Consider the following 57,671-nt stretch of genomic DNA (forward strand, 5'->3'; position numbering starts at 1 on the left):
ATTTGATGGGGCTGGCAGAGTTCAGGACAAAGCTGAATTTGCCGTCATTTTTGGCTATCGCCAGGATGGCGTCGGACCTGCCCATTCCCCTGTTCTTCGCCACGGCCGCGGCCCAGTCGCCGGGGACGGTGGGGTTGGTGAACGTGTCCACGGTCACCACGTAGAGGTTGTATTTCTCGTCCTTCAGGAGCTTCGTGATGGCGTCCTGGACCTCGCCCGTCCGGCTGCCCAGGATCTTGGCGTTATCCACAATGTTCGTACCGGACGGAATGGCCACCGGGTCCTCGGCCCAAGCCGCGCCGGCGGGAACCGCGAGCAGCCCTGTCAGGCCGATCACGGCGAGGATACGTTTGAACTTTGACCGCATGTGCAACCCTTCAGCACGCCTGACGCCGATTCGGGACGAATCAACGTCTCAGAACGCAGCAGCGCCCCCACGCGTGGTGTATAGCCGCAGGTCGCTGTGGCAATTCCTTTTGATTCTATGGTGCACCTTTGGGTGCGTCCACCGCGTCGAATATGCCACCAGCGAAACCAATGAGAGCACAAGCGGCCGGAGCCTGAGGGTATTCAGGAACCTCCCAGCAAACGTTCGCCCCAGTTCCAGTCAGACGGTACATAGTTAATGCAGACGAGGATGAAAGGAAGTCCAATGACTGAGAACCCAACCCCGGGTGCAGCGCCTGACAACCGGCAACCGGACGGGCACCGGAATCCGGCCCAGAGCCCCGCGGAGGCCGGCAGCGACGCTGGCGGTCACTCCAATCCGACCGAGCAGCTTGACCACTTCGGGGTGCCTGATAACCCCACGCAGCAACTGCCCGGTGCACCCCGTCCGGTTTATCCTCCCCGCGAGCCGTTCTACGGCCAGCAGGCGCACAATCAGCAGACCCAGAACCAGCAGCCGTACAACCCGCAGGCCCAGCACGGAGTGCATTCAGCGCTGCCCGGCGGCTATACGGGGCAGTACAACCCTGGCCAGTACAACTCGACCCCCAACCCAGCGGACGCTCCCCGCCGAAAGGCCTCCTTCGGCGTCGGGACCCTAGTGGCGAGCATCCTGGCAGCCGGCCTCGTAGGTGGCGGCGTGGCCACTGTCGGTTCGGGTGCCTTCGGCAACGGTTCACCTTCAGCGGTCAGCAGCACCAGCAGCCAGCCCGGGACAGTCATCGTCAACAACAAGGACGATGTCAACGCCATCACGGCGGCCGCACTGAAAGCTACCCCCAGCGTGGTGACCATCAGCGCCTCCAGCGGCAATGCCGGCGGGACGGGCTCGGGCATCGTCCTGGACGACAAAGGGCACATCCTCACTAACACCCATGTGGTGACCCTGGACGGCCAGACAGCCAACGCTGCCCTGGAAGTCCGCACCAGCACAGGCAAGGTCCTCAAAGCAACGCTGGTGGGCACCGATCCGCTGTCCGACCTTGCAGTCATCAAGGTGGACGACACGTCCGGGCTCACCCCGGCGACCCTCGGGGACTCCGGCAAACTCAACGTCGGCGACACCGCAATTGCTATCGGCTCCCCGTTGGGCCTCACCGGCACCGTGACGGACGGCATCGTCTCGACGTTGAACCGGACCATCAGCGTGGCGTCCTCAGCCGCACCCAAGAGCGGCGACAGCTCCCAGGGCGGCGATCAGGGCTTCCAGTTCGCGCCCCCGGGCGGCGGGCAGGGCCAAAGCACGGCCAACCAGGGATCCATTTCCATCAACGTGATCCAAACGGATGCCGCCATCAACCCCGGCAACTCCGGCGGTGCGCTGGTTAACTCCAAGGGCGAAATCATCGGCGTCAACGTGGCCATCGCCTCCGCCGGCTCCGATACCTCGTCCTCGTCCTCGAGCGGAAACATTGGTGTGGGCTTCAGCATCCCCATCAACCACGCAAAGCGGGTGGCGCAGGAGATCATCGACACCGGCAAGGCCTCCCACGGCCAGTTGGGTGTGAGCGTGAGGGACAAGTCCTCAGGCAGTTCGTCCAGCTTCTCGGTCGGAGCGGACGTGGCCACGGTCGAAGCGAATTCGGCAGCGGGCAAGGCCGGCATCAAGGTGGGCGACGTCATCACCAAGTTCAACGACCTGACGGTCAGCGAGCCCAACCAGCTGACGGCTGCCGTCCGCGAACAGGCGGGCGGATCCACGGTCAAGATCACCGTCCAGCGCAACGGCCAGGAGCAGACGTTTGACGTGACACTGGGCACTGCAGCGGACCAGTAGGAAGTACGGCAGGAAGCAAATCAGGGCGGCGGTCACCACGGTGACCGCCGCCGTCGTCCGTCCCCATCCGACGCCCCGCCGGGCTCTGACACAGGCGTTAACGGGACGGCAACGGAACACGACTATATGGTTAGCTAGGATCTACCCGTACCCCGGGCGTTCCGAGGCCATGACCCCATCCGGCTGGCTGTCCACAAGCATGGAAGGCTGCTGTAAACACAGTGGAAGAGACATTGAAGATCATCGTCCTGGTCAAGCATGTACCGGACGCCCAGTTCGACCGTCACCTCAACGGGGAGGGCTACACCACGGACCGCGACGAAAGCATCCTTTCGGAGCTGGACGAATATGCGCTCGAGGCTGCCCTGCAGCTGGCCGAGGCCCGCGGCGGCGCCAAGGCAGGGAACCAGGTCATTGCGCTGAGCATGGGCCCTGCCGGCGCGGTCAACGCCGTCAAGAAGTCGCTCCAGATGGGCGCCACCGAAGGCGTGCACCTCACGGACAGCGCCCTGGCGGGTTCCGACGCCGCCGCCACCTCGCTCGCGCTGGCGGCGGCCATCCGCCACATCGGCGCGGTGGACCTTGTCCTCACCGGGATGGCCTCCACCGACGGCGAAACATCCCTGGTGCCGGCCCAGCTGGCCGAGCGCCTCGGCCTTCCGCAGGTCACCTTCGCGTCCTCGCTGACGGTCGACGGCGGCCGGCTCACCGCCCGCCGCGACGCCGATACCTACTCCGAAACTGTGGAAGCATCCCTGCCGGCTGTTGTCTCCGTGACGGACCAGATCAACGAGCCGCGCTACCCCAACTTCAAGGGCATCATCGCCGCCAAGCGCAAGAGCATCACCACCCTCTCGCTCGCCGACATCGGCGTCGATCCGGCACAGGTGGGCCGCTCCGGATCCTGGACCACGGTGACGTCGGCCGCGGAACGTCCGCCACGCACCGCAGGCACCATCATCACCGACGAAGGCGACGCCGGCATCCAGCTCGTCGACTTCCTGGCCGCCCAGAAGCTGCTCTAAAGAGGGATCACAGACATGGCTAACGTACTTGTATTCATTGACAACCCGGGAGACGCCCTGAAAAAGGGCAGCCTGGAACTGCTGACCGTGGGCCGTGCCCTGGGTGAAACCGCCGTCGCCGTCAACGGTGGCGTGCACCCGGCAGTGTCTGCCGCGTTCGCCGAATATGGCGTCACCGCGGTCTTCCAGCCCTCCGCCGCAGACCTGGACGACTACCTCGTGGCGCCCAAGGCGGCCTATCTTGCGGCTGCCGCCACCGCAGCCGGCGTCAGCACGGTGCTCCTCGACAATTCACCCGAGGGCAAGGAAATTGCGGCCCGGCTTGGCATCAGGCTCAACGCCGGGGTGATCACCGATGTTGTGGCGGTCGACGCCGACGGCACAGCACACAAGTCGGTGCTCGCCGGGTCTTACACCACCGCTGCCAAAGCCACGACGCCGGTCTCCGTGCTGACGCTGAAGGCCAACAGCATCACCCCGGCGCCGGCCCCGGCTGCCACCGCACCGGAGTCTTCCACCGTGGAGGTGCCCGCCGACGTCGCCGCCGCGGCCGCCCGCATCACCTCACGTGAACAAAAGGTGGCCAGCGGCCGACCGGACCTCGCCGATGCCCGCATCGTGGTTGCCGGCGGACGCGGTGTAGACGGCGACTTCGGCCCCGTGGAACAGCTCGCGGATGCCCTCGGTGCTGCAGTGGGTGCCTCCCGTGCGGCCACCGATGCCGGCTGGATCAGCCATGATGCGCAGGTGGGCCAGACCGGGAAAACCGTATCCCCGCAGCTCTACATCTCGGCGGGCATTTCCGGCGCCATCCAGCAGAAAGCCGGGATGCAGACGGCCAAGGTCATCGTGGCCATCAACAAGGACGCCGAGTCACCGGTTTTCGAGATTGCGGACTTCGGCATCATCGGGGACCTTTTTGACGTCCTTCCCCAGGCCACGGAAGAAATCAAGAAACGTCAGGGCTGATTGTGGCTGAACCCGCTGCCCCAGCACAGAGCCCGTTCGACCCGGCCACCCACCGGGTTGGGCGGGTGCTCTGTTTCGCCGCCCACCCGGACGACATCGACTTCGGTGCTGCCGGCACCATCGCCGCCTGGACAGCCGCCGGCGTCCACGTCAGTTACTGCATCATGACCGACGGCGACGCCGGCGGATTCGATCCGGCTCACCGGGCAGAGATCGTCGCCCTCCGGGCCGCTGAGCAAAGCCGGGCGGCCGGACTTGTGGGCGTCACCGATATTTTTTATCTGCACGAGCGCGACGGCTACCTGGAGCCGACGCACGAGGTGATCAAAGGTGTGGTGAAGCTGATCCGGGAAGTCCGTCCCGACGTCGTGCTTGCCATGCATCCGGAACGGAACTGGAACCGCCTCCAGAAGAGCCACCCGGACCACCTGGCCGTGGGGGAGGCCGTAACCAGGGCCGTCTATCCCGCGGTGGAGAATCCCTTCGCCTACCCCGAACTGGCCGAGTCCGGATTGGCCGCCTACAAAGTGCCGTGGCTGTGGCTGTATGCAGGGCCGGACGAGCGCGAGAACCATTTTGTGGACGTCACGGACCACGTGGCAACCAAGCTCGACGCCATCCATGTGCACGTCAGCCAGCATCCCGATGTTGAGGCCATGGAATCGGTGGTACGTAACGGACTGCTGACAAACGCACGGCGCGGCGGCCTCACGGATGGCCGCAGCGCCGAAGCCTTCCACGTGATAGCGGTTAACGGCCCGAAGACTATCGCCGGCTTCTAGACTCCGGGGGCGGCTATGGGATGGTCAGGCCCCCAGCGGTGCGGCTGCCACCGTGGGAGTCGTGGGCGCAGCGGAGCCGCCCACCGGCTCCACGGTAATGCCAAGGGAAACGGCCTTGGCGATGCCCTTTACCACGGCAGGCTTGGAGAGCGCGGCTTCGTCCATGAGGCCCTCTGACACTGGTGCGGAGCCGTCCTTGGGGATCAGCCACATCTGGTAAACCTTGCCGGCCGGCGGTGCGGGCACACCGTTCATCTTGACCACCAAGGCATCCTTCGACGACGAGATCAGGACCGTTGCCGTTCCCCCTGCAGCCACGGGGACTGAAGCCTCGCGGACGTCCCCGGCCCGGACCACCTGGTTCATCGGATCGTTCTGGTCGGCGACGTACGAGCCCACGGCTACGCCACCGAGGGCGATCACCGCGGCGGCTGCCGCTGCGCCGAGCCATCGGCGCGCACCGGCAGGCCCGCGTCGGGCTTCCCGCCTTGCCCTGGCCGCTGAAAGCTCATCCGCGGCTTCTGCGTGCGGCTCTCCGGCGGGCGGAACGGCGGCGGGTGCGGCAGGTCCGGCACCTGGCAGTTGCGCCAGGGACGGCAGTTGCGCCACGATGCGGTCGAACAGATCTGCCGGAGGTTCTTCCTGTGCCGTAAATGACACGGCCAGGGTTTCCCGCGCTTGGCGGACACGCTCCAGGAAGGAATTTCGCTCGTCCGCCGGGGCGGCGGAGATGTAGCGGTCGATGGCAGCGCGTTCGTCATCAGTGACAGCGTCCAAGGCATAGAGCTCGGCCAGGTCCACGGCCCGCCCGGAATCCAGGTCTGCAGCGATCTCCAGTCCGAAGGACCCCGGCCGGCGGGCGCCACCCTGACTATTCATTTCGGTCATCTCAACTCACCCCCAGACATGTCTTCAAACGGATCAGTCCGTCGCGGATGCGGGACTTGATGGTGGGAACCGCCGCATTGAGCTTCGCCGCGACCTCCCGGTACGTGAGGCCGCCGTAATAGGCGAGCCGCACGGATTCCTGCTGTGTATCGGTCAGCGTTTCCAGGCACCGGACCACCGCCTCGGCTTCAAGTTTGCTGTCCACTTCGGCGGACACGGAGTCGTGGTCCACCTCCTGGCTGCTGGCGCCGTATTTTGCTTCACGATCGGTGGCCGACTGTGAGGAACGTACCTTGTCCACTGCCCGGCGATGGGAGATGGTCATCAGCCACGACAGCGGACTGCCTGCTTCGGGGTTGAATTTACCGGCATTCTGCCAGACTTGGAGGAATACTTCCTGGGTGGTGTCTTGGCTGAGCTCAGGATCGATGAGGACCCGGCGGGCCATCCCAAAAACCCTGCGCGAGGTCAGTTGATAGAACTCGGCAAACGCCGCCTGGTCTCCGTCGGCAACCCGGGCGAGCAGACTGCCCAGGCGCTGGCTGAGATCCGCCGGAGAGTCTGTGACTGCGGCCGGGGACTCGAAGTTTGGCGCGTTGGGAGTTTCCATCACTATCAAGCATAGGTCTCCGGGCGGCGGATCCGGGGCACCGACGCAGGGGCTGCGTCCGGCAGCGGACGGGGTAGGCGGCTCAAGTGCCGGCCGGGCCTGTAAGAGTCTCACCCGCCGCTCCTTCATCATTCCGGAATTGCTGTCAGGAGTGATTCGGTGCGGGCAGCGTCATGGATGGGCCATGTGTGGGCTCCAATGCGGCGGTCAGATTTGGGCGCCGGCGAATCCTTGCTGGCGCCAGGCCTCGTACACCGCAATGGAGGCGGCATTGGCGAGGTTCAGCGAACGGAGGGAGGGCAGCATGGGAAGCCGCACGGTGGCGGTGACGTGCGGGTCGCGCTTAATGTTTTCGGGCAGGCCCACGGACTCCTGGCCGAACATGAGCACATCGCCGGGCTTATAGGCAATGTCCGCGTAACTGGCCGTGCCGTCCGACGTGAACGCGTAGACGCGTTCCGGCTGCAGCTCCCGCCAGGCATCCTCGATGGTTTTGTGGACGGTCACGACGGCGAGGTCGTGGTAGTCAAGGCCGGCCCGCCTGAGCTTGGCGTCAGAGAAATCAAAGCCCAAGGGTTCCACCAGGTGCAGTTCGGCGCCGGTGATTGCGGCCAGCCTGATGGCATTGCCGGTATTGCCTGGGATTTCGGGGGAGTGGAAGAGGATTCGGAACACGGTCCAATCCTAGCCAGTGTGCATGCCGCGCAGCAGCCTGGCCAGGATGGGCACGTTAACCGTGTTCGGCGCGGGCCCGGCGGACAGGAAGTGTTTGAGGCCGCGGACCAGGCCTGCCGCGTTGACCACCTGCACCATTTCTCCGGCGTCGGCCGTGCGCCGATGGCGGTCGATGACAGGCTCGTGGAGGTTGCCATCCGGGCTGTGGATGACCGTCCAGCCGGTGACATTCAGTTCAGGAAAAATATCCTGCATGGCGCGCACCACGTGGGCCAGCTGCGGCGGAACAATGGCGCGGCCGCCGTGCCTGAGTGCCTGCCCATCCCAGGCGTAAGCCCCCTTGGGCAGGAGCATGGAACCGATAAGCGCCAGCCGGTAGCCGGACAGCAGCGCATGGTCTATGTGGCTGTTGTCCGCGGGGGACTGCAGCCCGTTGACCAGCCGCGCCGCCGGAATCGCCGGCAGTACTTGCCGGGAGATGAGCTGCACGGTCCGCATCTCGCGCTGGATCCGGGCCTCGGCACCAAAGATTCCGCGTTTTCGCGGCATCCCGTGAACCTGCTGACTGGCCTGGCTGAAGGGGATGAGGGGAACCGTCCCGGCCGCTTCGAACGCTGCGGCATCGTAGGGCGGCAGGTAGAGCGCGGGGTCGCCGGCGGTGTTGCGGGGTGTGGCGGGCCTGTGCACGGTGGCCGAGGCATGACTCCCCGCCGCCGGAGCATCAAAGTGTGCTTCCCGGGCCGCCGCACCCGTTGTGGCGCCGGCCGCGCCCCCGGCATAGGCGCGGTCGTAGGCTTTCCGCCGCTTGGGGTCCATCAGGGTTTCGTAGGCTGCCGTCACCTGGCGGAAGGCGGCGGCGTCTCCGCCGTGGTCCGGATGGGCCATCCGGGCCGCCCGGCGGTAGGCCACCTTGATTTCCTTGTCGGTGGCTGTCACCGCGACGCGGAGCACCTCGTAATAGGAGCTGCTGCTCTCGGTCAAGCACTCATCCTTCTGTTCGTCGGGCCAGTCCACGGCAGGCGGCCCGGCTGGCCCAGTTTAGCCGCCTGTTCACACAACGTCCTGGTGGGCGGCAGTGGTTCCCGGCGCCGGCTACGAAACGGAACCGGGACGCCGTCTAGACTCTTGGATGACGATGGCCGGTTGGCTGTCCGGCGAGCATATTGGGGTGGATGTGAAGGCACAGGCTTCAGCTGGACTCGTGGCAGGGACACTCCTGGGCATTTCGGCGCTCGCAGGATGCACCGTTGGTTGTTCCGGACCCCGCAGCCCCGAAGATCCCGCAGACGGCCACCGCGCTTGCAACCCCCACCATCACACCTGGCCATGACGCCGCGGCGGTGGCCGCCAAGGACATGCCGTTCTCGGCCGGCGCCTCGTTGGCCGGAACCTCGTTGGCCGAGGGCGTCGCGGTGGGGATCTCCGACGGCCTCAAGAGGGCGCCAGGCTGGACGCCGCTCAAGGAAAACGTCGCCGGTGACAGCCAGTACGTGAAATCCGACGGTTGCCTGGTGGCGACCAAGGTGCGGGCCAACCAGTCGCCGCTCGTCCTGGCGGACGACAAAGAATCAACGGTTGGCCTGTTCACCTACCTGGACCCCACCATCCTGCCCGCGTATCTGGAGACCGCAACGCTGCGGTGGGGTGGTGAGCCGGACAAACCGGGTCCGCTGGTGGAGGTTCTGGTCCTGGCGGAGCCCGGTCAGCCGGGCGCCAAATCAACGGCCGTTATGGCAAGGGTCTTCGGCGCTGCCGCATCGTCGGTGTATGTCTCGGTTTCCTGCCCCGATGCTGCCACCCTGGCTTCGGCCCGGGCCGAGGTGGCAGCGCACCTCGTGGTGGTTCCGCCGGCGAACCAGCGGTGAGTGCTGACCTAGCGGTGGCGGCGCCAGGACCCGGCCGGCGCGAGCCGGTTCAGGGCGAGCGCGCCGACCAGCAGGCCGAAGTCCCGCAGGGCCACGTCGTAGTATTCGCCCAGGACCAGCAGGTTGACGATGATTCCCAGCAGCCAGATGGCCACCAGCAGCGAGCCGAAGCGGGGACGGACGGCCACCATGATGCCGGCAATGATTTCCACGACGCCGACGATGTACATAAACACCTGCGGCGTCACGGGAACCACTGATGTGGCAACGGGTGCCAGGTAGTGGGTCCAGTCGGTGAGGATGTTGGTGAACTTGTCCAGCCCAAAGAGGAATGGTGCCACGGTGAACACGGTCCGGAGCAGGAAGAACGCCTGGCGGTCCGGGGCCATCGTTTGCAGGCGACCGGTTGAGACGTTTTCTGTGGTGGTTTTCATGGTGCACTCCTTCTAAAAGTAGGTATCATAATTTTAGAAAGAATAGTCCGATTAAGCAATGGATGTTGTTTTTAGAATGAAGGGCTCCTAGTGCGCAGACTTCCCTGGGGCCGCCGCGTGGTGGCCGTTGCCTCGCTCGGCGACGAAAAACGCCGACAGCTTTTCCAGCTGGTTGCTTCATCGGACGGAGCCGTCGGGCGGGATGACGCCGCCGACGCCCTTGGGTTGCCACGAAGTACGGCCTCCTTCCACCTCGACAAGCTGGTCCAGGATGGCCTGCTGGCGGTGGAATTCCACAAGGCCACCGGCAAGACAGGCCCCGGCTCCGGGCGCCCCGCCAAAATGTACCGGCCAGCGGAGAGCGAAGTGAGCGCCTCGGTGCCCGACCGGAACTACGACCTGGCCGGAGAACTCCTCGCCGCTGCCATCGAGCACTCCACGGCAACGGGGGACGCGGTGGGCGACTCGCTGCGCATGACGTCGTACCGCAAGGGCCAGGAACTCGCTGCCGGAGCCGAAGGCCTAACGGAGTTCATGGCAGGGGAGGGCTACGACCCCCGGCCTGACGGGGACGGCGGCCTGGTGTTGGCCAATTGCCCGTTCCACCGGCTTTCCGACGGGCATCCGGACGTGGTCTGCGCCATGAACGGTTCCTTCCTCCGGGGCGCGGCCGCGGCCTGCGGGGAGCCGGAGGAACGAATCGCGCCGAACAGTGTTCAAGGCCAGTGCTGTGCCAGGATCACCGCGCGGATCACTCCGCCCTGAATCCCTGACCGCCGACGCGGCTAGAATTGTTCCGTGCCCGTCTACCTCGATCATGCAGCCACCACACCACTTTCCGCGGAGGCGCTGGCAGCCCTGACCCGGGAACTGTCCCGCACCGGCAACCCGTCGTCCCTGCACGGCTCAGGCCGCCGCGCCCGCCGCTCCGTGGAGGATGCCAGGGAAGCCATCGCGAGGGCGGCCGGCGCTCATCCCTCGGAGGTCATCTTTACGTCCGGCGGCACTGAGTCGGACAACCTGGCAGTCAAGGGCCTGTTTTGGTCCCGTTCCGGCGAAGACCCCTCGCGGCGGCGCATCCTGTGCTCCGCCGTCGAGCATCACGCGGTGCTGGACACCGTGGAATGGCTGGAACGCCATGAAGGTGCCCAGGTCACCTGGCTGCCCGTGGACAGTGAAGGGGTGGTGGACCTGGCGGTGCTGGCGGCTGAGCTTTCGCGCGACCCCGGCACCATCGCCCTGGTGACGGTGATGTGGGCCAACAATGAGGTGGGGACCATTCAGCCCGTGCACCGGATTGTGGAGCTGGCGCACGCGGCCGGTGTCCCGGTCCATGCGGATGCTGTTCAGGCGTTCGGATCCCTGCCCGTGGACTTCAAAGCTTCAGGGCTGGACGCCATGTCTGTTTCCGGACACAAGATCGGCGGGCCAGTGGGTGTGGGCGCCCTGCTGTTGGGGCGGGCCGTCAAGCTGACTCCGGTGCAGCATGGCGGCGGCCAGGAGCGGGATGTGCGTTCCGGGACGTTGGACACAGCCTCCATTGCCGCATTCGCTGCGGCTGCCGAAGCTGCCACCGCAGGCCTCGCCGGGGAGACCGAACGCATCGGGGCCCTCCGTGACCGGTTGATCAATGGTGTGCTCGAATGCGTGCCTGAGGCCGTGCTGCGCGGAGCGCCGGGCGCGGGACGGCTCCCCGGCAATGCCCACTTCACTTTCCCGGGCTGTGAGGGGGATTCACTGCTGTTCCTGCTGGACCTCGCAGGTGTGGAATCATCCACCGGTTCAGCCTGCACTGCCGGCGTGCCGCGGCCATCCCACGTGCTGCTGGCCATGGGCCTGGACGAGGAAACCGCCCGGGGCGCCCAGCGCTTTACACTCGGCCATGCCTCAACCGAGGCGGATGTGGAGGCCCTGCTGGCAGCCCTTCCCGGCGCCTATGAGCGGGCCCGCCAGGCGGGAATGGCGGGGCATGAATCATCCATCCAGACTGCAGGCACTGTGGCGCGTCAGGCAGGTTCCGGCAGGAGCTGACCGAGTCCTGCGGTGTGGTCGGCGAGCCGCTCCGCCGTAACTGGCGTCCGGGCCGAGATCAGGGCCTTGATGGTCTTCTGGGCCCCCGGCTGCACTTTCCGCGGCCAGTTGACGCTCATGCCGGCCACCACCCGGGAGTCCTGGAGCCAGAAAGCGATGAACTCCTTGTCCTCCAGCGACCCCCTCATCACCGGTTCGGCGCCCGCGGCCAGGGTGGGAAAGCCTGAGTATTCCATGCTGACGTCGAACTGGTCCGTATAGAAGTAGGGGATGGTGTTGAGCGTGGCGTCCTGGCCCAGCATCGCCTTCGCTGCCACCTTGCCCCCGTTCAGGGCGTTGGACCAATGCTCGCTGCGGTGATGTTGGCCGGTGAAGGGATGCAAGGCGTTGGCGACGTCGCCGGCGGCATAGATGCCGGGTTCACTGGTTTGCAGTGAGGCGTCCGTCAGGATGCCGTTGTCCAGCGCCAGGCCGGCCGCCTGGGCAAGCGCAGTGTCAGGTATCACTCCGACGGCGATGATCACGATGTCTGCCGGGAGCAGTTCGCCGGCGTCCGTGATGACGCCCGTGACCGATCCGCCCTCTCCGGTGATCTCGCGCGCCGAAGCGGGAAGCCGGAAGCTGACGCCGTTCGCCTCGTGTAAACCCCGGAAGAACCGGCCGAGGTCCGGGCCGATGGCGCCCGCAAGCGGAATATCCTCCAGCCCCAGCAGGGTGACGCGGTTGCCGTACGTTGCCGCGGCAGCCGCCAATTCCATCCCGATCCAGCCCGAGCCGACCATCACCACATTTTTCCCGCCTGGAGCGAGGCGGTCGCGGAGCCGCCGGCTGTCATCCAACGTGCGGAACGTCGAGACCCCGGCGAGGTCACTGCCGGGCAGCCGCAGGGTTCGGGGCAATGCCCCGGTGGCCAGGAGCAGGGAGCCGTAGTCCAGTGACGATCCGTCGTCCAGTTGCACTGTCCGCTCCGTCGCCCGGATAGCGGCGACCCGGACGCCGAGGTGGAGGCCGACGTCGTTCTCCTCGTACCAGCCGTGAGGCACCACCGGGACGGTGTCCTCCGCGGCCTTGCCCAGCAGGTACTCCTTGGACAGCGGCGGGCGAAGGTAGGGGTGGTGGTGTTCGGCGCCAACAATGGTCACGCGTCCGGTGAAACCTTCAGCCCGCAGGGTCTTGGCGGCGGTGGCGCCCGCCAGCCCGCCACCCGCTATGACGATGTCCTGAACAGCCATGTCCGCCCGCTTCCCACTGCTCCGCCCGCGTCTAAATCTGTGTACCCTGACTTTAGAAGCGAGGGGTGTGGCAGTCAAGGTCTTTTGGGCAGGATTCGGCGTGCCGATAGAATAATGTGGCGAGCATTGTGTTATCCGTGCGGCCGGCGTCTGTACGGCGGCCCACCACCGGTGCCTGCGCACCCCCCTGAACCCAAAAGAAAGCCAGTATGCGAGTCTTAGCAGCCATGAGCGGCGGAGTCGACTCCGCCGTAGCCGCAGCACGTGCCGTCGAAGCCGGCCATGACGTCGTCGGCGTTCACCTTGCGCTGTCCAGGATGCCCGGCACCCTGCGGACGGGCAGCCGCGGCTGCTGCACCATCGAAGACTCGCGCGATGCCTGGCGCGCCTGCGACGTGCTGGGCATTCCCTATTACGTCTGGGACTTCTCGGAACGCTTCAAGGAAGACGTCGTCCAGGATTTCATCGACGAATACGCTGCCGGCCGCACCCCCAACCCCTGCATGCGCTGCAACGAGCGGATCAAGTTTGCCGCCCTGCTGGAGAAAGCCATTGCCCTGGGCTTCGACGCCGTCTGCACCGGGCACTACGCCAAGGTCATCACCGACGCTGACGGAAACCCGGAACTCCACCGCGCAGCGGACTGGGCCAAGGACCAAAGCTACGTTCTGGGCGTGCTGACCCACGAGCAGCTCAAGCACTCCATGTTCCCGCTGGCGGAGACGCCCTCCAAAGCTGAAGTGCGGGCAGAGGCCGAGCGCCGCGGGCTATCCGTGGCTAACAAGCCCGACAGCCACGACATCTGCTTCATTCCCGACGGCGATACCGCAGGCTGGCTCGCCGAAAAGATCGAGATGACCAGCGGCGACATCGTGGATGAGACCGGCTCCAAGGTGGGCGAGCATCCGGGCGCAAACGCCTTCACTGTGGGCCAGCGCCGTGGCCTGAAGCTGGGCACGCCCGCAGCGGATGGCAAGCCGAGGTTTGTGCTGGAAATCCGGCCGAAGGAAAACAAAGTGGTGGTGGGGCCCCAGGCGCTGCTCGCTATCGACGAGATCCGCGGCATCAAAGTCTCCTGGGCCGGCCTGCCCATTGCGGAAATCGAAACGGGTGCCGATTTTGAGTGCCATGCGCAGGTCCGCGCGCACGGCGACCCCGTCCCGGCCACCGCGCGCATGGTGCCCGGTGAGGACGGACCCCAGTTGCTGGTGACCCTGAACGAAGCTCTGCGGGGAGTGGCTCCCGGCCAGACGGTAGTCCTGTACCAGGGCACCCGCGTGCTCGGACAGGCCACCATCGACGCCGCGCGGTCGCTGCAGCGCGCCGAACTTTAGGGTTCCCCACTGCGTCTGGGCGGCCATATCCGCGCCCTCAGGTAAATTTTGTGTCTCAACTCACAAAAAAGCACCAAAATAGCCGGTTGATGAGCCCGGCGTCTGATTGAATCTAGGCATCAGGACAGCGCGCTGCCCGCCCGACTAACACCCCTAGGCGGGCGGCTGACGCGTACTCATCGAACAGAAAGTTCACAGATGACCAAGAGCACTAGAGCCTTGCGCAGCGCAATCGCGCTCGCAGGCGTTTCCGCTTTCGCCTTGACTGCCTGCACCGGGCCTTCCGGCGGCGGCGGAACATCCACGGATTCCGGCACCGCGAGCAGTGTCATTGCCTACGGCACCACGGACAAGGTCACTGCTCTGGACCCGGCCGGTTCCTACGACAACGGTTCATTTATGTTGATGAACCAGATTTACTCCTTCCTGTTGAACTCCAAACCCGGTGGCGCCGAGCCCGTGCCGGACCTGGCCGAATCATCCTCCTTCACCAAGCCCACGGAATACACGGTCAAGCTGAAGAGTGGCCTCAAATGGGCCAACGGACACGACCTCGATTCCAAGGACGTCAAGTTCTCGTTTGACCGCCAGCTCAAGATCAATGATCCGAACGGACCGGCGTCCCTGCTGTCCAATATTTCGTCCATTGCTGCACCGGACGCCACCACCGTGGTCTTCACGCTCAAGAACGCCAACGATCAAACGTTCCCGCAGATTCTGACTAGCCCTGCGGCGCCCATCGTCGACGATGAAGTCTTCCCTGCGGACAAGCTCCTCAGCGACGAGGACATTGTCAAAGCCAAGGCGTTCTACGGTCAGTACACGATCGACTCGTACAACAAGAATTCACTGGTCAGCCTGAAGGCGTGGCCCGATTACAAGGGGCTCCTTGGCAAGCCAGCCAACGGCGGGGCAACGATCAAGTACTACACGGACCAGACCAACATGAAGCTGGAGATCAAGGGTGGGCAGATCGATGTTGCCAACCGCAGCCTGAGCGCCACGGACATCGACGACCTCAAGAAGGACTCCAACGTCACGGTGAACGTCGGACCCGGCGGCGAGATGCGGTACATCGTCTTCAACTTCGACACCATGCCCTTCGGCGCCAAGACTCCGGAAGCGGATCCGAAGAAGGCGCTGGCAGTCCGCCAGGCCGTGGCCAACCTCGTTGATCGGCAGGCAATCTCTGATCAGGTCTACAAGGGCACGTACCTGCCCATGTGGTCCAACGTGCCGTCCGGGTTCGCCGGGGCGAATGAGTCCTTCAAGCTTGCCTATGGGGATGGTTCCGGCAAGCCAAGCATGGACAAGGCCAAAAAGGCCATGGCCGACGCCGGTATCACCACCCCGGTGACCATCAATCTGCAGTACAACCCGGACCACTACGGCAAGTCCTCCGGCGACGAATATGCGGCGGTCAAGGACCAGCTGGACAAGAGCGGGCTGTTCACAGTCAACCTTCAGTCCACCGAATGGGTCACGTACAACTCGGCGTCGAAGAAGGACAGCTACCCGGTCTTCCAGCTGGGCTGGTTCCCCGACTTCAGCGATGCGGACAACTACCTGACGCCGTTCTTCGTTGGCGGCGGCTTCATGAACAACCACTATTCGAACCCTGAAGTCGAAACGATGATCGCCAAGCAGCTCGTGACAACTGACAAAGCAGAGCGCGAGAAGACCATCCAGGACATCCAGAATCAGCTGGCCAAGGACATCTCAACGCTGCCACTGCTGCAGGGTGCCCAGGTAGCCGTTTCAGGGAAGGGCGTGAAGGGCGTGGATTCCACCCTGGACGCTTCCTTCAAGTTCCGGCTCGGCCAGGTTTCCAAATAGCAGGCAGGTTCTCGTAACACCAAGTAACCAGCGTCAGGAGGTGGGGCTCGACGGCCCTGCCTCCTGCGTTTTGGGTCCACATTTTGCAGTTTCAAACCAAGCAGGGACAGCATGACCACCTTGATTGATGCGCCGCCGCCAACGGTTGCGGCCCCCAAATCCAAGTCCGCGGGAGGTGGCCTCGGGAAGTACATCCTGGTCCGCTTCCTGTTGATCTTCCCCACGATCTTCATTCTCGTCACACTGGTGTTCTTCCTCATGCGGATCACCGGCGATCCCATCACAGCAGCCCAGGGCGGCCGCCTTCCGCAAGAGCAAATTGATGCGCTGGTCCACCAGGCCGGCTACGACCGCAACCTCTTCATTCAATACATCGAGTACCTCGGCAACATCGCCACGGGCAACTTCGGCCGCACCATCTCAGACGGCAGGCCCGTTATTGAGATGCTCACGAAATTCGGCGCCGCCACCCTTGAACTGGCAATCAACGCAGTTGTGGTGGCGCTGCTGGTGGGCATTCCGCTCGGCATGTTTGCTGCGCACAAGCGGGACAAAGTTCCCGACGCTTTACTGCGCTTCTTCGCCATCCTCTGCTACGCCACGCCTGTCTTCTTCGCAGGCCTGCTGCTCAAGCTCACTTTTTCCGTGGGACTGGGCTGGTTTCCCGTGGCCGGCCGAGCTTCCACCACCACCGAACTGGCCATGAGCCGGTTGTCGGCACCCACCGGCATCTACTGGTTGGACGCCCTGCGGAGCAACGACCTGGCAGCCTTCGGCGACGTCGTCCAGCACGCAGTCCTGCCGGCCGTCGCGCTCGGGCTTTTGACAGCCGGCGTCTTCCTTCGCCTGGTCCGCACGAACGTGATCGGTACCCTCGGGAGAGATTACGTCGAGGCCGGCCGGTCCCGCGGAGTCAGCGAATACCGGCTGGTCACCAAGCACGCGTACAAGCCTGCACTGATTCCCATCATTACGGTGATGGGCCTGCAGATCGCGCTGTTGCTTGGCGGCGCAGTACTGACCGAGACCACTTTTGAGTGGAAGGGCCTCGGCTACCAACTGGCGCAGTACCTGACGGCACGCGACTTTGTGGCCGTCCAAGGCATCGTGATGCTGCTGGCCGTCATCGTGGCGCTCACCAACTTCGTGGTTGACATCCTGGCCGCCCTGATCGATCCGCGGGTGAGGTACTGATGAGCACCGAAGCATTTGCCCCAGCCAAAAAGTCGCTGCTGGACAGGCTGCCCGTCTCGTCCCACATCCGGCGCAGTGTAGGCCTGCAGCGAACCATGCTGCTGATCGGCGTCGTCCTGTGCGCCGCGTTCCTGCTGGCGGCCATTTTTGCGCCGTTGCTCGCACCGTACGGCTACTCGCAGATTTCCGACGACGGCGGGACGTTCCCTGCGCAGGCTGCACCGGGTGGCAAGCATCCCTGGGGCACCACCGTGGGTGGCTATGACGTCTTGTCCCGGGTGATCTGGGGATCGCAGACAGCGGCCACGGTGATCGTGGTTGCCGTTCTTATGGCCATCTTCCTCGGGGTCTTCCTGGGCCTGGTCAGCGGCTACTTTGGCGGCTGGCTGGACCGGATGCTGGTTGTGGTCGCTGACGCGATCTATGCGTTCCCGACCCTCCTCCTTGCCATCGTGGTCTCAATCGCGATTAACAAGGGACAGTCCGGCTTCTGGGGCGGAATCCTCGCCTGCGGTTTTGCCATCACCGCCGTATTTGTACCGCAGTATTTCCGTGTGATCAGGGCTGAGACCATCCGGCTTAAAGCAGAACCGTTTGTGGAATCCGCCCAGGTGGTGGGCGCCTCCAGCGCACGGATCATCGTCAGGCACATCTTCGCCAACGCCACCCGCACGCTTCCTCTGATCTTCACGCTGAACGCCTCGGAGGCTATCCTCACGCTGGCCGGGCTGGGCTTCCTCGGGTTCGGCATCGAACCGAGCTCCGCTGCCGAATGGGGCTTCGACCTGAACAAGGCGATGTCTGATGCGTCGTCAGGTATCTGGTGGACGGGCGTGTTTCCAGGTGCGGCGATCGTGCTCACGGTCCTGGGCCTGACCCTGGTGGGGGAGAGCATGAATGACCTGAACGATCCGCGCCTGCGGGGACGCAGACGGGCAGGTTCCAAGAGCAAAGGCACAAAAGTAAAGAACCAGACGGAGGTGTCCGCATGAGCGGTCCGGAGATCATCGAAACCAGCGCCGGGCAGCCCACGGGACCTGTCCTGGAAATCGACCACCTCAAAGTCACCTTCGCTACCGACGGCGGGGACGTTTACGCGGTCAAGGATGTGAGCCTGGACGTCCGTTCCGGCGAAGTGCTGGCCATCGTGGGCGAATCCGGTTCCGGCAAAACGGTGACCGCGAAAACCATCCTGGGACTGCTGCCGGAGACCGCGACCAGCGGCGGAGCAGTCCTCATCAATGGCAACAATGTGATCAGCGTGAGCGCCTCGAAGCTGAGGCAGATCCGCGGCCGCGATGTGGCAATGGTGTTCCAGGAACCGTCCACCGCGCTGAACCCGGTGTTCACCGTCGGCTGGCAGATCGCCGAGGGCATCCGTGCCCACGCCACCGACGGCAAGCGCGTCACGGCGAAAGAAGCGAAAGCCCGCGCCATCGAGGCGCTGCGCAAAGTGGGGATCCCCGATCCTGAGCATCGGGTCAACTACTATCCGCATCAGTTCTCCGGCGGTCAAAAGCAGCGTGTGGTGATCGCGGCAGCCCTGGCGCTCAACCCGGGCCTCATCGTGGCGGACGAGCCCACCACCGCCTTGGACGTCACCGTCCAGGCGGAGATCCTGGAGCTGTTGCGGGACTTGCGGGACAAGTACGGCACGTCGATCGTGCTGATCACCCACAACATGGGAGTAGTGGCGGACCTCGCGGACCGGGTGGTGGTGATGTACCAGGGCGACGTCGTGGAGGAGGCGCCTGCGCGGGTACTGTTCGCGGAACCGAAGCAGGACTACACCAAAAAGCTGCTGGCCGCAGTGCCGCACCTGGGCCGGAATTCGGCGTCGGAAGGCCTGATGGAACGCGCCCACAAAAACGCGCCGGTGCTGGTGGAGGCAACCGAACTGACCATCGAGTACCCCGGCCGGCTGGGAACTCCGGCGTTCAAAGCCGTGGACGGGGTCAGTTTCACCGTCTCGGAGGGCGAAGTCTTTGGACTGGTGGGCGAATCCGGGTCCGGAAAGACCACCATCGGCCGGGCCATTGCGGGCCTGAACCGGACCACCGGAGGCAGCCTGAAGGTGCTCGGCTACGAGATGCTGAACTTCAAGGAGCGGACGTTCAAGCCACTGCGGAAGGACATCGGCTTTGTCTTCCAGGATCCGGCCGCGTCCTTCAACCCCCAACTGACCATCGGCGATTGTGTGGCAGAGCCCATGATCATTCACACCAATCCCAGCCCGGCTCAGGCGCGCAAACGCGTAGGTGAGCTGCTCGAATCAGTGCAGCTGCCGGCGTCGTACGCTGACCGGTACCCGCATGAGCTCTCCGGCGGGCAGCGGCAGCGGGCGTCCCTGGCGCGGGCACTGATCCTGAACCCGAAGCTGCTCATAGCAGATGAACCGACGTCGGCGCTGGACGTTTCGGTGCAGGCGAAGGTCCTTGAACTGTTCAAGGAAATCCAGGCAGAGTTCGGGTTTGCGGCACTGTTCATCAGCCACGACCTCGCGGTGGTGGACATCCTGTCGCAGTGGATCGGCGTCCTGTACAAGGGCAAACTCGTGGAGCAGGGGATCGGCAGCCAGGTGATGGGAGCACCGCAGCACGACTACACCAAGCGGCTGATCGCGTCCCTGCCCGTCCCTGATCCGGACGAGCAGGCACGGCGCCGGGCGGCGCACCGGGCGCTGCTGGCCACATAGACTTGGAGCATGACGCAGCAAAACCATGATGTTCCCGACGCCGAATTCTACGACGCCACGGCCAGTTCGCTGTCCGGCCAGGTAGATAACTCGGTGATGGCGGAACTGCTGTCTATCCGGTCCAGCATCGACAACATTGATGCCACCCTGGTCTACCTCTTGGCGGAACGTTTCAAGGCGACGCAGAAGGTGGGCTTCCTCAAAGCCGCACACCGGCTCCCGGCAGGGGATCCGGGCCGCGAAAGCGCCCAGATCGCCCGGCTGCGGCGGCTGGCTGAGGATGCCCACCTTGACCCCGCGTTCGCCGAAAAGTTCCTGAATTTCATCATCGGTGAGGTCATCCGCCATCACGAGGCCATCGCCGAAGACCATCAGGCCGCCGCAGAGTGGAAGTAACAGCTACCGCGCTGGGGCCCTGGCCGGGGGAAGATCCGGTTGAGGCCGCGCGGATAATCCGCGGTGAACTGGGCAGCCCGCACCTGCCGTTCCTGGCGGAGCTTCCGGACCGCGGGGTCGGTTCGGATGCCCTGGGCCGCACGGCTTCGCTGCTGGTGGAGCTGGCCGTGGATGTGCAGCCGTATGGCTGGCGGCTCGTTGACCGGCCCGGCAAGGACTTCCGCCGGGCCGTTTCGGCGTTGTCCACGGATATCAATGTCCTGGCGGACGTGGCAGGCGGGGAGGACACGCCCGCCGGCGAACTTAAGGTCCATCTGCTGGGTCCGCTCAGCCTGGCCGCCGGACTGCACCTGCACAACGGCGAACGCGCCCTGATCGACTACGGCGCCCGCCGGGACATTGCAGCCTCCCTGGCAGCCGGCTTAGGCAGCTACCTGTCGCGGGTCTCCAGCGCGGTGCCGGGCGCGAAGCTGGTTGTACAGCTCGACGAACCCGATATTGCCGCCGTACTTGCCGGCACCATTCCGACGTCGAGCGGTTACCGCACGCTGCGCGCGGTGGGCGGGCAGGAGGTCACCGAGGCCTGGCAACTGGTCATTGAGGCACTCAGGGCGGCCGGCGCCGTCGAAATCGTTGTCGCAGTGCCCGAGGTGGAGGCCCCGATCGAACGGATCGTGACGGCAGGCGCGGACGGCGTGGCCGTTCCCTTGAAGGCCCTGACATCGCGGCAGTGGGAGCAGTTGGCCGCCGCCGTGGAGGCGGGCAAACGGATCTGGGCCGGTGCGCTGGACCCCAACGGCAGCACTCTGCCGAAAGTGGCCGACGCCGTCGAAACCGTCTGGCGGCCGTGGCACCAAGTGGGGCTGCCGGCGTCGTCGCTGAGCAGCGTCCGCGTCACTCCCGCCGGGGGACTGGCCGGCCTCACGCCGTCGGCCGCAACAGCGGTGCTGGGCAGGCTGACTCAAATGGCCGACGGGCTGAACCAACGGGCACACGGGTAACTGCGGCGGGTGCCCACGCCTGCCTGGGCGTTACATGCGGTCTTCCCAGCGCTCCGGCTGCGCGTAGCGTGGCAGGAAGGTCTGCGCGGAGCTGCCGCCGACGTAGGGTCGCAGCCGGTACTGCATGTGGCCGGCGTAGACCAGCACCTCCCCGATCTGCGGCTGGAGGACCTTGACCTGGATCCGGTGCCGTCCGTTGCCGTCCGCATCTTCCTCCCACCACTGTTCGGCGTAAGCCTTGGCATCCAAGGCTGCCGGCAGCGGCAGCCGGAGACGGCCAAGGAACAGCCGTGAGTCCTCTGACACCCCGCGCAGCCTGCCCTCCTCCGTGACGCTGAGTTTCAGGTCGGTGACCATGCGCCGGAACCTGCCCAGGTAGTCCACCAGGCGGGGGCCGCCGTCGGATTCCACCAGGCTGGTGGTGTCCTGGAAGATCCTGCTGCGGCCCGGGAATCGGATCTCGCGCCGGGCGGTGAGGCTGGGGCGCCCGAAAGGATCAAGGTGCGCGTGGTTTTCGATCCGGAACGGGATGCTTGCGCCGAATTCCGGAAAGAACGCTTCTTCCCCTGACGCAAGCTTCAGCAGCGGCCTCAACCACGCTTGCCGGCAGCCGGCGACGTCGAAAACGCCTTCGCCGACGCCGTAGTGTCCGGAGCCGGGCAGGAGCGAAAAGTACTCCTGCAGCTCAGGTTGCAGCCGGGTGAACTCCTTGCCAAGGGCCTGCTGGTAGATGGGGACGTTCATCAATGACCTCCTGGACGGTGCGGCCGGCCAACGCCGCCGTTGATTCCCAATGTACCGGTCGGGATGTAACGCGCTCGCGCTTGCTGCGCCATGCCGGAGGGGCGTTGAACAGGACAAACCTAGTTCAATAGGGGAATATATAACTATGAAGGCACGCATTCTGGTAGTTGATGATGACGAAGCGCTGGCCGAAATGATTGGAATTGTTCTGCGCAATGACGGCTTTGATCCCGTCTTCTGCGCTGACGGCAGCCAGGCCCTTGACGTTTTCCGCTCATCGAAGCCGGACCTCGTGCTGCTTGACCTCATGCTTCCCGGCGTGGACGGCATCGAGGTCTGCCGGCAGATCCGTTCTGAGTCGGACGTGCCCATCGTGATGCTCACCGCTAAATCAGACACGTCCGACGTCGTCCGCGGGCTCGAGTCCGGGGCCGACGACTATGTGCCCAAACCGTTTAAGCCCGCTGAGTTGGTTGCCCGGGTCCGGGCGCGACTGCGCCCTGGTGACCAGAAGGCGCCCGAAACGCTGCGGATCGCTGACATCACCATTGACGTCGCCGGTCACACGGTGAAGCGTGCCGACGAGCGCATTTCGCTGACGCCCCTGGAGTTCGACCTCCTGGTGGCGCTGGCGCGGAAGCCGTGGCAGGTGTTCACCCGTGAGCTGCTGCTGGAACAGGTCTGGGGCTACCGCCACGCGGCAGACACCCGGCTGGTCAACGTCCACGTACAGCGGCTCCGGTCCAAAATTGAGCGGGACCCGGAAGCCCCGGAAGTTGTATTGACGGTTCGTGGTGTCGGCTACAAAGCAGGTTCCTGAGTCCTCGGGACCAGAAGGCGCCCACGCCCCGGATCCGGCCGCGGCCAAAGGGCCCGAACACACTGACGCGCTGGCTGCGGAGCTGGCGGCGTTGCCTTTCCGTGCGCGGATTTGGCGGCGCCGGGGAATCATCGTTGGTCTCCGGGTGGCGCGACTCGTCCGTTTCGGACTGAGCCGTTTCTTCCCCGCAATGCGCTATGTGGGACGTTCCTTGCATCAGCGCTGGCGCCGGTCCCTGCAGTTCCGGACAGTCCTCACCACCATTCTGCTCGCAGTGACGTCCTTCAGCGCCGTGGGCGCCTACCTTTCCAACCAGATCGCCAACAACCTGTTCCAGGAGCGGCTGACGCAGGCTGAATCCGAGACCCGCTACAACGTCAAGCAGGTGCAGGAGACGTTCGACGGCGCCCAGGTCACCGACCAGTCCAGCGTCATCACGCTGGTGTACGACACCCTGAACGCTGTGGAGGGCCGCGGCTCTGTCATCCAGCGCCGCTACGTTTTCGAAGCCAAGCCCGAGCAGACCAAACCCAGGAACCGATGGGTGGAGTCGCGGGCATCGGACCAGCTGACCGTCAGCGTCATCCCGCCCGACCTTCGCAAGGCCGTCCAGGATTCCGGCAAGGACCAGTACTGGGCATCCACCGTGATCCCTGTGGGTACCGAGGACAGGCCGGGCATTGCCGTGGGCAACCTGGTGACCTTTAACGGGACTGTGTACGAGCTGTACCTGATCTACGATCTCAACACCGCCCAGCAGACACTTGATGAAATCCAAGGCGTCCTCCTGGCCGGCGCGGCAGTGCTGGTGCTGATGATCGGGGCGATCGCCTGGTACGTCACCCGCAACGTGGTCAGCCCGGTCAGTCACGCGGCCTTGGTGTCCGAGAAGCTCGCGGCCGGGCAGCTGCAGGAGCGCATGGTGGTCAAGGGCGAGGACGAAGTTGCCCGCCTGGGTGCATCGTTCAACCACATGGCCGCCAGCCTCCAGGAACAGATCACCCAGCTGGCCACGTTGTCCCAGATGCAGCAGCGGTTTGTCTCCGATGTCTCCCACGAACTCCGTACGCCACTGACCACGGTACGGATGGCCGCCGAGGTGCTTTTCGACGCCCGCCACGACTTCGACCCCATCAACAAGCGCTCAGCAGAACTCCTCTACCACCAGGTGGAGCGCTTCCAGTCCCTGCTGGCGGACCTCCTGGAGATTTCCCGTTTCGACGCCGGCGTGGCCACGCTCGACGCCGAGCCCGAGGACATCGTGCAGGTCATCGCCCATGTCATCGAGGGAGCAACCCCCGTGGCAGCGGAATACGGCTCGGAAATCATCCTGCGCGCACCCGCCGGCGGCATCGTGGCGGAGATGGACGCCAGGCGGATCGACAGGATCATGCGGAACCTCATCCTGAACGCGGTGGAGCACGGGGAGGGCAGGCCGGTCACCGTTACTGTCGCGGCCAACCAGACGGCAGTGGGAATTGCTGTCCGGGACCAGGGGATCGGCATGACGCCGGCCGAAGCTGCCCGCGTGTTTGACCGGTTCTGGCGGGCGGATCCTGCCCGCGCCCGGACCACCGGAGGCAGCGGCCTGGGCCTGTCCATCGCCGTGGAGGACACCAAACTCCACAACGGCTGGCTGCAGGCGTGGGGGAACAAGGGGAGCGGATCCAATTTCCGGCTGACCATCCCCTTGCGCCAGGGCGAGGAAATCGACCGCTCGCCGGTCCAGCTTGAGCCGGGCGACATCGTCCTGCCGGGCGGACAGAAAGATAAAGACATCCTGGTGCTTGGACCCGGACCTGGGCCTGCACTTGGAACCGGGCCTGCACTTGGCCCCGGTCCGGCACCTGGACCCGGCGCCGCAGGCGCCGGGTCCGCGGCCCGGGCCACCCCGACGAAGGACCAGACATGAAACGAACAGTCATGACCGGTTCCACGACGCGTGGGCTGCTCAAAGCCTTGATTCTCCTGGTGGCTGTCTGCCTCCTTGCCTCGTGTGCCCGTATCCCCACCTCGGGACCTGTGGGAAAGAGCCAGGAAGGCAGTGCCGGCAATGTGAATGCCCCGGTGTTCCTGCCAGCCGCGCCTCAGGCGGGGGCGACTCCGGAGAACATCATCGATTATTTCTATCGTGCCGGCACCGGGTACGAGGGGGACTATGCGGTGGCCCGTGAATACCTGACCCAGGCCGCATCCGTATCCTGGAAACCCGACCAGCGGGCCCTGGTGTACCGGACGGCAACCGTGGTGGCGACCGGCGTCGAAAACGTCTACAACTACCAGCTGGATGTGGCCTACACCGTGGATGTTGACGGTATCGCCACGCAGTCTCCGGAAGGAACCATCGAGAACATTCCGGTAACGCTCACCCAAGTGGACGGTGAGTGGCGGATTTCAGCCATCCCCAACGGGACGGCGATCCCGGAGGAGACGTTCAAGGTTATCTACGGCGCCTACCCCATCTACTTCTACGATCCCAGCTTTACCTATGCAGTTCCGGACGTCCGCTGGTTCATCAAGAACAAGACGGTCAAGGCCATGACCAGTGCGCTGCTTGCCGGCCCCGCGCCGTACCTTCGCGGCGCCGTGGTGAGCGCCTTCCCGTCCGGCATGAAGCTGGCCCGCGAGTCCGTCCCGGTGGTGTCCGGAGCAGCCCAGGTGGACCTCTCCGCCAAGGAGCTCACCGAAGCATCCACGGAGGACAGGCTCCGGATGCAGACTCAGCTGGCGCTCACGTTCCGAAGCCAGCCCGACGTCGTCAATGTTGAGTTGCGTGCCAACCAGGACCTGGTGCGTGTGGAAGACAGCGGGTCCGTGCTGCCCCCTGTGCGGGACAAGAACGTGCCCGCCAAGGAGATTGCCATCAGCGGCAACGAGCTGGTGCGCTACGAGAACAACAGGGTGTCCCCCCTTCCGGACATGCAGCCCGTGTCCTCGCTTGGCCCCCGCTATCCTGCGGAGTCACCGGTGTCCCAGACGGTCGCCTTCCTCAATGAAAGCCGGACGACGCTTTACAGCATGGTGCCCGGACAGCCGGCACGTGCACTGACCACCCGAAGCACCATCACGCATCCCTCCATCAGCCTTCACGACTGGGTGTGGGCTGCCGGTCCCGGCGCGACCGGAGGCGCGGAAGTGGTGGCTTACCGGCCGGCAGGAGTGCCTGAGGGAGCGGCAGTTCCCACTGTCACGATGACGCCGGCCTGGCTGGCCGGCAGGACAGTCAAGGATTTCAGGATCTCCCGGGAGGGCGTCCGTGCATTGGTGATTTCGGAACAGAACGGCCAGACCAAGGTCCAGGTAACGGGAATCATCCGCAATGCTGACGGGACGCCCAGGGAACTGACCGCCCCCATCACCATCGTGACGGAAAGTAACCCGGAGCAGGGGGTCTGGGTCAGCGACACAACCGTTGCCGTGATGAAGGGATCCGCCAGCGCGAACGTCACCCCGGAACTGCTGTCCCTCACGTCCGGACAACCCCAGCAGTTGGCCCCATGGCCCGGCCTGGTCTGGCTCAGCGCGGGCAACGGCCCCGAGGAAATCTACGGCCAGGCCGCGGAGGGAATCTTCCAGCGGCTGGGGAACGGCTGGTCACCCCAGCTCAAGGGTCCCATCGACCCGTCATTCCCGGGGTAGCAGTTCTCCACATAAGACGCTTGTCAGCTACCCCGGCCGGCGCGACCGGGTGAGCATGGAGGTGTGCGAAACGAACACTCGGCCCGGCGTCCGGCCGGCGGTCCCGCCAGGGCAGTGACTGCCCCGGACCCGGACCTCCTGCCGCCCCTGCTGTCTGCCAAACACCGCGGCGGGCAGACCCGTACGTGGTTGCGGGCCGCGGACCACGTCGCCGGTGCCGCAGCCGAGCTCTTGGCACTTGCGGTCCCGGTGGACTGCGTCTGCTGCGGTGCAGAGGACCTGGCACTGTGCGTGGCCTGTGAACGGCAGGTGCGGCTCCTGACCAGGCACCCGTTCAGGGCCGAGGAGCAGGCGCCGGCCCTGATGAACGTCGACGGCGGCATCATCCTCCCGGTAGTCGCTGCCGGCGTGTACCGCGAGGAGCTGGCCCAGGCCCTGTTGTCGTTCAAGCGCCATGGCCAGCACCAGCTCAAGGCAGTCTTTGCCAAAAGCCTGGGCCACGGCATTGCCGCAGCAGCGGCCGGGCTCGACGACGTCTGTCTGGTTCCGGTGCCCAGCAGCACCGGCGCGTTCATCAAGCGGGGCTTCAGCCCTATCCATTTGCTGCTGTCCGCATGGCTGCAGCTGCAGCTCCAGGGCCGCACCTGCGACGGACCGCAGGTAGTGGACGTACTCAGGAAATCCCGGCGCCGAGCGGCCCTGCAGCAGCTTCCCGGCGGCCAGAAAGGCCTTGGCCGGGGAGCCAGGGCCGCCAGGGTCAGGGGGGCCATGAAGGTCCCGGGACACAAGCGCACGCAGGTTGCGGGCCGCCGCTGCATCATCGTCGACGACGTCCTCACCACCGGGGCCACGCTTGCCGAAGCGGCCCGCGCCCTGCACCTCACCGGAGCCGTTGTCGCCGGTGCCGTGGTACTCGCCGCGACACGCCCGCCTGATTCAGCTGGCAGCTGAGCGGCCGCCCCGGCAGGCGGCGGAAGCCGCCCGTCTTAGAAAAAAATAAACCAATAAAGGATGAATAAGCGGTGGCTATGAACTAACGTCGTTTGTGGGTACCAAGAACAAGTTGTACCTTTCGATGGCGGCTCGGAAAGGGGCTCGACTGTCAAACAGATCGGCCTCCGGGAAGTGCCGTCGTCGTGTCACCGAAGTCATTTGGAGGGCACCATGGAGTTTATGATCAGCGGACGAAATCTGACGGTCTCAGACCGATTCCGCGAATACGCCGGTGAGAAGATCTCGAAGATCGAGTCACTGGGCGACAAAGTCCAGCGGGTGGATGCGAAGGTGTCTAAAGAGACGAACGCACGCCAGACTGGCGACCAACTCACCGTTGAGGTAACTGTCCTGGGCCGCGGACCTGTGATCCGCGCGGAAGCCAGCGCCGCCGACAAATTCGCGGCATTTGATCTCGCGTACACCAAACTGCTCGAGCGCCTCCGCCGGGCCAAGGACCGCAAGAAGGTCCACCACGGACGCCACACCCCCAAGGCAGTACGCGAAGCAACTGCGTCATTGGAGCCCGCCAGTCCCAATGAACCGCTTTATGTCGAGGCAAGCCATCGAAATGAACCGCAGGCAACACCTGCCGAATCATCGCCTTACGACCTCGAAAACGACATTCCTGCAGGGGACTCCCCGGTGCTGATCCGGCGCAAGGTCTTCCCCGCTGCCTCGCTTAGCCTCGACGACGCCGTGGACAACATGGAGCTGGTGGGCCACGATTTCTACCTGTTTGTCGACAAAGCCACCAACACACCCTCCGTCGTCTACCGCCGCCGGGGCTGGACGTACGGGGTCATCACCCTTGATCACGAATGCGACCCTGGGGACACCGTGGTCGAAGAGAAGATTCTTGCTTACCGTTCAGACGATCAGGCTGCGAAAGTCTAGGGTGGTTCCCACCCGTCAATGAAGGGACTGATGTGCCGGCAACGCTGAGCCTTGACCAGGCCCGGCGGATCGCACTGGCAGCACAGGGACTCGACAAAGGACGGCCCGCCGGCCCCGTGACCTCACGGGCGGTGGGCCGTACCTTTGCCCGGCTCCAGCTGGTCCAGATCGACTCCGTCAATGTGCTGTCCCGAAGTCACTTCCTTCCCTTCTTTTCGAGACTGGGAAACTACGACCGCACCATCCTGCAACGGATGTCCGGAAGGCACCCGAGGCGCATGATGGAGTACTGGGCGCACGAGGCAAGCTTTATCCGGCCGGAACTCTTTCCGGACCTCGTCCTGTGGCAGAAACGCTCATGGGTGGGGGCCTCAGCGCTGGACCCCGCGCTACGCGAAGGGGTGACCGGGAAAATCCTTGATGCCCTGGCCGCCGGAAAGCCTCTGACGGCAGCGGAACTGACGGCGAAAATCGGGCATGTGGAGGACCGCCGGACTGAGAACTGGGGATGGAACTGGAATGCCGTCAAACGGGTTCTTGAGCACCTCTTCGAGGACGGCCTGATCTCGGCGGCGTCCAGAAGCGAGCAGTTCGAGCGCAGGTATGCCCTCACCGAACGGGTCCTGCCGGACCGGCTGGCGTTGGCGGAGAGTCAGCAGGACCCGGTGGACGCCATGCGCCGCCTCATCGACGCAGCCGCGCAGGCGCACGGTATTGGCACCGTGCGCTGCTTCGCAGACTACTTCCGCACACCGGCCAAGGCTGCGGCCGCCGCCGTCGACCATCTCGTCAGTACCGGAAGGCTGGAGCCGGTCACTGTGGCGGGGTGGGACCGAAAGGTCTTCCTGCATACGGATTCCAGGCTGCCGCGGCGGGCCGCGGGACGGGCGTTGTTGAGCCCCTTCGATTCGCTGGTGTTCGAGCGGCGCAGGCTTGAGGAGTTGTTTGGCTTTCGCTACCGGATCGAGATTTACACACCCGAGCACTTACGGCGTTACGGGTACTACGTCCTGCCGTTCCTCCTGGGGGACAGGATCGTGGCGCGCGTGGACCTGAAGGCGGACCGTGCGGCAGCAACGCTCTTGGTCAGATCCGCATACGGGGAGCAGGACGCGCCGCCGGGGACCGCCGTCGAACTTTCCGAAGAGCTGGAACTCATGGCCGAATGGCTCGGGTTGGGGGACATCAGGGTCAGTCCTGTGGGGGACCTGGCCGGGCCCCTCGCGGCGGCCCTCAGCCACCGTGTCGGGCCGATCCGCTCTCAGGGAACACCGGCCGCGTGGCCTGTGTCTCTCCCGTAGACTAAAAACGCCAGAATTCGGCAGCATCAGACTGGGAGTATCTTCACGTGGCATCACTTATCGAAAAACTTCTCCGTACGGGTGACAAAAAAACCCTGCGGCAACTTCGGAACTATGCCGACTCCATCAATGCTCTCGAAGAATCGTTCCAAACCTTCACGGACGCGGAACTCCGCGAGGAGACCGACCGCCTCCGTGCACGCCACCTGGACGGCGAACAGTTGAACGATCTGCTGCCGGAGGCCTTCGCTGCCGTGCGTGAGGCTTCTTCGCGCACGTTGGGCATGCGCCACTTTGACGTTCAGATGATGGGTGGCGCTGCCCTGCACCTGGGCAACATTGCCGAGATGAAGACCGGTGAAGGCAAGACCCTCGTGGCCACCGCTCCGGCTTACCTCAACGCCCTCACCGGCAACGGCGTCCACGTGATCACCGTGAACGATTACCTTGCCGAATACCAGTCGGACCTGATGGGCAGGGTCTACCGGTTCCTCGGCCTCACCAGCGGCTGCATCCTCTCCAACCAGGATCCCGCCGTGCGCCGGCAGATGTACGCCGCCGACATCACGTATGGCACCAACAACGAATTCGGCTTCGACTACCTGCGCGACAACATGGCGTGGGACAAGACAGAACTGGTCCAGCGCGGCCACAACTWCGCSATYGTYGATGAGGTTGACTCCATCCTCATCGACGAAGCCCGTACYCCGCTSATYATCTCCGGCCCCGCACAGGGGGACACCAACCGCTGGTACAGCGAATTCGCCAAGGTGGTCCAGCGCCTAAAGATCGGCGAAGACTACGAGACCGATGAGAAGAAGCGCACGGTCGGCGTCCTGGAGAGCGGCATCGAAAAGGTGGAGGACTACCTTGGCATCCAGAACCTCTACGAGTCGGCGAACACCCCGCTGATCGGCTTCCTGAACAACGCCATCAAGGCCAAGGAACTTTTCAAGCGCGACAAGGACTACGTCATCCTCGACGGCGAAGTSCTCATYGTTGACGARCACACCGGMCGTATTCTCGCCGGCCGCCGCTACAACGAGGGCATGCACCAGGCCATCGAGGCCAAGGAAGCCGTGGAGATCAAGGCCGAAAACCAGACCCTGGCCACGGTGACCCTCCAGAACTACTTCCGCATGTATGCCAAACTCTCCGGCATGACCGGCACGGYGGAGACCGAGGCCGCCGAGTTTATGAGCACCTACAAGCTCGGCGTTGTGGCCATCCCCACCAACCGGGACATGCAGCGCATCGACCAGTCGGACCTCGTCTACAAAAACGAGACCGTCAAGTTCGACGCCGTGGTGCAGGACATCGCCGAACGCCATGAAAGCGGGCAGCCGGTCCTCGTGGGCACCACCAGCGTTGAAAAGAGTGAGTACCTCTCCCGGTTGCTGGCCAAGGAAGGCATCCGGCACGAGGTCCTGAACGCCAAGAACCACGCCCGTGAGGCCGCCATCGTGGCGCAGGCCGGGCGCAAGGGTGCTGTCACGGTGGCTACCAACATGGCGGGCCGCGGCACCGACATCATGCTGGGCGGCAACGCCGAGTTCACGGCCGTGGCTGAACTGGCCAAGCGCGGGCTGGATCCGGAAGAAAACTCGGAAGAGTATGAGGCCGCGTGGCCTGCCGCACTGGAAGCGGCCAAACAGGCCGTCAAGGACGAGCACGAGGAAGTACTGAACACCGGCGGGCTCTACGTCCTCGGAACAGAACGCCACGAATCCCGGCGCATCGACAACCAGCTTCGCGGCCGCTCCGGCCGCCAGGGCGATCCCGGCGAGTCCCGATTCTACCTCTCGCTGACCGATGACCTGATGCGGCTCTTCAATTCCGGCGCCGCCGAACGCCTGATGAACAGCTCCGTCCCGGACGACGTCGCCTTGGAATCCAAACTTGTCTCCCGCGCCATCGCGTCGGCGCAAGGCCAGGTCGAGGGCCGCAATGCCGAGCAGCGCAAGAACGTGCTGAAGTACGACGACGTCCTGAACCGCCAGCGCGAAGCCATCTACGGTGATCGGCGCCGAATCCTGGAAGGCGACGACCTGCACGAGAAGGTCCAGTTCTTCATCGAGGACACCATCACCGCACTGATTGACTCGGCCACCGCCGAGGGCAACGGTGACGATTGGGATTACACCCAGCTGTGGACCAACCTGAAGACGCTGTACCCCGTCAGCGTCACCCCGGAGGAGATCCTCGAGGAAGCCGGCGGCAAGTCCCGGCTCACCGTTGAATTCCTCAAGGAGGAACTGCTCTCCGACGCCCGCTTGGTCTACCAGGCGCGGGAAGAGACCATCGGCTCCGAGAGCATGCGTGAGCTGGAACGCCGGGTGGTGCTTTCCGTGATCGGCCGTAAATGGCAGGAACATCTCTACGAGATGGACTACCTCAAGGAAGGCATCGGCCTGCGTGCCATGGCCCAGCGCGACCCGCTGGTGGAATACCAGCGCGAGGGCTTCACCATGTTCCAGGCCATGATGGAGGCCATCCGCGAAGAAAGCGTCGGCTTCCTGTACAACCTGGAGGTTGAGGTCACCCCGGCGCAGGACGTTGTGGTGGCGGACCCCGCCGGGGGACACACCGAGCACGTTGAACCGCAGATCCACGCCGCCGGCCTGGAAGCGCCGGAGAAGCCGGCGCAGCTGCAGTACACCGCTCCCGGCGAGGACGGTGCCTCCCAAACACGGATTGAAGGGCGCGCGTCGTCCCGGTCCGGGAACCCCGCCAAAGCGGCCGCGCAGGATGCCGCCAAGCGCCAGACCAAGAAGAAGCGCCGCTGACCGCGGCGTGATGTAGAAACAGGAAGTGCCTGGAGCATTAGCTCCGGGCACTTCCTGTTTCTGCCCGCCTTCGCCTCATCCGACCACGAGCTCAGTGACACGCCAGACCTGTTTGGCCCGTTCCAGGCGGACCGCGACCGCCCGGGCGCGCACGTCATCAACCACCACTGCACTTGCCTCGTAAATGCCGGGGGCGACCTCACACGCGCGGACTGAACGAACCACGGAATTCTTGTGCAGCCGGGCCAGGGTAGGGGAGGTGGAGCGTGCCAGTTCCCGCCGGATCAGGGTGGCGCGGTGCTGGAGCACGGCGAGGCAGCGCGGATCCAGGCGCCGGGCGAGCTGGTGGATGGGCCGGATCCCGGCGAGGACTTCCATGGCGGCCTGCACCGTACTGCGGGCGATGGCGAGGACTTCCGCATCGTGGTCCGCTGCCCGCAAAGGCTGGCCTGGTGCATTGACGGGCTGAACGGGAGCCAGGCGGACTGCTGCCGCTGGGGCCCCGTTGGCCCGTGCGGCTCGGATGGGCGTAACTGCGTTCATGTGATTCCCCTTGGTTTGTGTACTGATGAAATGTCGGAACGTCTGTTATGCAGCGGAGGGTGCTTTCAGGATCTGCCCGGGCAGGAGGACATGCGGGTTTTCGCCGATCTGGGCCTTGTTGGCTTCGTACCAGCGCGGCCAGTGCAGGGCGACGTCGACATCCGAGGCAGTTGGTCCCAATTGCTGCGACGCAATGTCCCACAGCGTGTCCCCGGCCAGAACCGTGACCTCAAGCCCGGCCGGCGGTGTGCCCTGGGCGGCGCGGACGGGCTGGGCCGCCAGCGGGCCGGGGTCGGTGACCGGTGCGCTGGGGCGCCAGTCGGGCCGGACTGTCGGTAGTGGAAAGTGGCGTTCCGGAGTTACCCGAGTGGACTGCAGCTCAGATGGCACGTCTTGGGTCTTCGGGGCTGGCTGCCCCTCGGCGGTGGGAACCCACTGGGCCTGGACCGCCGCGTCCTGGGTCGGAGCCCATGCCGGCCCGGCGGGCGGTTCAGCCGCATGGGCAAGGGGAGCGGCGAGCAGCTGGGCGGACAACGCTGCCACCGCAAGCCTCCGCATAAAAGCCGGGCAAAATTTGCCTGCACGGGCTGCGGCCCGCCCTCTGCCGCTGCGGGCAAGGACTGCAACCGCCAAGGCCATCAGCACGGCGAAAATCCACCACGCGACGACGGCGAGTCCTGCGGCCACCGCCACAGCCCCCAGCAGGTCATCGACGCCGGGTGCCTGCTGCCGGGCTGCGGACAAGTGCCACCGGTCCACCAGCCCCATGCCGGTGAAGCATAAAAAGGACCCCAGCAGCAGGATGGCTAGGGCCATCCCGGCGTCTGCGCGAAGGAATCGTGCGGTGCGAACCGTCATGATGCCCCTCCCCCTTGATGTTGTTTGATGCAGTTTGATGTAACTGAGAACAGTTTGACCCGGTTCGATTGGATTTGTCTAGGGAATGGAGAGAATTGACCGTGGACAAAGCCGCCCCTACGCTTGGGCCCATGCGATGGGATGCACTGTTCGGTGACATGGAGGCACAGTTTGCCGAGGGTGCGAAGCTGGCGGTCGAAGCCGAGATCTCCGAACGGGCCAGGGTGGAAGCAGCCTCCGTCGTCCTTGCCGACAGGCTGCGGGGTGGCCTCGGGAGCCGGCTGGCTGTTCACGTTCTCGGCGGCCGGACGTTCGAGGGTGTCCTCAGTCATGCAGGGGCGGATGCCCTGGTATTGGACGAGCTCCGCCATCAGGTCCTGATTCCCTACGGTGCTGTGGCGCATTATGCCGGCCTCGGCCGCATTTCCCTGGGGGAGCCGTCGCAGGTCCGGCGGCGGATCGGGTTGGCGCACGCCTTGCGCGGCCTGGCACGGGACCGGGCCGGGCTTGCGGTTATCCTGCGGCACGGCCCGGGAAATGACAGTGGGCTCACCGGTGTGATCGACCGGGTGGGCGCCGATTTCCTGGACCTGGCGCTTGTCGGCCCGGGGGAGGCCCGACGCGCGTCACAGGTCCGGCAGGTTGCCACCGTTCCCTTTGAGTCGCTGGGCGCGGTCCGCTCGTGGCACGCCGGTGACCTGTAGAACTCAGCAGACCGGCGTAGAGGCAGCGGCCGCCCGGACCAGGTTTTAGCCCTGCTTGGCCTTGGCTTCCTGGATCATGCGGCTGGCCTCGGCGTAACGCTCCTCGATGTACTGCTCCAGCATTTTCTCCTCAACGCGCCACTGTCCCCTGCCACCCACCTGGATGGCTTTGAGCTCACCGCTGCGGACCAGTGCATAGGCCGCCGGTGAGTTGATCTGGAGCTGCTCCGCAACGTCGGCGAGGGTGAGGAATCTGGGCATATAACCAGTTTGCCACCTAAGGCGTCATGAGGTGTGTTTATCCACAGTTTGAGGTTGTTTGGTCTTTTGACTTTCGTTCCGGGCCTTGGGCCGCAACAATGAGGTGTCCGGGCGCGGTGCCGCCTGGCTCGGAGCTAGGGGGAAAAGCATGAGCCATGATGCAGAAACCACAGGTGCCAGGCTGAAGCCTCCGTCATGGAAAGATCCCCGGCTGCTGGTAGGTGTGCTTCTGGTGTTGGCGTCCGTTGTGGGCGTCATCTCCCTTGTGGGCAGCGCGGACCAGACTACCGAGGTCTATGCGGCCCGGGACTCTATCGCCGTAGGGGAAAAGCTGACAACGGACAACGTAGTCCGGGCCAAGGTCCGCCTCGGGGACACCGAAGAGCACTACGTCACCGTGGAAGCGGGACTCCCCGAGGGCCTGGTCGCCGTCCAAAGGATCGGCAAGAGCCAACTGGTGCCCAAGGAAAGCCTGGCAACAGTGGATTTCCTGGACCGCAAGCCCGTGGCGGTGACGATCGGCGAGCCGCTGCCTCCGCAGGCGGTGGCCGGTACCCGCGTGGACGTCTGGGTGGCCCTGCCCGACGCCCGGAACGGCTTCAGCGAGCCAAAGTTGCTATTGCCCGGCGCGGAAATTGCGCAGGTGACTGCGGCGTCCACCACCCTCGGATCGTCCCGCAGCACGGTGCTGATGGTGCTGGTTGCTGACAGCCAAATGCCTGCCCTACTCGGAGCGCAGGCTAACCAGGCCAAGATCTCGGTGGTTTGGAACCCGGGCGGTGGCAGGTCATGAGCATCCCTGTGGTGACCGTTGGGCAGGCCCGGGAGGATGTGGTGGGCGGTCTGGAGGGGCTCCACGGGCCCGTCACGGTGGTCCGCCGCTGCGCCGAACTCAATGAATTGCTGGCAGCCTGCCAAAGCGGGCTGGCACGGGCAGCCGTGGTGGCCGACGGCTCCGAGGGCCTCACCGCGTCCTTGGTTGACCGGCTCGGGGCAGTGGGCGTGGCGATCATCGCCCTCACGGACAACGCCGAGGAAGCGGCAAGGCTGCGGGGAATCGGTGTGGCGTCCGCACTGACCGGTGTCGAATCGGCCGCTTTGGCAGGGAGGATCGCGGAGGCCGTTTCCCAGCGGACCGGAACTTCACAGGGCGCCCCGTCAGGAAGCGCACTGGGCGACACGAGTGCCGCGTTGCGCCAACTGCCCGCCGACGTCGCCGATGTACCGCCCGCCTCCGGGACCGGCCGGATCATCGCCGTCTGGGGACCGGCGGGCTCACCCGGACGTACCTTCCTTGCAGCCAACATCGCAGGGGAGCTTGCCGCGGAGGGGAAGTCCGTGCTTCTCGTTGACGCGGACAGCTACGGCGCAAGCATCGCAGCGGTTCTGGGCCTGTTGGATGAAGCCGCCGGCCTCGCGCAGGCCTGCCGGATGGCAGACCAAGGGTTGCTGGACGCCGAGGCACTGCTGAAGGTGGCCACGCCGGTCACTACCAAGCTCGGCACCTTCCGCGTCCTGACCGGGATCACCAGGGCGGACAGGTGGACCGAACTCCGGGCAGCAGCCCTGTCACTGGTTCTTGAGCGCGCCAAGGAGATTGCCGACGTCGTGGTGGTGGATACCGGGTTCTGCCTCGAGGCCGACGAGGAACTCAGCTTTGACACCATGGCCCCGCGCCGGAACGCTGCCACACTGCGCGGCCTGGAGCTGGCAGACACTGTTTTCGCCGTCGGGGCCGCCGATCCCGTGGGTGTACCCCGGCTGGTCCGCGGGTTGGCGGAGCTCGAACTGGCGGTGCCGCAGGTGTCGCCCGTAGTGGTGCTGAACAAAGTGCGGGCCGCGGCCGTGGGCAGGTCGCCGGAGCGTCAGTTACGGGATGCGTGGGAGCGGTACGGGCCGTCGTCGACCCTCAACGCGTTCCTGCCTGCGGACAACGCCGCAGCCGACGCCGCACTCCTGGCTGGGTCGTTATTGCTCGAAACAGCCCCCGAATCCAAACTCAGGCGGGCAATCGCCGAATTGGTTTGTGCACCCGTCCAGCAATCCGGCAGATCCTCTGTATTTTCTACCACCGCACTGCGCCGGGTAAAGGGTTAGGCTCGCCGTAGGAGCTGCAACGGTGCAGCGTCAATCTTTGTGATGGAGGCGTTTGTTGATGTCGTCTGGATCCAGCGTGGAGGATCAGTCCGTAGCAATTGGAGACCAGGAGGGATTCCTGGCGGACTATTACCAACATCTGGCGGAAGAGGATGCCCGGGGCTACTCCCAAGACGTGCTGGCCAGCCGCGCGGAGACCCACCGGAACGTCGCTGTCAATAGGCGGCCCGGTCAGGCGAACGTTGCCATCGTCAATGAGGAAGACAGCAGCGTCGTTTACGTTGTCACGGACGACATGCCCTTCCTCGTGGACTCGGTCAATGCCGAACTCGTCCGCCAGAGGGCCGCCATCCGCCTCGTCCTGCACCCGCTCTTTGTTGTGACCCGGAACAGGGAAACAGGGGAGCTGGTGAAGGTGGACCGGGTGCCCTCCCACATCGGGATCTCCAGCGGTGACACCGCCGCCATGCCCCTGATGTCCCATCTCATCGCCCAAGGCGAGAACGCGTCCCACATGGAGTCCTGGATCGCGGTGGAGATCAACCGCGTTTCTGACGAGGCGCAGGCGTCGTTGCTGGAGGGCCTGGACCGGGTGCTGGCAGATGTACGTGCCGCCGTCGAAGACTGGCCCAAGATGCGGAACAAGGCCGTGCAGATTGCGGCGAGCCTGGACCAGGTAGCAAATCCGGCGCAGATCGCCGAGCTGCGGCAGGCGAAGGACCTGCTGCGCTGGCTCGACGACGGCAACTTCACGTTCCTGGGATACCGCGAGTACGATCTCCTCAACGTCGACGGCGAGGACTTACTGGAGCTGCGGGAGGACAGCGGGCTTGGCCTGCTTCGTGAAAAGGCCGGTGCCCCGCATCTGCAGCACCTGACTGATGCCGGCCGGAAGAAAGCGCGCGAAAAGCGTGCATTGGTCATCACCAAGGCGAACTCGAGGTCCACTGTCCACCGCCCCGCGTACCTGGACTACATCGGCGTCAAGAGCTTTGACGCTGCGGGCAACGTCAACGGCGAGCGCCGCTTCATTGGCCTGTTCGCCACCAGCGCTTATGCAGGGTCGGTGCGTGACATCCCCATCGTGCGCGAAAAGGTGGACGCGGTGCTGGGCAGCGCCGGGTTCCCCCCGGATTCCCATTCCGGCAAGGACCTTCTGGGCATCTTGGAGACGTACCCGCGCGACGAGCTGTTCCAGATCGAAGTGGTGGACCTGGCGGCGACCGCGGCCGGCATCCAGAGGCTGCAGGAGCGGCGGCGGACCAGGTTGTTCCTCCGCCCGGATATTTACGGCCGCTTTATGTCCGCGGTGATCTACCTGCCGCGGGACCGGTACACCACCAATGTCCGGCTCCGCATCGAGGAGGAACTTCGCTCCACATTCCAGGCGGAGAGCATCGACTACGAGGCCAGGATGACTGAGTCCGCCCTCGCCCGGCTCTTCTACCGGATCCGCCTGCCCAAGGACGCCGACGTCAGCCACGTCAACGCCGAAGAGCTCGAACGCCGGCTGGTCCGCGCCGCCCGCTCCTGGAGCGAAGGCGTTGCTGAAGTCCTGCGTAGCGGTGGAGCCGGCCAGAAGTCAAAGGAACTCGCCGGCATCTGGTCCGAGGCCTTCCCAGCCGGCTACCGCGTGGACTACGAGGTAGAGGACGCGCTGGAGGACATCGCCCGGTTCGAGAAATATGGTGCCGCGGCAGAGCGCGCCGCCGGCGCCCTGCAGGAACGGCCCGGAGTCCACGTCTACCTGCCCAAGGGGGCCGGGGAAGACCTGGAAGAGGATGCCCGCGTCAAGCTGTACATGCTCGAGCCCAAGAGCCTGAGCCAGATCCTGCCCTACTTCCACAACCTGGGACTCGAGGTGCTCGACGAACGGCCCTTCGAAATCGAGACAGCCGACGGCCGCGACTTCTTCCTGTACGACCTCGGACTGAAGTACCCCGCAGGGGTCAATCCGCTCGCCACGGGCGAATTGCTCGCGGACGCGTTCGGAGCCGCGGTCTCCGGCGCGGTCGAGTCGGACAGCCTCGACCGGCTGGTGCTGCGCGAGGGGATGCATTGGCGCCAGATCACGGTGCTGCGGTCTTACGCGCGGTACATGCGGCAAATGGGCAACACCAACTCGACGGGTTTTGTCGCGGACACCCTGCTCGCGAATCCTGACGTCACAAGGGCCCTGACGGCGCTTTTCGCGGCCCGGTTCGATCCGGCCCTCACCGGGGACGAGCGGCCCGCCGCCCAGGGAAAGGCCCGTGCGGAACTTTCGACCGCCATCGAGGAGGTTGCAACGCTCGACGCCGACCGTGTCCTGCGCACGTTCGCCAACCTGATCGAGGCGACGCTGCGCACGAACTACTACCAGTACAAGCCRCACCTGAGCTTCAAGCTTGACCCTGCCACGATTGAGGGGCTGCCGTTTCCGCGGCCGATGTTTGAAATCTGGGTCTACTCCCCGCGGGTTGAGGGTGTGCATCTGCGCTTTGGCAAGGTGGCCCGCGGCGGCCTGCGCTGGTCCGACCGCCGCGAGGACTTCCGGACGGAAATCCTTGGCCTGGTCAAGGCGCAGACCGTCAAGAACGCGGTGATTGTTCCCACCGGCGCCAAGGGCGGCTTCTTTGCCAAGCGGCTCCCGGACCCCACGGCGGACCGGGCAGCCTGGCTGGCCGAGGGCATGGAAAGCTACAAGACGTTCATTCGTGGCCTGCTGGACCTCACCGACAACCTCATGGCCGAAGGCGGGGCGGAAACTGTAGTGCCGCCGTCGGACGTTGTACGGCACGACGACGACGATTCCTACCTTGTGGTGGCGGCGGACAAGGGGACAGCCACGTTCTCGGACATCGCCAACGGGCTGGCCGCGGAGTACGGCTTCTGGCTCGGTGACGCGTTCGCCTCCGGCGGCTCCGTGGGCTACGACCACAAGGCCATGGGCATCACCGCCCGCGGGGCGTGGGAGTCGGTCAAGCGCCACTTCAGCGAGCTGGACGTGGACACCCAGACCCAGAATTTCACCGTCGTGGGCGTGGGTGACATGTCCGGTGACGTGTTCGGCAACGGCATGCTGCTGTCCCGGCACATCCGGCTGCTCGCAGCGTTCGACCACCGGCACATATTCCTTGACCCGGCGCCGGACGCTGAAGCATCGTTTGTGGAACGGGAACGGCTTTTTGAGCTGCCGCGGTCCTCCTGGGACGACTACAACAAGTCCCTCATCAGCGAAGGCGGCGGCGTCTATCCCCGCCAGGTGAAGTCCATTCCGGTGTCGCCGCAGGTCCGGGCCGCTATCGGCCTGCCCGAGGGGACCACCGAAATGAGCCCGCCGGAACTCTTGCGCGCCATCCTGTTGGCACCCGCCGACCTGCTGTACAACGGCGGAATCGGGACCTACGTAAAGGCAAGCACCGAGACCAACGCATCCGTGGGTGACAAAGCCAATGACACCATCCGCGTGGACGGCAAGGACCTGCGGGTCAAGGTGGTGGGCGAAGGCGGCAACCTGGGCATGACGCAGCGCGGCCGCATCGAGGCGGCATTGCAGGGCGTCATCCTGAACACGGATGCCATCGACAACTCTGCGGGCGTTGACTGCTCGGACCATGAGGTCAACATCAAGATCTTCGTGGACCGGATGGTGGCGGCCGGCAAGCTGTCGGCGGAGGAACGCGCAGGATTCCTCGCGTCCATGACCGATGAGGTGGGGCGCCTGGTCCTTGAGGACAACGTGGACCAGAACATCCTGCTCCTGAACGACCGGCAGCGGGTGGCCGAGTGGAGCCCGAGTTATGAGCGCCTGATGGACTGGCTGGAGAAGTCCGCGGACTTGAAGCGTGATCTTGAAGCGCTGCCGAGCACGGAAACCCTGCGCGAGCGGCTGGGCCAGGGCCAGGGGCTGACCTCGCCGGAGCTGTCGGTGTTGGCGGCCTACGCGAAAATTGAGCTGGCTTCGGCGCTGCGTGACAGCAACCTGGCCGATGATCCGTGGTTCCGGGCGACGCTGCGCGCGTATTTCCCGGCGCAGTTGCGGGACCGGTTCGACGCTGAGCTGGACACCCATCCGCTGCGGCGCGAGATCATCGCCACGGTGGTGGCTAACGACATGATCAACATGGGCGGCATCACCTTCGCGTTCCGCACCATGGAGGAAACCTCGGCCACGGAAGTTGCCGTGGCCAAGGCTTTTGTGGCGCTCCGTGAAGTCTTCGAACTGAACGTCATGGTGGACCAGCTGAACAGCTTGCCGGCGTCGTTCCCCACCGAACACTGGAGCGCCGTCCACCTGGACATCCGCCGCATCCTGGACCGGGCGGTCCGCTGGCTGCTGGCCCAAGGTGACAGCTCGCGTCCCATCGCGGAGACCGTCGCCGAGTTCAAGCCGCTCCTGGATCCGATGCGGGGCCGGTTGCTGGACTACCTCCGCGGCGATGACCGCGATCGGGTGGCGGGTTGGCTGGAGAAGGCGCGCGGATGGGAACTTCCGGAAGACCTTGCGGTGCGGTGGGCTGAGCTGTTTGAAAGCTTCGTCCTGCTGGACATCGCCAAGATCGTGCACGCCCGAAAGGAACCGGTGGAGGAGATCGCGTCGGTTTATTACACGGTGTTCAACCGGTTCCACGCCGACGCGCTCTTGGAACGGATCACCAAGCTGCCGCGCCAGGACCGCTGGCAGGCGTTGGCGCGCGCAGCGCTGCGCGATGACCTGTATTCCACCGTTACGGACATGACGACGGCAGTGCTTGAGTCGACGGGGTCCGGGGACTCCGCTGAGAACCGGCTGAAGGAATGGGAAGGCCAGAATGCCGAGCAGTTGGGTAGGGCGAAGAGCATGTTCGATGAGGTCAACGCGCTTGAGGCCGACGACATGGCCTCACTGTCGGTAGCATTGAGGCTCTTGAGGTCAATCGTCCGACGCTAGGGATCCTGGCGTCGCAACTGGAGGTGCAGTGGCAATCTTTACGGACCCCATCAGGGAACATGCTGATTTCGGGCCGGGCGATGCCGAATGGCTGCACCTCCTGGTGGGTGACTGGCAGATGGTTGCGGACCTGGCGTTCGCGGACCTGGCGTTGTGGTTCCCGCACCCGGACCACGGCTATGTTGCGCTGGCCCATGTGCGGCCCTCAACCACGCACACGGTCTTCCACGGTGACTTTGTAGGGGAGCCGATCCGGGCCGACCTCCAGCCGCTGGTGGACAAGGCCTGGGCGAGCCGGGCCATCGAACGGTCCAGCGAGACCAACTGGAGCTCGGACATGGCGTTGCGGGTGGAGGCTGTGCCGATGGTCCGCAACGGCAGGACCCTGGCTGTGGTGACCACTCACATGGACCTGTCCAGTTCCCGGATGCCTTCCCGCCTGGAGCTCACGTACCGGCAGTGTGCCTATGACCTTCTCCGCATGGGAACGCTGGGGCTGTGGCCGGACTTCGCGTCACCCACGGGCTCGCGCCGCGGTGCTCCGCGTGTGGGGGACGGGCTCATCAGGCTTGATGCCGAGGGGATTGTGCAGTACGCAAGTCCCAACGGCGTATCGGCTTTCCGGCGGCTCGGCGACGGCGAGTCGCTGGAAGGACGGTCGCTGGCCGAAGTGACCGCCAGCCTGCTGAAGGACCGGCGCATGGTGGATGAGACGCTGCCGCTGGTGGTCACCGGGCGGATGCCGTGGCGCAGTGAGATTGAATCCCGTGGTGTGAGCCTGTCCCTGCGGGCCATTCCGCTTCGCGATGAGCAGCAGCGCTTTGGCGCGCTGGTGTTGTGCCGGGACGTTTCGGAACTGCGGCGCCGGGAGATGGAGCTTGTCACCAAGGACGCCACCATTCGCGAGATCCACCACCGGGTGAAGAACAACCTGCAGACCGTTGCCGCCCTGCTTCGCATGCAGTCCCGGCGGATGGTCAGCGACGAAGCCAAACAGGGGCTGGAGCAGGCGATGCGCCGTGTGGCTACCATCGCCCTGGTTCATGAGACCCTGTCCCAGGGCCTGGCGCAAAGCGTGGACTTTGATGAACTCATCGGCCGCCAGTTCAGGCTGTCCGCCGAAGTCGCGTCGCCCTCCCAGCAGGTCAAGACCGAGCGTTCCGGGCTCTTCGGTGAACTGCCCAGCGACTTCGCCACCCCGCTGGCACTGGTGATCAACGAATTGGTGACCAACGCCGTCGAGCATGGTCTGGAGGGACGCACGGGAACTGTGTGGCTCATTGCGGACCGTTCCGAGGAGGAAGACGGTGAGGAGCTGCTGACTGTGACCATCGCCGATGACGGCGTGGGGCTGCCGGATACGCCGCACGTTGAGGGTCTGGGGCTGCAGATCGTCCGGACGCTCGTCACCAGTGAGCTGGGCGGCAGCATCCAGTGGCAACCCCGTGAGGGCGGCGGGACGGCCGTCCAGATCCGGCTGAGCCTGGCGGCAAGGTAACCCCGGCCGCAAACAGTTCACCAAGCGAGAGGCGGGCCCGAATATCGGGCCCGCCTCTCGTGCATTTCCTGCGCTTGCTGTGGTTGTTAGCCTGCCGGGTTACTCATCCGGTAGAGGAACGCTGCCATCTGGTCACGGTTGATCTGGTCGGCCGGACGGAAGGTCTTTGTTCCGTTCGCTTCAGTCCATCCTTCGGAGATCCCCTTGGCCGCCAGCCATGAAATCTGCCGGTAGAAGGGGTGGTTCGTGGCCACGTCCGCGAACGGTGAGACCGCAGGGGGCGTGTACTGGGCGTCAGTGGTGCCGCTCATCCGGTACAGGAACGCTGCCATCTGGTCACGGTTGATCTGCTCCGCCGGACGGAAGGTCTTTGTTCCGTTCGCTTCAGTCCATCCTTCGGAGATCCCCTTGGCCGCCAGCCACGAAATCTGCCGATAGAAGGGGTGGTTCGTGGCCACGTCCGCGAACGGTGAGACCGCAGGCGGCGTGTACTGGGCGTCAGTGGTGCCGCTCATCCGGTAGAGGAACGCTGCCATCTGGTCACGGTTGATCTGCTCCGCCGGACGGAAAGTCACCGATCCGTTCGGCTCAGTCCAGCCCTGGGAGATCTTTTTATCCCACAGCCAAGCAATCTGCGTGTAGAAGGTGTGAGTCGTGGAAACATCCGCAAACGGCGAAACCGTAGGCGGAATGTAGCCCCCCGGAGCCAGCATCTGCACGTTGTCCACGTAGGCGGTGATGCCGGTGCCGTTCACAATGACCTGCAGGCTCGCCGAGGCCACAGTGGCGGAGGTGGGCGTGTAGGCGAAGTTCATCGATTCCACCCACCTGGCGTTCTCCGTCTTGTAGAGCTTGCCGGAGATCCAGGTTCCGGCGGCGTTGTACTCGTCGACGTAAAACCCCACGTCGCCGGTCGTGATCGCCGCCACGTTGAGGAAGGCCTTGAACAGGTAGGTCGTTGCCGGCGTCACGGGAACCTTCGGTGAGAACAGGTGCGTCAGGGGGGCCGCACCTGAGACGAGCTTCACGGAATTGGTCGCATCCGGGAAGCTGCCGTTGTTGCCCGCATCGGCCGTGATGGTCGCCGGAGCATCAGTGCTCCAGCCGTCCCCGAGGCCGTTGTTGAAGGTCGGATTCGGCATCAGGTTCGGCGTCCCCGTCACGAGGCCTTTGCTGATGTTGACGTTTTTGATCTGACCGGCAGCCACTTTGGTCTGCACGTACGCGGCGAGCTGGTCGAGCTCGGCGGTGCCGTACTCGTAGTCGTCCGGGACCTGGCTCGGCGTCGGCCTGATGTCGTGGAAGGTGAACACGGCCCAGGTTTTGTTCGCTATCGCCTCGTCGACCTTCAATTTCAGGGTGGCGACCGTGGTGGTCACCTCCTGGGCGGGCGTGTTGTGCAGCAGGAGATCGCCGAGCGGCCAGGGGTTGTTGCCAACGTCGGCGAAGCCGCGCATCGAGGTGTAGTACTTGGCCACCTGGGCGACCGTCGACATGTCGTAGTCGCCATACGGCGCGGCGAACGCTGTCGGGTTGAAGCCGTTGGCTACCAGCGCGGCTTTACTGTTGGCCAGCTCGGCGTCCACCTGGGCGGCCGTCAGCTTGGTGGCCTGGCAGTCGCCTCCGACGCTCACGAGGCACTGATGGTCTACGGTATGGGACCCGATTTCCCAGCCGTAGGTGTTCTGCAGCTGCGTAATCTGGGCCCACGTCATGTAAGGCACATCAGGGTTGGCCCGGCACGTGTTCGGCGCGGTTGTCATGCCGACGCAGCCGGTGGGGACGTAGCTGGTGCCGGTTAGCCCGTACTTCTGAAGTACAGGTGCCGCCTGCGTGATCGCGCTCGCCTGTGCGTCGTCGAAGGTGAAGGACACCAGCGGCTGCGGCGCAGGGTTGTCCATCGCGGCGTTCGCCACCCCGGGCGTCAGCAGGGCGGCGGACAGCGCCGCCACGGCCAACCCGACGGTCACAAGCTTGGCGCGCGCCCGCGGCAAGCCGGATCTGGTTCTGGTCATGAGTACTTCCGTTCTGTTCGGATGGTTGACAGCGCCGGGTTGCACCGCCGTGTAGTGATCGCAGGCCCTGCAGAAGCTCGAACATCTGAGCGGCCGGCATGACTTGGATGCCGCTTTGGTCGATGAGCTGCAGCTGGGCGCCGAGGGCGTCGCTGGTGATGGTGATCCGGTCCGCCGCGATGGTGTGCTCCTGGGTGCCGATCGAGTCGGGAGTCGCGATCCGGTGGTAGACGAGGACGAGCCAGCCCTTCACACCCGACGTCCCGGGGAAGGCGTCCGCGGGCGGGGAGTGGGCAGCACGCCTGATTGGCTGGGGGAATTTGCAGAGCGTCCCGCCGCCTGAAATGCAGCCCCAAGGGATGTCGATGATCCGGCGTTTGGATAAAGTGCCTCCGCGGTGAGGCAGCAAATTATCGGGAAAGTGCAGCGGCCTGCAGCCGCCCAGGTCGGGCGCGGTTTGCGGGACCCTGTTGCGCCGGACTCCGATTATCCCCACGATGCTCTCCATTCCCCCATCGACTGCTTTGGTGCTTCTCGCGGCGGGACCAAGCTACGGTGCGATGCTGGATGATCCGGCGTAGGTAACCAGAGTGACATGGCGAAAATCGCCCATCAAGGCGCGGGGCTACTCAAATGTTGCATGCATGGAAAGACAAGTAGCAGAACAAAGAGGGCGCGTAGAAGCTAACCCTGTGCCTGAGTACTTACAAAGGGAACCAAGTAGTTAAAGGGAGTGGAGTTACGGATGGGCGGGTAGTGCACGGACATACCCAGTTGGTGGGTGAACCTTTGCAGGGGGGTGACTCCGGATGGCTAACTCAACCGGGCACAAACCAACTTCTCTTCCATCGGACCTTCACCTCCAGGCAAATGCCCATGCTGGAAGTCCAACGGCGATGGCCGCGACCAGAAGGGTCGCGGCCATCGCTTTGTGCAAATCGTCTGCTCTGTTGTGTGGGTGCCGTTGTGTTGGCGCCGCGGGCTTTGTGCTTAGGAAGCGCGGCGGGCCCTGGCGGCGCGGCGCTTGAGGGCGCGGCGCTCGTCTTCGCTCATGCCGCCCCAGACGCCGGCGTCCTGGCCGGATTCGAGGGCCCACTGGAGGCAGGTGTCAACCACAGGGCAGCGGCGGCAAACGCTTTTTGCTTCCTCGATCTGGAGGAGGGCTGGCCCTGTATTTCCAACGGGGAAAAACAGTTCCGGGTCCTTGTCGAGGCACGCCGCGCGGTTACGCCAATCCATGCTGATCAGTTGCTCCAATTCTGGGAAAAGCCGTTTGTGAAATTATTCACTAGGGGCTACAAAGGAAAAGGGCCCTGCGGGGCCCCATCGGTCATCTTCATCAAGATTGTCATGTTAACGCTGTGTAAACAAGGGGTAATACAGCTTGAAATCCCCGGATTCCTGAGCGATACATCACATCCGTGTTGCCGACCCCCACCACTGTCCGACTATGTCCGGTAGGGTGCCAGTGTGTCAAGAGCCCCCCAAAACCCCTCAGATCCGCTGCCCGAACCTGACCACGGGACTCAGATGCGGCCGCGCGGAATCCTCGTGATCGCGTTGATCGTCGCTGCTGAGGCCACAGCCCTTTTGGTTGCCGCCGGCTGGTACGGCTTCGAGCTCGTGACCGGAGCGCCTGTGCTTTCCTTCTGGGGCGCTGTTTTCACCTTGGGCCTGTTGTTGGCGTTCTCTGCCTGGCTCTATTCAGTGGGGCACTTCCTTTTCCGGGGGCGCCGGTGGACGAGGTCTGCCGCGCTGGTGGCCCAGCTGTTTGTCCTCACCATCGGCTTTCCCACGCTCACGGCCGGCGTGGTGCTGGCCGGGCTGGCCATGCTGCTGCCGGCATTCACAGCCCTGGTGCTTCTTTTCGATAAGCGCGTTATCAGCTATGCCTCCCGGACCGGCGGGCTGCCCCGGGCACTCTAAAGCTGGGCGGACTTGGCGGAAGCACTAGGCGGCGAGTCCTTGCATTTTCTCGTCCGCTGGTACCCAACCCAACTGGACAGCCAGGGCGCGGCCGTTCCGGACCACGATGCTCCGCCCCGGTGGAGGGTTCGCTTCGGCCTCAAACCGCACCCCGAAGAGATCGCCGTCCAAGAACGTCCGAGGGCCGATCAATACGCCGGCGCCCAGGTTGCGCGCCTGGAGCGCGAGCGGAACCCGCTGGGACAGGGCCGGACTGAAGCCGGCAGTCATGACCACAGTGATTCCGAGGGCATTGAGCTCGACGAGGTGGCGGTTCACGTCGTACGGCAAAAGGTCTGCATCGTCCACCAGGGCCACGGACCCCTTGGCGATAGTGCCGGTGGATGCCCGGTTGAGGATTTCGGACCAGTAGGCCGTTGGTTCGATCTCCGGTTCGGGCCTTAGCCATGGTCCTGCATGGGGGTTGACACGCGGCAACAGCCGGAGAAACGATGATTTCCCCGACGACGGGCCGCCCAACACAACCAGAACCGCACCTCTTGGTACGCGGACGGAGACCGGTTCAAGTTCGTCGCCGCCGACGCCTACCCGAAGGAGGCAGGGCGTGTGTCCTGCCTTGGCCCGTATTTCATCCGGCATACGGGCGGGTGTGCCGTCGAGGCGTGGTGTCTCAGTCTTAGCGAGGATCCGGGACGCCGGGACCATGGAAGGCAGAGGCTCAATGCGGAAGGGCAGGTTTGCTGGAGTCATCGTTGTGAGAGTCGTCTTCCACGGCGGACTTGGCGCCGTACCGTCAGCACCGGGTGGATGGGGAGTGTAGAACTGGCAGACAGCTGTTTTCCCGGCCGACAGTGCGCCCATGGCCACGCCCCGACCCGCCACGGATGCAGTCGGAGGAAGTTTCGGCCAGGCAATCCGGCTCTCTTCGCTTGAACCGGTGGGAAAATACACACGGTTGGGTATGGCGGCGAAGAACCTGGCAGTGACCATTTCCCGTTGGCCGGAGATGATCACACTGATACCGGCCCTGCCGCCGTCACGGATCAGGTCGTGGACCAGGTCCTCAGCCCAGGCAAGCGGCCCCGACCGAAAAGCCGAGGCCCAGGAACCCCAACCGGCAATCACCAGCGCGAGCGGCGTGGCATCGCTGGCGGGATCGGCCAGCCGACGCGATTGCTCCTGTGTGAGCCGCTCCAGAATGCGGACTGCCCGCCGAAGCTCGTGCAGCCCGGCCCTGGCACCCACCCGGCCGTGCGAGGCCAACCCGGCGAATGAGCTGTCCGGATCCAGGATGTACAAGTGCGATTCGTGTCTGTGGGAGGCGAGACGGCGAACCGCCAGCCGGATCGCCTCAGTTACGCCTGATTCCGGTACGCCCGCGAACGCCAAATGTCCGTGCGCCGCGGGTTCCCAGATGAGTGGCGCCGTTCTCTGTTCCGAGGGCAGGTCCATCAGTCCGAGCCTGACGGTCCAGCTGTCACCATTTGGCACGGCGGATGGTTCGGGCAGCACGCCAGGGAGCGGGGGAGCAACCGGCTTCCGGAGAGGACCGCCGCTCATGGCCTCCCATAACCCGGACATGGAAGCGATCAACGGCGTGGTCGCCTGGGCGGGTGTCGGTTCGGCGCCTTCGCCTGCTGGTTCATCTCCAGCGGGCGGGGTGTCGATGTGGTCGGATGCCAGGTGTACGGAGAGCCCGGTTGGTTCGGACGCAATAGCCCCGGCAGTCAGTGAACCGGCTTGGAACTCCACCGGAGCTTCAGTACCACGCACAAGGTAGGCGCGGCCCGGCATGTCTATGCTGATCCCGGCGGCGGCTTTCGAATTGATGATGTCCGTTGACTCCACTTCGGATTGGACCCGCAGTGCGATGCTTGTGGTCACGTTTGCGCGGATGTCCGCCGTCAATGCGCCTTGCGGCCTTTGTGTGGCCATGATCAGGTGTATCCCGAGCGAACGGCCGATGGCTGCGATTCGCATGAGTTCGCGGAGTGCTTCCGGGGCGTCTTCGACGAGCATGCGGAACTCGTCGATGACAATCACGAGGTGGGGGAGCGGTGAGGCGAGGCCCGCCGGAGTCGCCCGGTAGGACGCTAGGTCGGGGGTTTGCACTGCTGCCAGGGCCTCTTCCCGGAATCTGATTTCGGCGCGAAGCGACTGCAAATACCGTTCCAGTTCATGGCTGCTGAGATCGGTAAGCACGCCTACGCAGTGCGGAAGTCCCGTCAGGGGCCCCAGGCCCGAGCCTCCCTTGAAGTCCACAAAAAGGAAGTTGATGCGATCCGGCGGGTAGCTGAGAGCCAAGGCAACAGTCAGGCTACGGAGGAACTCAGATTTTCCCGAGCCCGTCGTACCGGCAACCAATAGATGCGGTCCGTCGGCTTGGACGTCCAGCATCTGCGGGCCCGCCGCACCCAACCCGACCGGAACGGCCAATCCGGGCTGCCTGCTGTTTACTTTCCACCGTCTGGTTATTTCGGGGGTGGGGGCCGGGAGAAGATCCATGAGCCGGCAAGAAGGTGGGATGCTTCCACTGGCCGCGCCGGTCTTGCAGGGATCCCTGGCCAAGCGGCGGCAAAACCCGTCGAAGACGACTGCGGGCGCCAGATCCGCCAGGAAGCGGATGCTTTCGGTTCCTGTACTGAACACGGAGCTGCGTTCATCGAGCTCGACGTCCGCACTGAGCGGGGTTTCGCCCTCGCTGGGGAAGTGGATGACCTGCCACTGATGTTCGAGAGCCTTTTCGATGATTGCGGGCGTGTTCTCTGCGCCGTCCAAAAGCATCAACACGCCATGCCCGCGTGAGGGCCCGAAGCCGCGTTTCAGCAGGTCCTGGACGGCGCCAGGACGGCTGGACAGGGTGACGCCTTCCAGGAAACGGGCGGCGAGGGGCAGCTGATCAACCTTTCCGTGGACCACCACACGGGTATCGCGACCCAGTGGGTAGCCGGCGAATTGCATCAGGAGTGAACGCACCAGTCCCTCCGCCGCGTCGCGCGGTCCACGGATGCTGGTGAGAGGACGTGCGGGGTCGAGGGTGACCGGCAGCATCCCGCCTGGTGGGACGGCCAGGCCCGGATCGGGCGGCTCGAATGTGAGGTTGGCTGGTTGAGTAGTTTGGCCCAGGCGCAGCCAGATACCGTTGCCCGTGTCGGGGGCAGTCCGGTTCCTCTCTGTGGCACCGCCGATGGCAAGGGCGGACAGCGGCGGCGCGGCCCGCCGTCGTCGGATCCGATCTTTGACCACAGCGGCATGGACGGCCGCCGCCAGTTCGCGGCGTTGCCGACGCCCGCCGATTACTGGCACAAGGATGGAGATCGCCGACACCGCGGTGAAGGCCAGGAACATCCACATTCCAGTGACGACTGCAAGGCCCACGCCAATGACTACCGGCAGAACAGCGGTCAGGAGTAGCGCCGCCCGGTTCGAGGGATCGTCGCGCCGCCTGACGACCAACGGCTCGTGGACATCGGTGCCTGCTTGGTCCAATTGGTTGTCGGGCTGCTCCAGGAAGACGAGTGACATGGTTGAGTTGCCGCAGCTAATCGTGGAACTGGTCGTGACGACGGCGTTCCGCTGGCGCTCGCCGTCCACTTCGGTGCCGTTGGCGCTGGCGAGGTCCTCAATTGTGATGGCTGTCTCGGTGACCACCAGGCGTGCGTGGGCCCGCGACAGATCGGCGTCGGGGATGACGATCTCGGCATTATTGCGGCCTATGAGGTAGGTGCCCCGCCGGAGGGGAATCACCAGGCCAGCCCCCGGGCCGCTATGCACGGCGAGTGCCAGGGAGGCGGGTGGTTCGGGCGTGCGCTGCCTGGACCGGCGGGCAGTCATGTTCGCCGCATCGACGAGGACGGCCCCGGTGACTAGCGGAGGCTGCCCGAGAGTGAGTGAACTCACGCCGCGCCCCTCGACGGACACTTGGCCGGTACCGAACCTGGCGGCCAGCACCTGTTGCAGGGCGGCACCTGCGGCACCGACCGGACCCTCGATGGTCAGCTCCACGGGCGGTTCCTGCATGGTTGCGCACGGGCTCCGAACGAGCGTGCAGTGCAGCAGCATGATTGAGGTTCCTAACAGTCAGCTTCCTTCCACGCTAGCCATCAGGCCGGCATGTGTCGCGGGGTGGGTTGCCGTATGTGGAAAAGCGCAGGTGCTTCCTCGGAGCCTGTCCACAGCCGGCACGCCTCGGTTAGGATCAGTGGCACTGCGCCTCACGCCTACGCCGAGCCGCCTCAGCCGAAGGAGCGATCCCCGTGATTTCAGTGGAATCCAGCGCCGATGTTTCAGCAGACTCGGACATTGGCCAGGGGTCGAGAGTCTGGCATCTGGCGCAGGTCCGGGAGGGCGCCGCTCTGGGGGAGAACTGCGTCATTGGCCGCGGCGCGTACATCGGTCCCGGCGTGCAGTTGGGAAACAACTGCAAAGTGCAGAACTATGCCCTGGTTTACGAGCCGGCAGTCCTTGGCGACGGAGTCTTCATCGGCCCCGCCGTCGTACTAACGAACGACGTGTTTCCCCGGGCGGTCAACTCCGACGGGACGCTCAAGACGGAGGACGACTGGGACAAGGTGGGCGTCACCATCAAGGCTGGAGCAGCCATCGGCGCCCGCGCCGTGTGCATTGCGCCGGTGACCATCGGCTCCTGGGCAACGATAGCCGCAGGGGCCGTGGTGACGCGCGATGTGCCGGACTTCGCACTGGTGGCAGGTGTCCCCGCCAAACGCATCGGCTGGGTGGGCAAAGCAGGACTACCGCTGCGGGAAGACAACGGGTCGTGGCTCTGCCCGCACACGGGTAGCCGCTACGAGGAGCACGACGGCGGGCTCCGCGAGGTAGGCGTTTGACGGTGGTTTAGTGCTTGCCGGGTGAGGTACCTGACTCTCCGGATTAGTAGGTCACGATGGGGTCTCGGGTACGCTGGTTCAGCAGACGAAGCCGAACATTGCGCTGCCCGCTTTCGAACCAGGAGATTTTGTGACCGCTGACCTCGTCATCGTAGGGTCTGGCTTTTTTGGCCTGACAATCGCAGAACAGGCCGCCACCGAGCTCGGCTTGAAGGTGGTTGTTCTCGACCGCCGGCACCACATCGGTGGCAATGCCTACAGCGAGAAGGAAGCGCAGACGGGGATCGAAGTGCACCGCTATGGCGCGCACCTGTTCCACACTTCCAACGAACGTGTGTGGGAGTACGTCAACCGTTTCACAACCTTCACGAACTACGTCCACAAGGTCTATGGCGTGCACAAAGGTGAGGTTTACTCCCTGCCCATCAACTTGGCCACGATCAACCAGTTCTTCCGTGCGAACCTGACGCCGGGCCAGGCGCAGGAGCTGATCCAGGAGCAGGCGGGCGAGCTCGCTGGAACCGATCCGCAGAACCTGAACGACAAGGGCATCCAGCTGATTGGCCGGCCGCTTTACGAAGCGTTCATCAAGCACTACACGGGCAAGCAGTGGCAGACCGATCCCAAGGATCTGCCTGCAGGCGTCATCTCCCGCCTCCCGGTGCGCTACAACTACGACAACCGGTACTTCAACGACAAGTACGAGGGCCTGCCCACCAACGGCTACACGGCCTGGATCGAAAAGATGGCGGAACACCCGAACATCGAAGTGCGGCTGAACACGGACTTCTTCGACGAGTCGCACGAGTACAGCAAGAACAAAGTCGTTGGTAACATTCCCGTGATCTACACCGGCCCCGTTGACCGCTACTTCGACTTCGCCGAAGGCGACCTTTCGTGGCGGACCATCGATTTCGAAGAGGAAGTTCTCGACGTCGGCGACTTCCAGGGGACGTCGGTGGTCAACTACAACGACGCCGATGTGGCCTACACGCGCATCATAGAACCGCGCCACTTCCACCCTGAGCGCGAGTACCAGACCGAAAAGACCGTCGTCATGCGGGAATTCTCGCGTGCCGCCGAAAAGGGCGACGAGCCTTACTACCCGATCAACACTGCCGCTGACAGGGAGCGGCTGCTCAAGTACCGTGACCTGGCTGCCGCCGAGAAGGACGTCCTGTTTGGCGGCCGTCTCGGCACCTACAAGTACCTTGACATGCACATGGCCATCGGCTCTGCCCTGACGATGTTCGACAACAAAATCCGCCCGCACTTCGAGGGCGGCGCCAAGATTGAAAGCGGAGGCGTAGACGCATGAGCGGTGAGTTGCTTGCTGCTCCCGACAACGGCGGCGGACTTCTAGACGTCATTCGACGCCGGGGTTTGCTGCGCCTCATCGTTCGTAAAGAACTCAAGGTAAGGTACCGGAGTTCCTTTTTGGGCCTTCTGTGGTCCTACGTCCGCCCTGCCGTGCAGTTTGTGGTTTTTTACTTTGCATTGGGAGTTTTCCTGGGGCTCAACAAACAACCGAATTTCGTTATATATATGTTCTCCGGAATCATCCTGGTGAATTTTTTCTCCGAAGCGTTCGGTCAGGCCACCCGTTCTGTTGTTGCTAACGGCGCGCTTGTAAAGAAGATATATCTTCCTCGCGAGCTATTTCCGGTTGCATCGGTGTGGGTAGCCATCGTGCATTTCTTCCCACAATTCTTGATTTTGCTCGGGGCCTGCTTCTTCTTTGGCTGGACTCCCAGCGTGAACCAACTGATCGGGGCCGCAGGTGCGTTCGTTATAGTCACTATTCTGTCGCTGGGTCTCGGGCTCCTTTTTGGTGCCGCGAACGTGATGTTCCGTGATTCCGAGAACATCGTCGACCTCTTTTTGATGATGGCCACTTGGCTGTCCCCTGTGCTATACGCCTGGTACCTGGTCCGAGACACGCTTGGTGAAACGTTCTACTTCTTTTACCAGCTGAATCCGATGACGATTGCGGTTGAACTTTTTCATGCTGCTTTCTGGTCACCAACAGCTGCCGTGAAGTTGGCGCCGGAGGGTGCCCGCCTGCCGGACAATCTTTTGTCCATCTGGCTGCCGGTGGGCTTGATTATTTCGTTTTTGTTCCTGGCGCTGGGGCAGTCAGTGTTCCGTCGCCTTGAGGGCAGATTTGCGCAGGAGTTGTGATGCCAGAAGCTATTGTCGTCGAGAATGTTTCGAAGCGGTTCAACCTCCGGCACACGCGTTCCCTAAAGGAAACCGTTGTATGGCTTTTCAAGGGCCGCCGCGGCGACCTATCGTCAACATTTATGGCGCTTGATGGAGTCGATGTAACGGTGGACACCGGGGAGTCCGTGGCCTTGCTCGGGTTTAATGGATCAGGCAAGTCGACGTTGCTGAAACTTATTTCCGGGGTGATGAGTTCTGACACTGGCAGTATCCGCACCCGGGGAAAAGTTGCAGGCCTCATCGAGGTCGGCGCCGGGTTCCACCCGGATCTTACGGGACGGGAAAACGTCTACCTCAACGGCGTGATCCTGGGAATGACCGAACAGGAAACGGCGGACAGGTTCGATGAGATCGTCGCCTTCTCTGAGATCGGTAAGTTCATCGACACCGAAGTTAAGTTTTACTCATCCGGAATGTTTCTCCGTCTGGCCTTCTCTGTCGCGGTACACACCAAACCTGACGTCTTCCTGATCGATGAGATCCTCTCGGTCGGTGACGAGCCTTTCCAGAAGAAGTGCTTGGCGCGGATCCAGGAACTTCGGGAGACGGGAACCACTTTGGTAGTCGTCAGCCACGATTTGGACATGGTGAGCAAGGTCTGTGACCGTGGGGTGGTGCTCCAAAAGGGCATCAAAATTGCCGATGGCCCCATCGAAGATGCGGTCCGCCTCTTGCGAGAAGGCTAAAGGAAACAGCACATGAACGTGATTGCAACGGGGGATCCTCATGAATAATGCCCATAAGCTCTTTGAGATAGTCGACGACGGCGGCTCTGGACTGGCAGGTCTGGAAAGCCGCCTCTCAGACAGGGAACTCGGACTGCTCGTTGGCGGATTGAACTACCACTCGCTGATCCAGCCGGGCCGTGAATTCAGGGTCATAGTCCTCCGTGCACCGGACGGTGAGTTCCCGCGCCTGACCGGAAATGCGTGCCACACACACGAATGGGAGCCCAACCGCACCGTCGTTTGCGCAGTAGGCATCAAGAGCACGGTTTCAGCCGTGGCGACCATCGATTCGCCTATCATTCCCTTGGTCTTGGATTTAGGTGGAGAACGTGCTGAGGGCGGAGAAAACTTCTACGACCGTCCGGGCCGGAAAGCCAAAGTGCTGCGCGTTGCCCGATTTGGTGCACCAATCGCTTTCGATGCCTTGCGCCAGGGACTCACTGATTACTATGAAAAGCGCGTCACCCCTTACCGCCGGCCGCACCGCATGGCTCCCCCTGAATCGACCGCGCCTCTGCTCGGCCAGTCTCACCAGGGTCAGCCTGCAATCCTCTTTGGGCTGCACTGGCTCGAAATGGGAGGTGCAGAACGATGGGCCATCGAAACGATTGCCCTGGCCCGCGAGGCCGGCTTCCTCCCGATTGTTTTGACCGACCGGGAGTCAGCCCACCCCTGGATCACTCGGCCCGAATTGGACGGGGCGCTTGTCCTGCCAATGGACCTGCCCATTTCCGTCGAGGAAGAGTCTGCTTTGTTGGTGGCACTGCTGACGAAGTTCTCCGTTCAGGGCATCCATGTCCACCACAACGGCTGGTTGTATCACCGCCTTCCATGGTTCAAAGCCATGGATCCTCGGATCAGGACGGTCGACTCACTACACATCATCGAGTGGCGGACCGGCGGATTCGTTGAGCTAGCGGTGAAGCTGTCCAACGCTATAGACATGCACCACGTCATCTCACCACAGCTGAGAGACTATATGGTCTTGCAACGCGATGTCCCCAGGGAAAAGGTTTCCCTGGCTCCGCTTTATGGCCTGAATCATGTCGCCGCGGCCTCGAAAGTTGAGAAGGAGCCAGGACGTCCTTTCACCGTGTCTTTCGTCGGTCGACTCAGCCAGCAGAAGCGCCCGTATCTTTTTCTGCGCTACGCTGCCCAGCTGATGCGTTCCGCGGAGCAGGATGTCAGCTTCATCCTCCACGGCTCAGGCACGCTGGAAAAAGAGACAGCACAACTGGTCGCGAAATATGGGCTGACGGACCACATCGAACTACGCCAGCCACCGCATTCCGTAGACGAAACGCTCGCCGAATCGGACCTTCTGGTCATTTCGTCGGACAACGAGGGACTCACCCTGACAACGTTTGAGGCAACCGCCCACGACGTAGCGGTCCTCTCCACTGACGTCGGTTCTCAAGCTTCCTTGGTGTCCGCCCAGGCGCTGGTGCCGAGACAACCGCTGGCGTTTATCAAGGCAGCCGTGGAGCGCACGATGGCGATCATGGCTTCGGAGGAATTACGCGAACAGATCGTCGAAGAACAAAGGCAGAAGATCGCTGCGCTGAAGGAACTTCCCGACGCACGGATTTGGACAACAGAACTTTACGAAGGATGGAAAGCATGACCGACCAGGTCGCAGCCGTAGTAGTCACCTTTAACCGAGTTGACAAGCTCGGACGGGTGCTCGACTCAATCCTGGCCCAGACGCGGCCCGTGGACCGGCTCATCGTCATCGACAACGCCAGCACGGACTCAACCCCGCAGCTGCTGTCGGTTTACCACGACGATCCCCGCGTGGAAATAGTCCGTCTGGATTCCAACACGGGCGGTGCTGGAGGATTCGCTGCCGGGATGGAGCGCGCCTACGAGCGGGGCGCCGACTGGGTGTGGATCATGGATGATGACTGCTACACCGATGAGAAAGCCCTGGAAAGACTGCTGGCAGGCCATGCAGACGCCGAGAAAGAACTCGATCGTAAAGTACCTTACAGCTGTTCCCTCGTCCGCTACACCGACGGCTCGATCTGCGAGATGAACAACGCCGGCGCGACCTGGGACTGGGGCCGCCTGATCGCCAAAGACCAGAAGGCTGTGCTGGTCACCAACTGTTCCTTTGTTTCAGTTCTTATTCCGCGCCGTTCCATCGCAAAATATGGCTTGCCCTTGGTTGAGTACTTCATCTGGTTCGATGACATGGAGTACACCCTCAGGATCAGCGCCGAGGGACCCGGAGTTCAGATTCTCGACAGCGTTGTGACTCACGATATGCCGACAAACCGCGGCGTGAACTTTGGGGACCTGAATGCGGCGAATGCCTGGAAGTTCTTCTATGGAGCTCGGAACGAGTCATCGTACCGCTGGCACCACGATGACAAGCTGGCTTGGGTGAGGTTCGTGGTCACAACGTTTGCATGGATGCTTAAGGGCGGGGTAGGGCGCCGCCTGCAGCTTAGTGTTGCCAAGCAGGTCCTTGCTGGGATCAGGTTTGACCCCAAGCCTCAAATGGCGCGCACCGTGCGCTGAAGGCTATGAAGGCATAACAAAAGGGGCACCGACAGGGCCCCTTTTGTTATGCCTTCGTTTAGCGGACGGGATACAAAACCAGCGCCTCGGTCCGCTTGTTTGCCGCCAACCGGATCGCAGTTGTCTCAAAGTCGGGCGAACCGGTCGGTTCCGGAAGTTCCAAGT

Annotated in this window: 48 protein-coding genes (2 of these 48 running past the window's edge); 33 read left to right on the forward strand and 15 right to left on the reverse strand. The window is 64.1% G+C overall.

The annotated features are described in order from the left end of the window. On the reverse strand, positions 1-367 hold the start of the coding sequence (locus AC1DIM_RS06780; protein ID WP_477709720.1) for a TPM domain-containing protein. The gene continues 1,700 nt to the left of window position 1, outside the view; the window shows 367 of its 2,067 coding nt (coding positions 1-367); its start codon is at positions 365-367; its stop codon lies beyond the left edge, outside the window. A gap of 285 nt (positions 368-652) precedes the next feature. Here AC1DIM_RS06780 and AC1DIM_RS06785 point away from each other — a divergent pair, with 285 nt between their 5' ends. From AC1DIM_RS06785 to AC1DIM_RS06800, 4 genes are all read left to right on the forward strand, one after another. After that, entirely contained in the window at positions 653-2,224 is a 1,572-nt protein-coding gene (locus tag AC1DIM_RS06785; RefSeq protein WP_477709721.1) for a S1C family serine protease, read from the forward strand. Between the two features lie 233 nt (positions 2,225-2,457). Further along, a complete protein-coding gene (locus AC1DIM_RS06790; protein WP_477709796.1) occupies positions 2,458-3,249 on the forward strand; it encodes an electron transfer flavoprotein subunit beta/FixA family protein in 792 nt (263 codons plus the stop codon). 15 nt (positions 3,250-3,264) lie between these two features. Then, positions 3,265-4,218 carry an electron transfer flavoprotein subunit alpha/FixB family protein gene (locus AC1DIM_RS06795; protein WP_477709722.1) on the forward strand — a complete coding sequence of 318 codons (954 nt, stop codon included), beginning with the start codon at positions 3,265-3,267 and terminating at the stop codon, positions 4,216-4,218. A gap of 2 nt (positions 4,219-4,220) precedes the next feature. Then, positions 4,221-5,000 carry a PIG-L deacetylase family protein gene (locus AC1DIM_RS06800; RefSeq protein WP_477709723.1) on the forward strand — a complete coding sequence of 260 codons (780 nt, stop codon included), beginning with the start codon at positions 4,221-4,223 and terminating at the stop codon, positions 4,998-5,000. A gap of 24 nt (positions 5,001-5,024) precedes the next feature. Here the strand turns inward: AC1DIM_RS06800 and AC1DIM_RS06805 are convergent, their stop codons facing one another. The 4 genes from AC1DIM_RS06805 to AC1DIM_RS06820 all read right to left on the reverse strand — a co-directional run bounded on the left by AC1DIM_RS06805 (position 5,025) and on the right by AC1DIM_RS06820 (position 8,154). Next, the gene (locus tag AC1DIM_RS06805) at positions 5,025-5,888 is read right to left on the reverse strand and encodes an anti-sigma factor (protein ID WP_477709724.1); all 864 of its coding nucleotides are present in this window, start codon (positions 5,886-5,888) and stop codon (positions 5,025-5,027) included. A gap of 1 nt (position 5,889) precedes the next feature. Next, positions 5,890-6,498, reverse strand: a complete 609-nt coding sequence (sigK, locus tag AC1DIM_RS06810; RefSeq protein ID WP_477709725.1) for an ECF RNA polymerase sigma factor SigK — start codon at positions 6,496-6,498, stop codon at positions 5,890-5,892. Positions 6,499-6,705: 207 nt separating this feature from the next. Further along, complete coding sequence (locus AC1DIM_RS06815) at positions 6,706-7,173, reverse strand: tRNA (cytidine(34)-2'-O)-methyltransferase (RefSeq protein ID WP_477709726.1); 468 nt, start codon at positions 7,171-7,173, stop codon at positions 6,706-6,708. 9 nt (positions 7,174-7,182) lie between these two features. Beyond that, positions 7,183-8,154 (reverse strand): J domain-containing protein, encoded by a 972-nt coding sequence (locus tag AC1DIM_RS06820; protein ID WP_477709727.1) that lies wholly within the window; start codon positions 8,152-8,154, stop codon positions 7,183-7,185. A gap of 266 nt (positions 8,155-8,420) precedes the next feature. Here AC1DIM_RS06820 and AC1DIM_RS06825 point away from each other — a divergent pair, with 266 nt between their 5' ends. Next, positions 8,421-9,038 (forward strand): hypothetical protein, encoded by a 618-nt coding sequence (locus tag AC1DIM_RS06825; protein WP_477709728.1) that lies wholly within the window; start codon positions 8,421-8,423, stop codon positions 9,036-9,038. Positions 9,039-9,046: 8 nt separating this feature from the next. Here the strand turns inward: AC1DIM_RS06825 and AC1DIM_RS06830 are convergent, their stop codons facing one another. Beyond that, a complete protein-coding gene (locus AC1DIM_RS06830) occupies positions 9,047-9,472 on the reverse strand; it encodes a hypothetical protein (protein WP_477709729.1) in 426 nt (141 codons plus the stop codon). 90 nt (positions 9,473-9,562) lie between these two features. Here AC1DIM_RS06830 and AC1DIM_RS06835 point away from each other — a divergent pair, with 90 nt between their 5' ends. Beyond that, positions 9,563-10,237 (forward strand): helix-turn-helix transcriptional regulator, encoded by a 675-nt coding sequence (locus AC1DIM_RS06835; RefSeq protein WP_477709730.1) that lies wholly within the window; start codon positions 9,563-9,565, stop codon positions 10,235-10,237. Positions 10,238-10,270: 33 nt separating this feature from the next. Continuing rightward, complete coding sequence (locus tag AC1DIM_RS06840) at positions 10,271-11,503, forward strand: cysteine desulfurase family protein (protein ID WP_477709731.1); 1,233 nt, start codon at positions 10,271-10,273, stop codon at positions 11,501-11,503. Here the strand turns inward: AC1DIM_RS06840 and AC1DIM_RS06845 are convergent. After that, entirely contained in the window at positions 11,479-12,735 is a 1,257-nt protein-coding gene (locus AC1DIM_RS06845) for an NAD(P)/FAD-dependent oxidoreductase (RefSeq protein ID WP_477709732.1), read from the reverse strand. The genes AC1DIM_RS06840 and AC1DIM_RS06845 overlap by 25 nt on opposite strands. Positions 12,736-12,944: 209 nt before the next feature. Here AC1DIM_RS06845 and mnmA point away from each other — a divergent pair, with 209 nt between their 5' ends. The 7 genes from mnmA (at position 12,945) to AC1DIM_RS06880 (ending at position 21,191) form a co-directional block, all read left to right on the forward strand. After that, complete coding sequence (gene mnmA / locus AC1DIM_RS06850; protein WP_477709733.1) at positions 12,945-14,069, forward strand: tRNA 2-thiouridine(34) synthase MnmA; 1,125 nt, start codon at positions 12,945-12,947, stop codon at positions 14,067-14,069. Positions 14,070-14,267: 198 nt separating this feature from the next. Next, entirely contained in the window at positions 14,268-15,905 is a 1,638-nt protein-coding gene (locus AC1DIM_RS06855; RefSeq protein WP_477709734.1) for an ABC transporter substrate-binding protein, read from the forward strand. A 111-nt stretch (positions 15,906-16,016) separates the two neighbouring features. Further along, the gene (locus tag AC1DIM_RS06860; RefSeq protein ID WP_477709735.1) at positions 16,017-17,099 is read left to right on the forward strand and encodes an ABC transporter permease; all 1,083 of its coding nucleotides are present in this window, start codon (positions 16,017-16,019) and stop codon (positions 17,097-17,099) included. Continuing rightward, positions 17,099-18,091: an ABC transporter permease gene (locus tag AC1DIM_RS06865; protein ID WP_477709736.1), complete on the forward strand. Its 993-nt coding sequence runs from the start codon at positions 17,099-17,101 to the stop codon at positions 18,089-18,091. Before AC1DIM_RS06860 ends, AC1DIM_RS06865 begins: the two co-directional genes overlap by 1 nt. Then, positions 18,088-19,794 carry an ABC transporter ATP-binding protein gene (locus tag AC1DIM_RS06870; RefSeq protein ID WP_477709737.1) on the forward strand — a complete coding sequence of 569 codons (1,707 nt, stop codon included), beginning with the start codon at positions 18,088-18,090 and terminating at the stop codon, positions 19,792-19,794. The genes AC1DIM_RS06865 and AC1DIM_RS06870 overlap by 4 nt, the downstream gene beginning before the upstream one ends. A 9-nt stretch (positions 19,795-19,803) precedes the next feature. Continuing rightward, on the forward strand, positions 19,804-20,190 hold the full coding sequence (locus AC1DIM_RS06875) for a chorismate mutase (protein WP_477709738.1): 387 nt from the start codon (positions 19,804-19,806) through the stop codon (positions 20,188-20,190). After that, positions 20,181-21,191 carry a uroporphyrinogen decarboxylase/cobalamine-independent methonine synthase family protein gene (locus AC1DIM_RS06880; protein WP_477709739.1) on the forward strand — a complete coding sequence of 337 codons (1,011 nt, stop codon included), beginning with the start codon at positions 20,181-20,183 and terminating at the stop codon, positions 21,189-21,191. Before AC1DIM_RS06875 ends, AC1DIM_RS06880 begins: the two co-directional genes overlap by 10 nt. Positions 21,192-21,221: 30 nt before the next feature. On the opposite strand, the gene AC1DIM_RS06885 is transcribed toward AC1DIM_RS06880, so the two are convergent. Further along, a complete protein-coding gene (locus AC1DIM_RS06885) occupies positions 21,222-21,935 on the reverse strand; it encodes a DUF4166 domain-containing protein (protein ID WP_477709740.1) in 714 nt (237 codons plus the stop codon). 145 nt (positions 21,936-22,080) lie between these two features. On the opposite strand from AC1DIM_RS06885, the gene mtrA reads away from it, so the two are divergent. From mtrA to secA, 7 genes are all read left to right on the forward strand, one after another. Then, positions 22,081-22,755, forward strand: coding sequence for an MtrAB system response regulator MtrA (gene mtrA / locus AC1DIM_RS06890; protein WP_477709741.1), 675 nt, complete (start codon positions 22,081-22,083; stop codon positions 22,753-22,755). Continuing rightward, the gene (mtrB, locus tag AC1DIM_RS06895) at positions 22,727-24,667 is read left to right on the forward strand and encodes an MtrAB system histidine kinase MtrB (RefSeq protein WP_477709742.1); all 1,941 of its coding nucleotides are present in this window, start codon (positions 22,727-22,729) and stop codon (positions 24,665-24,667) included. The genes mtrA and mtrB overlap by 29 nt, the downstream gene beginning before the upstream one ends. Positions 24,668-24,678: 11 nt before the next feature. After that, complete coding sequence (locus tag AC1DIM_RS06900; RefSeq protein WP_477709797.1) at positions 24,679-26,394, forward strand: LpqB family beta-propeller domain-containing protein; 1,716 nt, start codon at positions 24,679-24,681, stop codon at positions 26,392-26,394. A gap of 63 nt (positions 26,395-26,457) precedes the next feature. Further along, positions 26,458-27,345, forward strand: coding sequence for a ComF family protein (locus tag AC1DIM_RS06905; protein ID WP_477709743.1), 888 nt, complete (start codon positions 26,458-26,460; stop codon positions 27,343-27,345). 213 nt (positions 27,346-27,558) lie between these two features. Further along, positions 27,559-28,284: a ribosome hibernation-promoting factor, HPF/YfiA family gene (gene hpf, locus AC1DIM_RS06910; protein WP_477709744.1), complete on the forward strand. Its 726-nt coding sequence runs from the start codon at positions 27,559-27,561 to the stop codon at positions 28,282-28,284. A 32-nt stretch (positions 28,285-28,316) separates the two neighbouring features. After that, positions 28,317-29,585: a winged helix-turn-helix domain-containing protein gene (locus AC1DIM_RS06915; protein ID WP_477709745.1), complete on the forward strand. Its 1,269-nt coding sequence runs from the start codon at positions 28,317-28,319 to the stop codon at positions 29,583-29,585. 47 nt (positions 29,586-29,632) lie between these two features. Next, positions 29,633-32,371: a preprotein translocase subunit SecA gene (secA, locus tag AC1DIM_RS06920; RefSeq protein ID WP_477709746.1), complete on the forward strand. Its 2,739-nt coding sequence runs from the start codon at positions 29,633-29,635 to the stop codon at positions 32,369-32,371. Between the two features lie 75 nt (positions 32,372-32,446). On the opposite strand, the gene AC1DIM_RS06925 is transcribed toward secA, so the two are convergent. Then, positions 32,447-32,914 (reverse strand): Rv3235 family protein, encoded by a 468-nt coding sequence (locus AC1DIM_RS06925; protein ID WP_477709747.1) that lies wholly within the window; start codon positions 32,912-32,914, stop codon positions 32,447-32,449. A gap of 45 nt (positions 32,915-32,959) precedes the next feature. Continuing rightward, positions 32,960-33,772: a LysM peptidoglycan-binding domain-containing protein gene (locus AC1DIM_RS06930; protein ID WP_477709748.1), complete on the reverse strand. Its 813-nt coding sequence runs from the start codon at positions 33,770-33,772 to the stop codon at positions 32,960-32,962. 131 nt (positions 33,773-33,903) lie between these two features. On the opposite strand from AC1DIM_RS06930, the gene AC1DIM_RS06935 reads away from it, so the two are divergent. Beyond that, complete coding sequence (locus AC1DIM_RS06935) at positions 33,904-34,476, forward strand: hypothetical protein (RefSeq protein WP_477709749.1); 573 nt, start codon at positions 33,904-33,906, stop codon at positions 34,474-34,476. Positions 34,477-34,521: 45 nt separating this feature from the next. Here AC1DIM_RS06935 and AC1DIM_RS06940 read toward each other — a convergent pair whose 3' ends face one another. Next, entirely contained in the window at positions 34,522-34,737 is a 216-nt protein-coding gene (locus tag AC1DIM_RS06940) for a helix-turn-helix domain-containing protein (protein WP_104062208.1), read from the reverse strand. Positions 34,738-34,885: 148 nt separating this feature from the next. On the opposite strand from AC1DIM_RS06940, the gene AC1DIM_RS06945 reads away from it, so the two are divergent. The 4 genes from AC1DIM_RS06945 to AC1DIM_RS06960 are packed head-to-tail and all read left to right on the forward strand — an operon-like array spanning position 34,886 to position 43,244. Beyond that, positions 34,886-35,530, forward strand: a complete 645-nt coding sequence (locus AC1DIM_RS06945; protein WP_477709750.1) for a hypothetical protein — start codon at positions 34,886-34,888, stop codon at positions 35,528-35,530. Next, positions 35,527-36,834, forward strand: a complete 1,308-nt coding sequence (locus AC1DIM_RS06950) for a CpaE/TadZ family protein (protein ID WP_477709751.1) — start codon at positions 35,527-35,529, stop codon at positions 36,832-36,834. The genes AC1DIM_RS06945 and AC1DIM_RS06950 overlap by 4 nt, the downstream gene beginning before the upstream one ends. Positions 36,835-36,892: 58 nt before the next feature. Then, a complete protein-coding gene (locus AC1DIM_RS06955) occupies positions 36,893-41,746 on the forward strand; it encodes an NAD-glutamate dehydrogenase (RefSeq protein ID WP_477709752.1) in 4,854 nt (1,617 codons plus the stop codon). A gap of 28 nt (positions 41,747-41,774) precedes the next feature. Further along, entirely contained in the window at positions 41,775-43,244 is a 1,470-nt protein-coding gene (locus AC1DIM_RS06960) for a sensor histidine kinase (protein WP_477709753.1), read from the forward strand. A gap of 86 nt (positions 43,245-43,330) precedes the next feature. On the opposite strand, the gene AC1DIM_RS06965 is transcribed toward AC1DIM_RS06960, so the two are convergent. Beyond that, entirely contained in the window at positions 43,331-45,259 is a 1,929-nt protein-coding gene (locus AC1DIM_RS06965; protein ID WP_477709754.1) for an S-layer homology domain-containing protein, read from the reverse strand. Positions 45,260-46,249: 990 nt separating this feature from the next. Continuing rightward, positions 46,250-46,498: a WhiB family transcriptional regulator gene (locus tag AC1DIM_RS06970; protein WP_003804966.1), complete on the reverse strand. Its 249-nt coding sequence runs from the start codon at positions 46,496-46,498 to the stop codon at positions 46,250-46,252. A gap of 291 nt (positions 46,499-46,789) precedes the next feature. Here AC1DIM_RS06970 and AC1DIM_RS06975 point away from each other — a divergent pair, with 291 nt between their 5' ends. After that, positions 46,790-47,185 carry a hypothetical protein gene (locus tag AC1DIM_RS06975; RefSeq protein ID WP_477709798.1) on the forward strand — a complete coding sequence of 132 codons (396 nt, stop codon included), beginning with the start codon at positions 46,790-46,792 and terminating at the stop codon, positions 47,183-47,185. A gap of 24 nt (positions 47,186-47,209) precedes the next feature. Here AC1DIM_RS06975 and AC1DIM_RS06980 read toward each other — a convergent pair whose 3' ends face one another. After that, positions 47,210-51,205 (reverse strand): FtsK/SpoIIIE domain-containing protein, encoded by a 3,996-nt coding sequence (locus AC1DIM_RS06980; protein ID WP_477709755.1) that lies wholly within the window; start codon positions 51,203-51,205, stop codon positions 47,210-47,212. A 236-nt stretch (positions 51,206-51,441) separates the two neighbouring features. Here AC1DIM_RS06980 and AC1DIM_RS06985 point away from each other — a divergent pair, with 236 nt between their 5' ends. From AC1DIM_RS06985 to AC1DIM_RS07010, 6 genes are all read left to right on the forward strand, one after another. Next, positions 51,442-52,032 (forward strand): acyltransferase, encoded by a 591-nt coding sequence (locus AC1DIM_RS06985; protein ID WP_477709756.1) that lies wholly within the window; start codon positions 51,442-51,444, stop codon positions 52,030-52,032. 130 nt (positions 52,033-52,162) lie between these two features. After that, complete coding sequence (gene glf, locus AC1DIM_RS06990) at positions 52,163-53,350, forward strand: UDP-galactopyranose mutase (RefSeq protein WP_477709757.1); 1,188 nt, start codon at positions 52,163-52,165, stop codon at positions 53,348-53,350. Then, positions 53,347-54,213 (forward strand): ABC transporter permease, encoded by an 867-nt coding sequence (locus AC1DIM_RS06995; protein WP_477709758.1) that lies wholly within the window; start codon positions 53,347-53,349, stop codon positions 54,211-54,213. Before glf ends, AC1DIM_RS06995 begins: the two co-directional genes overlap by 4 nt. Next, positions 54,213-54,941 (forward strand): ABC transporter ATP-binding protein, encoded by a 729-nt coding sequence (locus AC1DIM_RS07000; protein ID WP_477709759.1) that lies wholly within the window; start codon positions 54,213-54,215, stop codon positions 54,939-54,941. Before AC1DIM_RS06995 ends, AC1DIM_RS07000 begins: the two co-directional genes overlap by 1 nt. Positions 54,942-54,981: 40 nt before the next feature. Continuing rightward, positions 54,982-56,607, forward strand: coding sequence for a glycosyltransferase (locus tag AC1DIM_RS07005; protein WP_477709760.1), 1,626 nt, complete (start codon positions 54,982-54,984; stop codon positions 56,605-56,607). Next, a complete protein-coding gene (locus AC1DIM_RS07010; protein WP_477709761.1) occupies positions 56,604-57,506 on the forward strand; it encodes a glycosyltransferase family 2 protein in 903 nt (300 codons plus the stop codon). The genes AC1DIM_RS07005 and AC1DIM_RS07010 overlap by 4 nt, the downstream gene beginning before the upstream one ends. A gap of 58 nt (positions 57,507-57,564) precedes the next feature. Here AC1DIM_RS07010 and AC1DIM_RS07015 read toward each other — a convergent pair whose 3' ends face one another. Continuing rightward, positions 57,565-57,671, reverse strand: partial view of a polysaccharide pyruvyl transferase family protein gene (locus AC1DIM_RS07015; RefSeq protein ID WP_477709762.1) — the 3' portion only. Its footprint extends 1,027 nt past the window's final position; only the last 107 of its 1,134 coding nucleotides appear in the window; the start codon falls outside the window, past its right edge; it ends in the stop codon at positions 57,565-57,567.

This window comes from Pseudarthrobacter sp. 01T43, from assembly GCF_056398665.1.

Excerpts from the sequence above, each read along its gene's own strand:
- AC1DIM_RS06865 (WP_477709736.1), top strand. The coding sequence starts at position 17,099 with ATGAGCACCGAAGCATTTGCCCCAGCCAAAAAGTCGCTGCTGGACAGG.
- AC1DIM_RS06925 (WP_477709747.1), bottom strand. The coding sequence starts at position 32,914 with ATGAACGCAGTTACGCCCATCCGAGCCGCACGGGCCAACGGGGCCCCA.
- AC1DIM_RS07005 (WP_477709760.1), top strand. The coding sequence starts at position 54,982 with ATGAATAATGCCCATAAGCTCTTTGAGATAGTCGACGACGGCGGCTCT.
- AC1DIM_RS06845 (WP_477709732.1), bottom strand. The coding sequence starts at position 12,735 with ATGGCTGTTCAGGACATCGTCATAGCGGGTGGCGGGCTGGCGGGCGCC.
- AC1DIM_RS06855 (WP_477709734.1), top strand. The coding sequence starts at position 14,268 with ATGACCAAGAGCACTAGAGCCTTGCGCAGCGCAATCGCGCTCGCAGGC.
- AC1DIM_RS07000 (WP_477709759.1), top strand. The coding sequence starts at position 54,213 with ATGCCAGAAGCTATTGTCGTCGAGAATGTTTCGAAGCGGTTCAACCTC.
- AC1DIM_RS06785 (WP_477709721.1), top strand. The coding sequence starts at position 653 with ATGACTGAGAACCCAACCCCGGGTGCAGCGCCTGACAACCGGCAACCG.
- AC1DIM_RS06940 (WP_104062208.1), bottom strand. The coding sequence starts at position 34,737 with ATGCCCAGATTCCTCACCCTCGCCGACGTTGCGGAGCAGCTCCAGATC.
- AC1DIM_RS06875 (WP_477709738.1), top strand. The coding sequence starts at position 19,804 with ATGACGCAGCAAAACCATGATGTTCCCGACGCCGAATTCTACGACGCC.
- AC1DIM_RS06980 (WP_477709755.1), bottom strand. The coding sequence starts at position 51,205 with ATGCAGGAACCGCCCGTGGAGCTGACCATCGAGGGTCCGGTCGGTGCC.
- AC1DIM_RS07010 (WP_477709761.1), top strand. The coding sequence starts at position 56,604 with ATGACCGACCAGGTCGCAGCCGTAGTAGTCACCTTTAACCGAGTTGAC.
- AC1DIM_RS06950 (WP_477709751.1), top strand. The coding sequence starts at position 35,527 with ATGAGCATCCCTGTGGTGACCGTTGGGCAGGCCCGGGAGGATGTGGTG.
- AC1DIM_RS06885 (WP_477709740.1), bottom strand. The coding sequence starts at position 21,935 with ATGAACGTCCCCATCTACCAGCAGGCCCTTGGCAAGGAGTTCACCCGG.
- hpf (WP_477709744.1), top strand. The coding sequence starts at position 27,559 with ATGGAGTTTATGATCAGCGGACGAAATCTGACGGTCTCAGACCGATTC.
- AC1DIM_RS06935 (WP_477709749.1), top strand. The coding sequence starts at position 33,904 with ATGCGATGGGATGCACTGTTCGGTGACATGGAGGCACAGTTTGCCGAG.
- AC1DIM_RS06860 (WP_477709735.1), top strand. The coding sequence starts at position 16,017 with ATGACCACCTTGATTGATGCGCCGCCGCCAACGGTTGCGGCCCCCAAA.
- AC1DIM_RS06930 (WP_477709748.1), bottom strand. The coding sequence starts at position 33,772 with ATGACGGTTCGCACCGCACGATTCCTTCGCGCAGACGCCGGGATGGCC.
- AC1DIM_RS06900 (WP_477709797.1), top strand. The coding sequence starts at position 24,679 with ATGACCGGTTCCACGACGCGTGGGCTGCTCAAAGCCTTGATTCTCCTG.
- AC1DIM_RS06995 (WP_477709758.1), top strand. The coding sequence starts at position 53,347 with ATGAGCGGTGAGTTGCTTGCTGCTCCCGACAACGGCGGCGGACTTCTA.
- AC1DIM_RS06975 (WP_477709798.1), top strand. The coding sequence starts at position 46,790 with ATGCGGCCGCGCGGAATCCTCGTGATCGCGTTGATCGTCGCTGCTGAG.
- mtrA (WP_477709741.1), top strand. The coding sequence starts at position 22,081 with ATGAAGGCACGCATTCTGGTAGTTGATGATGACGAAGCGCTGGCCGAA.
- AC1DIM_RS06830 (WP_477709729.1), bottom strand. The coding sequence starts at position 9,472 with ATGAAAACCACCACAGAAAACGTCTCAACCGGTCGCCTGCAAACGATG.
- AC1DIM_RS06970 (WP_003804966.1), bottom strand. The coding sequence starts at position 46,498 with ATGGATTGGCGTAACCGCGCGGCGTGCCTCGACAAGGACCCGGAACTG.
- AC1DIM_RS06965 (WP_477709754.1), bottom strand. The coding sequence starts at position 45,259 with ATGACCAGAACCAGATCCGGCTTGCCGCGGGCGCGCGCCAAGCTTGTG.
- AC1DIM_RS06795 (WP_477709722.1), top strand. The coding sequence starts at position 3,265 with ATGGCTAACGTACTTGTATTCATTGACAACCCGGGAGACGCCCTGAAA.
- AC1DIM_RS06945 (WP_477709750.1), top strand. The coding sequence starts at position 34,886 with ATGAGCCATGATGCAGAAACCACAGGTGCCAGGCTGAAGCCTCCGTCA.
- AC1DIM_RS06870 (WP_477709737.1), top strand. The coding sequence starts at position 18,088 with ATGAGCGGTCCGGAGATCATCGAAACCAGCGCCGGGCAGCCCACGGGA.
- sigK (WP_477709725.1), bottom strand. The coding sequence starts at position 6,498 with ATGGAAACTCCCAACGCGCCAAACTTCGAGTCCCCGGCCGCAGTCACA.
- mnmA (WP_477709733.1), top strand. The coding sequence starts at position 12,945 with ATGCGAGTCTTAGCAGCCATGAGCGGCGGAGTCGACTCCGCCGTAGCC.
- AC1DIM_RS06805 (WP_477709724.1), bottom strand. The coding sequence starts at position 5,888 with ATGACCGAAATGAATAGTCAGGGTGGCGCCCGCCGGCCGGGGTCCTTC.